This window comes from Melghiribacillus thermohalophilus (assembly GCF_004342905.1).
Lineage (GTDB): Bacteria > Bacillota > Bacilli > Bacillales > Alkalibacillaceae > Melghiribacillus > Melghiribacillus thermohalophilus.
Map to the genome: position 1 here is coordinate 1 of NZ_SMAN01000011.1, position 56,003 is coordinate 56,003.

General features: G+C 44.0%; 70 protein-coding genes, 1 riboswitch and 2 other annotated features (1 of these 73 running past the window's edge). All 70 genes read left to right on the top strand.

Annotated elements, in window-relative coordinates; all coding sequences use genetic code 11:
• Positions 1-303 precede the first annotated feature (303 nt).
• The gene (locus EDD68_RS08640; protein WP_243646810.1) at positions 304-1,002 is read left to right on the top strand and encodes an MgtC/SapB family protein; all 699 of its coding nucleotides are present in this window, start codon (positions 304-306) and stop codon (positions 1,000-1,002) included.
• 284 nt (positions 1,003-1,286) lie between these two features.
• Positions 1,287-1,757, top strand: a complete 471-nt coding sequence (locus EDD68_RS08645) for a CtsR family transcriptional regulator (RefSeq protein WP_132371854.1) — start codon at positions 1,287-1,289, stop codon at positions 1,755-1,757.
• A 6-nt stretch (positions 1,758-1,763) separates the two neighbouring features.
• A complete protein-coding gene (gene mcsA / locus EDD68_RS08650; RefSeq protein WP_132371855.1) occupies positions 1,764-2,312 on the top strand; it encodes a protein-arginine kinase activator protein McsA in 549 nt (182 codons plus the stop codon).
• Positions 2,312-3,379 carry a protein-arginine kinase McsB gene (gene mcsB, locus EDD68_RS08655; RefSeq protein WP_132371856.1) on the top strand — a complete coding sequence of 356 codons (1,068 nt, stop codon included), beginning with the start codon at positions 2,312-2,314 and terminating at the stop codon, positions 3,377-3,379. Before mcsA ends, mcsB begins: the two co-directional genes overlap by 1 nt.
• Positions 3,380-3,393: 14 nt before the next feature.
• Complete coding sequence (gene clpC, locus EDD68_RS08660) at positions 3,394-5,820, top strand: ATP-dependent protease ATP-binding subunit ClpC (protein ID WP_132371857.1); 2,427 nt, start codon at positions 3,394-3,396, stop codon at positions 5,818-5,820.
• 270 nt (positions 5,821-6,090) lie between these two features.
• Positions 6,091-7,467 (top strand): DNA repair protein RadA, encoded by a 1,377-nt coding sequence (gene radA / locus EDD68_RS08665; protein ID WP_132371858.1) that lies wholly within the window; start codon positions 6,091-6,093, stop codon positions 7,465-7,467.
• On the top strand, positions 7,468-8,538 hold the full coding sequence (gene disA / locus EDD68_RS08670; protein WP_132371859.1) for a DNA integrity scanning diadenylate cyclase DisA: 1,071 nt from the start codon (positions 7,468-7,470) through the stop codon (positions 8,536-8,538). It abuts the gene before it with no gap.
• 178 nt (positions 8,539-8,716) lie between these two features.
• On the top strand, positions 8,717-9,811 hold the full coding sequence (locus EDD68_RS08675; protein WP_132371860.1) for a PIN/TRAM domain-containing protein: 1,095 nt from the start codon (positions 8,717-8,719) through the stop codon (positions 9,809-9,811).
• Between the two features lie 180 nt (positions 9,812-9,991).
• Positions 9,992-11,179, top strand: a complete 1,188-nt coding sequence (locus tag EDD68_RS08680; protein WP_132371861.1) for a bifunctional 2-C-methyl-D-erythritol 4-phosphate cytidylyltransferase/2-C-methyl-D-erythritol 2,4-cyclodiphosphate synthase — start codon at positions 9,992-9,994, stop codon at positions 11,177-11,179.
• A 67-nt stretch (positions 11,180-11,246) separates the two neighbouring features.
• Positions 11,247-12,716: a glutamate--tRNA ligase gene (gene gltX, locus EDD68_RS08685; RefSeq protein ID WP_132371941.1), complete on the top strand. Its 1,470-nt coding sequence runs from the start codon at positions 11,247-11,249 to the stop codon at positions 12,714-12,716.
• A gap of 43 nt (positions 12,717-12,759) precedes the next feature.
• Positions 12,760-12,988: a binding site (T-box leader), on the top strand.
• Between the two features lie 123 nt (positions 12,989-13,111).
• The gene (gene cysE / locus EDD68_RS08690; protein ID WP_207902563.1) at positions 13,112-13,786 is read left to right on the top strand and encodes a serine O-acetyltransferase; all 675 of its coding nucleotides are present in this window, start codon (positions 13,112-13,114) and stop codon (positions 13,784-13,786) included.
• Complete coding sequence (gene cysS, locus EDD68_RS08695) at positions 13,767-15,170, top strand: cysteine--tRNA ligase (protein WP_207902564.1); 1,404 nt, start codon at positions 13,767-13,769, stop codon at positions 15,168-15,170. The genes cysE and cysS overlap by 20 nt, the downstream gene beginning before the upstream one ends.
• 2 nt (positions 15,171-15,172) lie before the next feature.
• Positions 15,173-15,577, top strand: a complete 405-nt coding sequence (locus EDD68_RS08700; protein ID WP_132371863.1) for a Mini-ribonuclease 3 — start codon at positions 15,173-15,175, stop codon at positions 15,575-15,577.
• 5 nt (positions 15,578-15,582) lie between these two features.
• Complete coding sequence (rlmB, locus tag EDD68_RS08705; RefSeq protein ID WP_132371864.1) at positions 15,583-16,323, top strand: 23S rRNA (guanosine(2251)-2'-O)-methyltransferase RlmB; 741 nt, start codon at positions 15,583-15,585, stop codon at positions 16,321-16,323.
• A gap of 2 nt (positions 16,324-16,325) precedes the next feature.
• On the top strand, positions 16,326-16,835 hold the full coding sequence (locus EDD68_RS08710; RefSeq protein WP_132371865.1) for an NYN domain-containing protein: 510 nt from the start codon (positions 16,326-16,328) through the stop codon (positions 16,833-16,835).
• An 82-nt stretch (positions 16,836-16,917) separates the two neighbouring features.
• Positions 16,918-17,559, top strand: coding sequence for an RNA polymerase sporulation sigma factor SigH (sigH, locus tag EDD68_RS08715; protein WP_279388245.1), 642 nt, complete (start codon positions 16,918-16,920; stop codon positions 17,557-17,559).
• Between the two features lie 69 nt (positions 17,560-17,628).
• On the top strand, positions 17,629-17,778 hold the full coding sequence (gene rpmG / locus EDD68_RS08720; RefSeq protein WP_132371866.1) for a 50S ribosomal protein L33: 150 nt from the start codon (positions 17,629-17,631) through the stop codon (positions 17,776-17,778).
• Between the two features lie 37 nt (positions 17,779-17,815).
• Positions 17,816-17,995, top strand: a complete 180-nt coding sequence (gene secE / locus EDD68_RS08725; RefSeq protein WP_132371867.1) for a preprotein translocase subunit SecE — start codon at positions 17,816-17,818, stop codon at positions 17,993-17,995.
• Positions 17,996-18,205: 210 nt separating this feature from the next.
• The gene (gene nusG / locus EDD68_RS08730; protein WP_132371868.1) at positions 18,206-18,739 is read left to right on the top strand and encodes a transcription termination/antitermination protein NusG; all 534 of its coding nucleotides are present in this window, start codon (positions 18,206-18,208) and stop codon (positions 18,737-18,739) included.
• A 136-nt stretch (positions 18,740-18,875) separates the two neighbouring features.
• A complete protein-coding gene (gene rplK, locus EDD68_RS08735) occupies positions 18,876-19,301 on the top strand; it encodes a 50S ribosomal protein L11 (protein ID WP_165902121.1) in 426 nt (141 codons plus the stop codon).
• Between the two features lie 117 nt (positions 19,302-19,418).
• Complete coding sequence (gene rplA / locus EDD68_RS08740) at positions 19,419-20,117, top strand: 50S ribosomal protein L1 (protein WP_132371869.1); 699 nt, start codon at positions 19,419-19,421, stop codon at positions 20,115-20,117.
• Between the two features lie 44 nt (positions 20,118-20,161).
• Positions 20,162-20,313, top strand: a sequence feature (ribosomal protein L10 leader region).
• 39 nt (positions 20,314-20,352) lie between these two features.
• Positions 20,353-20,853: a 50S ribosomal protein L10 gene (gene rplJ / locus EDD68_RS08745; protein WP_132371870.1), complete on the top strand. Its 501-nt coding sequence runs from the start codon at positions 20,353-20,355 to the stop codon at positions 20,851-20,853.
• Positions 20,854-20,904: 51 nt separating this feature from the next.
• Positions 20,905-21,270, top strand: coding sequence for a 50S ribosomal protein L7/L12 (gene rplL, locus EDD68_RS08750; protein ID WP_132371871.1), 366 nt, complete (start codon positions 20,905-20,907; stop codon positions 21,268-21,270).
• Between the two features lie 140 nt (positions 21,271-21,410).
• Positions 21,411-22,013, top strand: a complete 603-nt coding sequence (locus tag EDD68_RS08755; protein WP_132371872.1) for a class I SAM-dependent methyltransferase — start codon at positions 21,411-21,413, stop codon at positions 22,011-22,013.
• A 447-nt stretch (positions 22,014-22,460) separates the two neighbouring features.
• A complete protein-coding gene (rpoB, locus tag EDD68_RS08760) occupies positions 22,461-26,009 on the top strand; it encodes a DNA-directed RNA polymerase subunit beta (protein WP_132371873.1) in 3,549 nt (1,182 codons plus the stop codon).
• A 40-nt stretch (positions 26,010-26,049) separates the two neighbouring features.
• The gene (gene rpoC / locus EDD68_RS08765; RefSeq protein ID WP_132371874.1) at positions 26,050-29,661 is read left to right on the top strand and encodes a DNA-directed RNA polymerase subunit beta'; all 3,612 of its coding nucleotides are present in this window, start codon (positions 26,050-26,052) and stop codon (positions 29,659-29,661) included.
• A 124-nt stretch (positions 29,662-29,785) separates the two neighbouring features.
• Complete coding sequence (locus EDD68_RS08770; RefSeq protein WP_132371875.1) at positions 29,786-30,037, top strand: 50S ribosomal protein L7ae-like protein; 252 nt, start codon at positions 29,786-29,788, stop codon at positions 30,035-30,037.
• 98 nt (positions 30,038-30,135) lie between these two features.
• A complete protein-coding gene (gene rpsL / locus EDD68_RS08775) occupies positions 30,136-30,549 on the top strand; it encodes a 30S ribosomal protein S12 (RefSeq protein ID WP_132371945.1) in 414 nt (137 codons plus the stop codon).
• A 48-nt stretch (positions 30,550-30,597) separates the two neighbouring features.
• The gene (gene rpsG / locus EDD68_RS08780) at positions 30,598-31,068 is read left to right on the top strand and encodes a 30S ribosomal protein S7 (RefSeq protein WP_132371876.1); all 471 of its coding nucleotides are present in this window, start codon (positions 30,598-30,600) and stop codon (positions 31,066-31,068) included.
• A 47-nt stretch (positions 31,069-31,115) separates the two neighbouring features.
• The gene (gene fusA / locus EDD68_RS08785; RefSeq protein ID WP_132371877.1) at positions 31,116-33,194 is read left to right on the top strand and encodes an elongation factor G; all 2,079 of its coding nucleotides are present in this window, start codon (positions 31,116-31,118) and stop codon (positions 33,192-33,194) included.
• A gap of 129 nt (positions 33,195-33,323) precedes the next feature.
• Complete coding sequence (gene tuf / locus EDD68_RS08790) at positions 33,324-34,514, top strand: elongation factor Tu (RefSeq protein WP_132371878.1); 1,191 nt, start codon at positions 33,324-33,326, stop codon at positions 34,512-34,514.
• Positions 34,515-34,765: 251 nt separating this feature from the next.
• Positions 34,766-34,894, top strand: a complete 129-nt coding sequence (locus EDD68_RS15590; RefSeq protein WP_279388246.1) for a hypothetical protein — start codon at positions 34,766-34,768, stop codon at positions 34,892-34,894.
• Positions 34,894-35,202, top strand: coding sequence for a 30S ribosomal protein S10 (rpsJ, locus tag EDD68_RS08800; RefSeq protein WP_132371879.1), 309 nt, complete (start codon positions 34,894-34,896; stop codon positions 35,200-35,202). The genes EDD68_RS15590 and rpsJ overlap by 1 nt, the downstream gene beginning before the upstream one ends.
• A 28-nt stretch (positions 35,203-35,230) precedes the next feature.
• Entirely contained in the window at positions 35,231-35,860 is a 630-nt protein-coding gene (gene rplC, locus EDD68_RS08805; RefSeq protein WP_132371880.1) for a 50S ribosomal protein L3, read from the top strand.
• A 26-nt stretch (positions 35,861-35,886) separates the two neighbouring features.
• Positions 35,887-36,510, top strand: a complete 624-nt coding sequence (gene rplD, locus EDD68_RS08810; RefSeq protein WP_132371881.1) for a 50S ribosomal protein L4 — start codon at positions 35,887-35,889, stop codon at positions 36,508-36,510.
• Positions 36,510-36,800, top strand: coding sequence for a 50S ribosomal protein L23 (gene rplW / locus EDD68_RS08815; protein ID WP_132371882.1), 291 nt, complete (start codon positions 36,510-36,512; stop codon positions 36,798-36,800). Before rplD ends, rplW begins: the two co-directional genes overlap by 1 nt.
• Positions 36,801-36,841: 41 nt before the next feature.
• On the top strand, positions 36,842-37,675 hold the full coding sequence (gene rplB / locus EDD68_RS08820; RefSeq protein WP_132371883.1) for a 50S ribosomal protein L2: 834 nt from the start codon (positions 36,842-36,844) through the stop codon (positions 37,673-37,675).
• 54 nt (positions 37,676-37,729) lie between these two features.
• Positions 37,730-38,008, top strand: coding sequence for a 30S ribosomal protein S19 (gene rpsS, locus EDD68_RS08825; RefSeq protein ID WP_132371884.1), 279 nt, complete (start codon positions 37,730-37,732; stop codon positions 38,006-38,008).
• A 21-nt stretch (positions 38,009-38,029) separates the two neighbouring features.
• Positions 38,030-38,371, top strand: a complete 342-nt coding sequence (gene rplV / locus EDD68_RS08830) for a 50S ribosomal protein L22 (RefSeq protein WP_132371885.1) — start codon at positions 38,030-38,032, stop codon at positions 38,369-38,371.
• Positions 38,372-38,374: 3 nt separating this feature from the next.
• Positions 38,375-39,016 (top strand): 30S ribosomal protein S3, encoded by a 642-nt coding sequence (gene rpsC / locus EDD68_RS08835; RefSeq protein ID WP_132371886.1) that lies wholly within the window; start codon positions 38,375-38,377, stop codon positions 39,014-39,016.
• Positions 39,017-39,034: 18 nt separating this feature from the next.
• A complete protein-coding gene (gene rplP, locus EDD68_RS08840; RefSeq protein WP_132371887.1) occupies positions 39,035-39,469 on the top strand; it encodes a 50S ribosomal protein L16 in 435 nt (144 codons plus the stop codon).
• A complete protein-coding gene (rpmC, locus tag EDD68_RS08845; protein ID WP_132371888.1) occupies positions 39,459-39,659 on the top strand; it encodes a 50S ribosomal protein L29 in 201 nt (66 codons plus the stop codon). The genes rplP and rpmC overlap by 11 nt, the downstream gene beginning before the upstream one ends.
• 24 nt (positions 39,660-39,683) lie before the next feature.
• The gene (rpsQ, locus tag EDD68_RS08850; RefSeq protein ID WP_132371889.1) at positions 39,684-39,947 is read left to right on the top strand and encodes a 30S ribosomal protein S17; all 264 of its coding nucleotides are present in this window, start codon (positions 39,684-39,686) and stop codon (positions 39,945-39,947) included.
• 41 nt (positions 39,948-39,988) lie between these two features.
• Positions 39,989-40,357, top strand: a complete 369-nt coding sequence (gene rplN / locus EDD68_RS08855) for a 50S ribosomal protein L14 (protein WP_132371890.1) — start codon at positions 39,989-39,991, stop codon at positions 40,355-40,357.
• A gap of 39 nt (positions 40,358-40,396) precedes the next feature.
• A complete protein-coding gene (gene rplX, locus EDD68_RS08860; RefSeq protein ID WP_132371891.1) occupies positions 40,397-40,708 on the top strand; it encodes a 50S ribosomal protein L24 in 312 nt (103 codons plus the stop codon).
• A 26-nt stretch (positions 40,709-40,734) separates the two neighbouring features.
• A complete protein-coding gene (gene rplE, locus EDD68_RS08865) occupies positions 40,735-41,274 on the top strand; it encodes a 50S ribosomal protein L5 (protein ID WP_132371892.1) in 540 nt (179 codons plus the stop codon).
• Between the two features lie 24 nt (positions 41,275-41,298).
• The gene (locus tag EDD68_RS08870) at positions 41,299-41,484 is read left to right on the top strand and encodes a type Z 30S ribosomal protein S14 (protein WP_077324032.1); all 186 of its coding nucleotides are present in this window, start codon (positions 41,299-41,301) and stop codon (positions 41,482-41,484) included.
• A 29-nt stretch (positions 41,485-41,513) separates the two neighbouring features.
• Complete coding sequence (rpsH, locus tag EDD68_RS08875) at positions 41,514-41,912, top strand: 30S ribosomal protein S8 (protein ID WP_132371893.1); 399 nt, start codon at positions 41,514-41,516, stop codon at positions 41,910-41,912.
• A 30-nt stretch (positions 41,913-41,942) separates the two neighbouring features.
• Positions 41,943-42,482, top strand: a complete 540-nt coding sequence (gene rplF, locus EDD68_RS08880) for a 50S ribosomal protein L6 (RefSeq protein WP_132371894.1) — start codon at positions 41,943-41,945, stop codon at positions 42,480-42,482.
• Positions 42,483-42,514: 32 nt separating this feature from the next.
• Complete coding sequence (gene rplR / locus EDD68_RS08885) at positions 42,515-42,877, top strand: 50S ribosomal protein L18 (protein WP_132371895.1); 363 nt, start codon at positions 42,515-42,517, stop codon at positions 42,875-42,877.
• Positions 42,878-42,898: 21 nt separating this feature from the next.
• Positions 42,899-43,402 (top strand): 30S ribosomal protein S5, encoded by a 504-nt coding sequence (rpsE, locus tag EDD68_RS08890; RefSeq protein ID WP_132371896.1) that lies wholly within the window; start codon positions 42,899-42,901, stop codon positions 43,400-43,402.
• 13 nt (positions 43,403-43,415) lie between these two features.
• Positions 43,416-43,598 (top strand): 50S ribosomal protein L30, encoded by a 183-nt coding sequence (rpmD, locus tag EDD68_RS08895; RefSeq protein WP_132371897.1) that lies wholly within the window; start codon positions 43,416-43,418, stop codon positions 43,596-43,598.
• Positions 43,599-43,629: 31 nt separating this feature from the next.
• Complete coding sequence (rplO, locus tag EDD68_RS08900) at positions 43,630-44,070, top strand: 50S ribosomal protein L15 (protein ID WP_132371898.1); 441 nt, start codon at positions 43,630-43,632, stop codon at positions 44,068-44,070.
• The gene (gene secY / locus EDD68_RS08905) at positions 44,070-45,365 is read left to right on the top strand and encodes a preprotein translocase subunit SecY (RefSeq protein ID WP_132371899.1); all 1,296 of its coding nucleotides are present in this window, start codon (positions 44,070-44,072) and stop codon (positions 45,363-45,365) included. The genes rplO and secY overlap by 1 nt, the downstream gene beginning before the upstream one ends.
• Before the next feature lie 33 nt (positions 45,366-45,398).
• Positions 45,399-46,049, top strand: coding sequence for an adenylate kinase (locus tag EDD68_RS08910; RefSeq protein ID WP_132371900.1), 651 nt, complete (start codon positions 45,399-45,401; stop codon positions 46,047-46,049).
• Entirely contained in the window at positions 46,049-46,795 is a 747-nt protein-coding gene (gene map / locus EDD68_RS08915; protein ID WP_132371901.1) for a type I methionyl aminopeptidase, read from the top strand. The genes EDD68_RS08910 and map overlap by 1 nt, the downstream gene beginning before the upstream one ends.
• A gap of 16 nt (positions 46,796-46,811) precedes the next feature.
• Positions 46,812-47,123 carry a KOW domain-containing RNA-binding protein gene (locus tag EDD68_RS08920; protein WP_132371902.1) on the top strand — a complete coding sequence of 104 codons (312 nt, stop codon included), beginning with the start codon at positions 46,812-46,814 and terminating at the stop codon, positions 47,121-47,123.
• Positions 47,123-47,341, top strand: a complete 219-nt coding sequence (infA, locus tag EDD68_RS08925) for a translation initiation factor IF-1 (RefSeq protein ID WP_132371903.1) — start codon at positions 47,123-47,125, stop codon at positions 47,339-47,341. Before EDD68_RS08920 ends, infA begins: the two co-directional genes overlap by 1 nt.
• Before the next feature lie 32 nt (positions 47,342-47,373).
• Entirely contained in the window at positions 47,374-47,487 is a 114-nt protein-coding gene (gene rpmJ / locus EDD68_RS08930; protein WP_003156543.1) for a 50S ribosomal protein L36, read from the top strand.
• Positions 47,488-47,511: 24 nt separating this feature from the next.
• Positions 47,512-47,877: a 30S ribosomal protein S13 gene (gene rpsM / locus EDD68_RS08935; RefSeq protein WP_132371904.1), complete on the top strand. Its 366-nt coding sequence runs from the start codon at positions 47,512-47,514 to the stop codon at positions 47,875-47,877.
• A 17-nt stretch (positions 47,878-47,894) separates the two neighbouring features.
• Positions 47,895-48,287, top strand: coding sequence for a 30S ribosomal protein S11 (gene rpsK / locus EDD68_RS08940; RefSeq protein ID WP_132371905.1), 393 nt, complete (start codon positions 47,895-47,897; stop codon positions 48,285-48,287).
• A 187-nt stretch (positions 48,288-48,474) separates the two neighbouring features.
• Positions 48,475-49,419, top strand: a complete 945-nt coding sequence (locus EDD68_RS08945; RefSeq protein WP_132371906.1) for a DNA-directed RNA polymerase subunit alpha — start codon at positions 48,475-48,477, stop codon at positions 49,417-49,419.
• Positions 49,420-49,463: 44 nt separating this feature from the next.
• Positions 49,464-49,823 carry a 50S ribosomal protein L17 gene (rplQ, locus tag EDD68_RS08950; RefSeq protein ID WP_132371907.1) on the top strand — a complete coding sequence of 120 codons (360 nt, stop codon included), beginning with the start codon at positions 49,464-49,466 and terminating at the stop codon, positions 49,821-49,823.
• Between the two features lie 358 nt (positions 49,824-50,181).
• Positions 50,182-51,021 carry an energy-coupling factor ABC transporter ATP-binding protein gene (locus EDD68_RS08955; RefSeq protein ID WP_132371946.1) on the top strand — a complete coding sequence of 280 codons (840 nt, stop codon included), beginning with the start codon at positions 50,182-50,184 and terminating at the stop codon, positions 51,019-51,021.
• Complete coding sequence (locus EDD68_RS08960; RefSeq protein ID WP_132371908.1) at positions 50,997-51,869, top strand: energy-coupling factor ABC transporter ATP-binding protein; 873 nt, start codon at positions 50,997-50,999, stop codon at positions 51,867-51,869. Before EDD68_RS08955 ends, EDD68_RS08960 begins: the two co-directional genes overlap by 25 nt.
• Positions 51,862-52,656 carry an energy-coupling factor transporter transmembrane component T family protein gene (locus EDD68_RS08965; RefSeq protein ID WP_132371909.1) on the top strand — a complete coding sequence of 265 codons (795 nt, stop codon included), beginning with the start codon at positions 51,862-51,864 and terminating at the stop codon, positions 52,654-52,656. The genes EDD68_RS08960 and EDD68_RS08965 overlap by 8 nt, the downstream gene beginning before the upstream one ends.
• Before the next feature lie 18 nt (positions 52,657-52,674).
• Positions 52,675-53,418, top strand: a complete 744-nt coding sequence (gene truA / locus EDD68_RS08970; protein WP_132371910.1) for a tRNA pseudouridine(38-40) synthase TruA — start codon at positions 52,675-52,677, stop codon at positions 53,416-53,418.
• Positions 53,419-53,509: 91 nt separating this feature from the next.
• Positions 53,510-53,611: riboswitch (purine riboswitch) on the top strand.
• 129 nt (positions 53,612-53,740) lie between these two features.
• On the top strand, positions 53,741-54,226 hold the full coding sequence (purE, locus tag EDD68_RS08975) for a 5-(carboxyamino)imidazole ribonucleotide mutase (RefSeq protein WP_132371911.1): 486 nt from the start codon (positions 53,741-53,743) through the stop codon (positions 54,224-54,226).
• Position 54,227: 1 nt separating this feature from the next.
• Positions 54,228-55,349, top strand: a complete 1,122-nt coding sequence (gene purK / locus EDD68_RS08980; protein WP_132371912.1) for a 5-(carboxyamino)imidazole ribonucleotide synthase — start codon at positions 54,228-54,230, stop codon at positions 55,347-55,349.
• Between the two features lie 27 nt (positions 55,350-55,376).
• Positions 55,377-56,003, top strand: partial view of an adenylosuccinate lyase gene (gene purB / locus EDD68_RS08985; protein WP_132371913.1) — the 5' portion only. 666 nt of this gene lie beyond the right edge of the window; 627 of the gene's 1,293 nt are visible here — the first part of the coding sequence; it begins with the start codon at positions 55,377-55,379; its stop codon lies off the right edge, out of view.

The following is a 56,003-nucleotide window of genomic DNA, read 5'->3' on the forward strand; positions in this document are numbered from 1 at the left end:
GGGTTCGGACTAATGTCCCGTCGCTTTGCTTCGCCCTTGACTGAACCTTTTGAAAATTCATCATGTGGTCTTCGGGATGATGAAACGAAAAAAAAACGCAAATCTGCAGGATACCTTAGCTGCTTACACAAAATTCTTGACGTTACCTTATAAGAACATTAAATTCATCCATAGAATAGACTTTGATGAATTTATAAAATATTCTATAAATACCTGCAGCAAAAGGTATTCCCGGGAAAATTCAACTAAAATGTTTTTACTATACTCGATTTTGAAGTTTTATGAAATGAGAAGGTGAACACTATGGAACCGATTGTTTTATGGTTGGGGGAAGATTTTGATACCATGACCTATAGAATTTTAACGGCAGCTCTGTTAAGTGGTTTGATCGGATTTGAAAGGGAACTAAAAAAACATTCAGCTGGATTCAGAACCCATATACTCGTTGGAGTCGGTTCATGTATTATGATGCTCATGTCTCTATACGGCTTTGATGAATACTTAAATAATCATGAAAACATCCGGTTTGATCCAGCGCGAATACCATCATATGTCATAAGCGGGATCGGTTTTTTAGGTGCAGGCACAATCATGGTCCATGGGATGACCATTCGGGGGCTGACTACAGCTGCTTCAATCTGGACGGTGGCGGGGATTGGTTTAATCGTGGGAATCGGTATGTATCCGGAAGCCATTCTTACAACGATCATTGTGCTTTTGAGTTTAGTTTTGTTAAACAACATTGAACGAATAGTGACAAGGGGAAAGGATAGAAGGCATGTTTTTGTGACTATTCAGGAGGATGTTAAAATTGCTGATATCTTGAATATTTTTGATTTGATGAATCTATCTGTAAAAAAAGTAGAAATTGAAAATGAAAGTGCTGACCAGCGCCACCTAAAGATTGAACTGGATGATGGGCAGGCAGTGGACCATGATCAATTCATTGATGAAATTTCTAAAATTCCACATGTAAAATTTTCGTTTGAAAGGAAACCATAAGGATAAATTGAATGGGAATCCTCTCTGCTATTCCTCAGGCAGAGAGGTTTTTCATTAATATTTTAAAACGGAATGATTCAACGGCTATTAAAAACAGGATTGATGAAAAACATCGGTAAGGGGTCCTCATCCATATTTCCCTGATCAAGAAAAGGGGAAAAACATAACATAAAATGAAGGCAAAATGTTTGAAACCTCGAGAAAAGTGGGTATAATAAAAGTAAAGTCAAAGATAGTCAAAGTCAAACGACAGATTTTGATGATGTAGCTAAGGAGGAGGGAAGATGCGGAACATATCGGATATCATTGAAGAATATTTAAAGAAAATTATAAAATCCAGCCAGGAAAATGCAGTCGAAATTAAACGCAGTGAAATTGCCGACCGTTTTCAGTGCGTTCCATCACAGATTAATTATGTCATTAACACCCGATTTACACTGGAAAAGGGATATCTTGTGGAAAGCAAGCGTGGCGGTGGAGGGTATATCCGTATCATACGTGTTAAACCTCAAAATAGGGCTGAACTGATAGATGAATTAATCAAGCTCGCCAAACCAGAAGTATCACAGCAAGCAAGCTTCAATATGATCGAACGGCTGCTGGAGGAAAAGTTAATTACTGCAAGAGAAGCCAGACTGATGATGAATGCACTGAAACGCGAGGTGCTAACTATTCAGCTGCCAGAGAGGGATAAGTTACGCTCACAAATTTTAACAGCAATGTTTTCCGCTTTAAAATATAACAGAAGGGAGTGACCCATCATGGAATGTCAAGAATGTCATCAGCGCCCAGCTACGGTTCATTTTACACAGGTGATTAATGGAAATAAAACCGAGGTTCACCTATGTGAACCATGTGCTCAGGAAAAAGGGTACATGATGGATCAATATGGGGGAGACTTCTCCATCGGAAACCTGTTGTCTGGATTATTTAACTTTGAATCCTCGCCGTTAACCAGCGGTCACTCAACAACTTTTACCCCGAATTCAGGGTTGAAGTGTGAAAAATGTGGGATGACATATGATGAGTTTAAGAGAACCGGTAAATTTGGATGTGCTCACTGTTACCAAACCTTTGATGCTCAAATTGATCCCATTTTGCGCAGGGTACACAGCGGAAATACACGGCATAACGGGAAAATCCCCGAGAGAATGGGAGGAAATTTGCATATTCAACGGGAACTGGAACGTTATCGGGGAGAACTCCAGGATTTAATCCAAAGAGAAGAATTTGAGAAAGCGGCAAAGATTCGAGATAAAATCCGTTCTCTGGAAAATGAATTAAACCGTAAGAAGGACGGTGAGGAATAATGTCATTACAGCAGTTTATCAATGAAGCAGTAAGTCCCTGGATGAAAGAGGATGGCCCAGACAGCGATATCGTTTTGAGCAGCCGAATCCGTCTAGCGCGAAACTTTGCCCATGTTCCTTTCCCGATTATTGCGAGTGAGGACCAGTTAGGAAAAATACTTGAATTTTTTTCACAAGAATTTGAGCATCAGGCGTTCGGAGATTATCAAAGATTTGAGCTTGTTCAAATATCTGATTTAAAGCCTATTGAAAAGCGTGTGCTTGTTGAAAAACATTTGATCAGTCCCAATCTGGCAGAAAACACAGATACAGGAGCAGCATTAATTTCACAAAATGAGCAGGTTTCTGTGATGATCAATGAGGAAGATCATATCCGCATTCAGCTTTACTATCCCGGTCTTCAGCTGGAAAGAGCACTGGATAAGGCTTCTGAATTTGACAACTGGCTTGAAGAAAAGATTGATTATGCCTTTGATGAAAAACGGGGATACTTAACCAGCTGTCCTACCAATGTGGGAACTGGAATGAGGGCATCAGTGATGATGCATCTTCCTGCTCTTGTTTTAACCCAGCAAATGAATCAGGTTATTCCAGCGATTAATCAGCTAGGTTTAGTGGTTAGAGGAATATATGGAGAAGGAAGCGAAGCCCTTGGCAATATTTTTCAGATTTCAAATCAAATCACCCTTGGTAAATCAGAGCAGGATATAGTAGAGGACTTAAAAAGTGTTGTACAGCAGCTAATTGAAAGGGAGCGTAACGCGCGTCAGATGATTATGAACCAGTCAGGCATAAAGCTGGAGGACAAAATTTTCCGCTCTTATGGTGTGCTGGCTCACAGCCGGGTGATTGAATCAAAAGAAGCATCCAGATGTTTATCTGATGTAAGACTTGGAATTGATTTGGGGCTTATTCAGAACGTTTCTAAAACGATTTTAAATGAATTAATGGTCTTAACTCAGCCGGGATTCTTGCAGCAATACGCAAAGAAGGCCCTCTCGCCAGAGGAAAGGGATGTTAGAAGAGCAGAATTAATCCGAGAAAGATTGAAACTAGAAAAGGAATAAGGAGGTAGATGAAAATGATGTTTGGCCGTTTTACAGAACGAGCACAAAAAGTGTTAGCTTTAGCTCAGGAAGAAGCGGTGCGTCTTGGTCATAACAATATTGGAACCGAGCATATTCTACTCGGACTTGTACGGGAAGGTGAGGGAATTGCCGCAAAGGCTCTCGGGGCTTTAAACGTAAAAGCCGATCAAATTCAGAAAGAAGTGGAACAATTAATTGGTACTGGACAGCAAGTCAGTCAAACCATCCACTACACGCCGAGGGCGAAAAAAGTCATTGAACTATCCATGGATGAAGCACGAAAACTCGGTCATTCGTATGTGGGAACGGAACATATTTTGCTCGGTCTGATCAGAGAAGGTGAAGGAGTTGCAGCACGGGTATTAAATAATCTGGGAGTGAGCTTAAATAAGGCCCGTCAGCAAGTGCTGCAACTTTTAGGCAGCAATGAATCAACATCAAGTCACCGGGGACATCGCCAGTCTGGCAATGCCAGTACACCGACGCTTGATTCTCTTGCCAGGGATTTGACAGCGATTGCTAAGGAAGGCAATATTGATCCGGTGATCGGGCGAAGCAAAGAAATTGAACGGGTTATTCAGGTGCTGAGCCGCCGTACGAAAAATAATCCGGTTCTCATCGGTGAACCAGGAGTAGGTAAGACGGCGATTGCTGAAGGACTGGCCCAGCAAATCGTAAACAATGAAGTTCCAGAAATTTTACGAGACAAACGAGTGATGACCCTGGATATGGGAACGGTTGTTGCCGGTACCAAATATCGCGGTGAATTTGAAGACCGTCTGAAAAAAGTAATGGAGGAAATTCGCCAGGCCGGTAACATTATTTTGTTCATTGATGAGCTGCATACGCTGATCGGTGCTGGCGGAGCAGAGGGAGCCATTGATGCTTCCAATATTTTAAAACCGGCACTGGCCCGCGGTGAATTGCAGTGCATTGGTGCAACAACCCTGGACGAATACCGCAAATATATTGAAAAGGATGCGGCTTTAGAGCGTCGCTTTCAGCCGATTCAGGTTGATGAGCCGACCATTGAAGAGTCTGTTCAAATCCTGCAGGGACTGAGGGACCGATATGAAGCCCATCACCGTGTAACGATTACAGACGAAGCGATTGAATCAGCGGTTAAACTGTCAGACCGTTATATTACAGATAGATTCCTTCCAGATAAGGCGATTGATCTCATTGATGAAGCAGCATCAAAAGTTCGACTCCGTTCATATACAGCTCCGCCAAACTTGAAAGAGCTGGAGCAAAAACTGGAGGAAGTGCGCAAAGAAAAGGACGCTGCGGTACAGAGTCAGGAGTTTGAGAAAGCTGCATCCCTTCGTGACAAAGAGCAGCGGCTTCGTGAAGAATTGGAGAAAACAAAAGATGAATGGAAGGAAAAACAGGGGCAGGAAAGTTCTGAAGTGACGACAGAAGATATCGCCAATGTGGTTTCCAGCTGGACCGGTGTCCCGGTAGCCAAACTGCAAAAGGATGAGAGTGAACGGTTATTGAATATGGAAGACATTCTCCACAACCGTGTAATCGGTCAGGATGAAGCGGTTAAAGCCATTTCTAAAGCAATACGCCGGGCACGTGCTGGACTGAAAGACCCGAAACGTCCAATTGGTTCCTTTATTTTCCTGGGACCGACCGGTGTAGGGAAAACGGAACTGGCACGGGCATTGGCAGAAGCGATGTTTGGTGATGAGGATGCCATGATTCGTATCGATATGTCGGAATATATGGAGAAACACTCCACATCCCGTCTTGTCGGTTCACCACCAGGCTATGTAGGCTATGAAGAAGGCGGGCAGTTAACCGAAAAAGTACGCAGAAAACCTTATTCTGTTGTGCTTCTGGATGAGATTGAAAAAGCCCATCCTGAAGTATTTAACATCCTTCTTCAGGTACTGGAAGACGGGCGGCTGACGGATGCAAAAGGGCGTACAGTCGATTTCCGGAATACGATCCTGATCATGACTTCCAATGTAGGTGCCCAGGAACTACGCCGTAACAAATATGTCGGCTTTAACCTTGGTGATGAAGAACATGATTATCAGGATATGAAATCGAAAGTAATGGATGAGCTGAAGAAAGTGTTCCGCCCAGAATTTTTGAATCGTATTGATGAAATCATTGTGTTCCACTCACTGGAACAGAAACACCTGAAACAAATTGTCAAACTGATGGCTGAACAACTGAAAAAACGCCTGAAAGAACAGGATATTGATTTCGAGCTGACAGATCAGGCCATTGAAAAAATTGCTAAAGAAGGCACTGACCTAGAATACGGTGCGCGCCCTCTCCGTCGGGCCATACAGAAAAACGTTGAGGATCTCCTTTCTGAAGAATTGCTGAAGGGCAATATTGAGAAAGGCAAAAAAGTAAAAATTGACATCAATAAAGATGGTGAATTCGTCGTCTCAGGTTAAAAAGAATGGAAATCCGCCTTATGGAATGATTTTAAGAAACGGAAGGTGCCGGCCTTCCGTTTTTTTATTCAAAAATGCTATAAAAAAACGTTATGATTCTGGCAGAAAGAAAGACTGGCTCTTTTTATGATCCAGCTATTGCGTTCAGACTACAAGGCTAAGCGGGGCGCCTGCATTTTTCTTGATGATCTGTTAATATTCAAAGAAAATGTAACATTTTTTTATATGATTCGTATAACTTACTGAAAGTCATCGCTAAAGGGGGATATTATGGCAAAAACCAAAATAAAATATATATGTCAGGACTGCGGATATGAATCTCCAAAATGGATGGGTAAATGCCCCGGATGCCACCAATGGAATACGATGGCGGAAGAAAAAGAAAAACGAATATCTTCACGTCATGCCATCGGCCAAAATCCGTCCCAAAAAACATCCAGACCTGAATCCATTACTGCCATACAGTCCAAACAGGAAATGAGATTTCCGACCGATATGCCTGAGTTGAACCGGGTCCTCGGCGGAGGAATTGTTCCTGGTTCCCTCGTATTAATCGGGGGAGATCCCGGGATCGGAAAATCTACACTGCTGCTTCAGGTATCCTCACAGCTGGCAAACAGACAAATCAATGTGTTGTATGTTTCTGGTGAGGAATCGGTCAGACAAACGAAACTAAGAGCTGACCGTCTTGGCATTAATGTGGAACATCTTTACGTGATGGCCGAAACAAATCTGCAGGAAGTTGCGAATGCTATAGAAGAGATGAATCCAGGATTAGTCATCGTGGATTCGATTCAGACAGTTTATCAGGAGGAAATTTCGTCTGCCCCCGGCAGTGTATCACAGGTACGGGAATGTACCGGCCATTTAATGCGCATAGCTAAAGGGAAGGGCATACCTATTTTTATTGTTGGTCATGTGACAAAAGAAGGTGCCATTGCGGGTCCCCGTCTGCTTGAGCATATGGTGGATACGGTACTGTATTTTGAAGGGGAGAGGCACCACACGTACAGAATTTTGAGAAGTGTGAAAAACCGTTTCGGCAGTACTCATGAGATGGGAATTTTTGAAATGAAAGAGGAAGGATTAAAGGAAGTGACAAATCCATCTGAAATCTTTCTGGAAGAAAGGTCTCAGGGGGTAGCCGGTTCAACGGTAGTAGCTTCCATGGAAGGGACCCGTCCGGTGCTTGTGGAAATTCAGGCGTTAATATCGCCAGCAAGTTTCGGGAATCCGCGAAGAATGGCGACAGGTCTTGACCATAACCGGGTTCCCCTTTTGATGGCAGTGCTGGAAAAACGGGCTGGATTGTTGTTGCAAAATCAAGATGCCTATGTGAAGGTAGCCGGGGGGATGAAGTTAGATGAACCGGCTATTGACCTGGCTGTAGCGATCAGCATTGCCTCCAGTTTTCGGGATCAGCCAACAAGACCTGATGATATTTTAATCGGTGAAGTAGGCCTGACTGGCGAAGTGAGAAGGGTATCCCGGATTGAACAGCGAATACAGGAAGCAAGCAAGCTTGGATTTAAAAGGGCAATTGTTCCGGAGAGAAATTTAAGCGGCTGGTCCAAACCGGATACGATCGAGGTGGTGGGCGTCCGGTCGGTACAGGAAGCTTTACAGATTGCGTTAGGAGGAGCATAAATGCACCCCCATAACAGCGGCACGAACATGAAGGACATTTTAAAAATGATCGCTCCAGGTACTCCTCTTCGGGAGGGGGTAGATAATGTTCTCCGTGCAAGAACCGGGGGATTGATTGTGTTAGGAAACAGGGATGAAGTAGAGGATGTGGTAGACGGCGGTTTTTATATCCGTACACCGTTTTCCCCTGCTTATCTCTATGAGCTTGCCAAAATGGACGGTGCCATTATTTTAAATGAGAGTGGCACGGAAATTTTATATGCCAATGCCCAGCTCATTCCGGATTCTGCGATTGAATCGCATGAAACAGGTATGCGTCACAGAACAGCTGAGCGAGTAGCCAGGCAAACAGGAAGTCTGGTCATAGCGATTTCACAGCGCCGTCATGTCATCACCCTGTACAAAGGAAACATTCGTTATGCCCTGAAAGAAATAGGAGTGATATTGACAAAAGCCAATCAGGCTATCCAGACACTGGAAAAGTATCGTCATGAACTCAAACAGTCTATTACCAATTTAGGTGCCCTGGAATTTGAAGAACTCGTCACGCTGCAGGAAGTGATTCAGGTTCTCCATCGAGTGGAAATGGTTTTACGCATCAAAAATGAAATTCGTTCCTATATCGATGAACTCGGAACAGAAGGACGGCTGATAGAGCTTCAACTGAAAGAATTGATTGCCAATATTGAAGAGGAAGCGGCGTTGCTCATTAAAGACTACTGTAAAGATTCGGATACAGATCCGGATTATGTTTTAGGTGAAATCCAGAAGTCCTCGAAAACCGTATTAATGGATGATACGGCAATCCTGAAACTTTTAGGCTATTCTGCTTCTACAAAAGTGGAGCAGGGGGTAGCACCAAGAGGTTACCGGATTTTAAAAAAAGTACCCCGCCTTCCCGCTCAGATTGTCGAAAATCTAATCCTTTATTTTCAAAGCTTTAATCCGATAGTGAAAGCTTCTATAGATGCCTTGATACAAGTTGACGGGGTAGGCGAAGTCCGGGCGAATAATATTAAGGAAGGTCTTACCCGGATACAGGAACAATTATTGATTGACAGGAATATATAATTTGTTGCAAAATTGACACAATAAAAAAAGAGTGATAAAATTGTTGGTTAACAATTTTGACTGGAACTTATAGGCGTGTTATAATTATGTACTACCAATTATTTGAATTTTTTCTTTTTTGCATCATACTTATTTTTTTATATTTTTTGGGAATACTAGAGGCAGGAGGTGACCTTTCGTGCTGAAAAAAATCATTCAGCTGTTTATGATCATAGCAGGAGGTACGATTGGATATTTATATATCCCGGATGTAATCGGATTGCTTGATTTAGCATTGCCTGCCTGGCTTAAAACCCCGTATGCAGGAATGGGTCTGGGAGCACTTATTTTATTTTTATTGACGTTCTGGGTGGTAGACTATATTGTTGGATTTTTAAGATTGATCGAAGAAACCCTCGTTAAGGTCCCAGTTATAGATTTGCTGTTTGGAAGTATAGGTTTAATCATCGGTTTAATTATCGCGTTCCTGGTTAATATTCCCCTTAAGGATATAGACATTCAGCTCGTATCACAGGTTTTGCCGATTTTTCTTACAGTGATATTAGGCTATCTAGGTTTTCAGGTTGGTTTTAAGCGGAGAAATGAATTTGTCAGCTTAATTTCAAATACGAGAAAGGACAAAAAGAAGTCTCCTGATGGGGTAAAAGAAGAGCTGGAACCTCTAGTTAAGCCGAAAATACTTGACACAAGTGTAATTATAGACGGAAGAATAGCGGATATTTGCCAGACCAGATTTTTGGAAGGTACAATCATCATTCCTCAGTTTGTTCTGGAGGAATTGCAACATATAGCCGACTCCTCAGATGTACTGAAAAGAAATCGGGGAAGACGGGGTCTTGATGTGCTCAATCGCATGCAAAAAGAAATAAGTATAAATATCGAGTTTTATGAAGGTGATTTTGAAGATGTTCATGAAGTCGACAGCAAACTGGTGAAACTGGCGAAACTGCTGAACGGTGTTCTGGTTACCAATGATTTTAACCTAAATAAAGTCTGCGAATTTCAGCATGTTGAAGTTTTAAATATCAATGATCTGGCCAATGCGGTAAAGCCAATTGTGCTACCCGGTGAAGAGTTGAATGTTCACGTCATTAAAGACGGAAAAGAAGAAAACCAGGGAGTTGCCTATCTGGATGATGGCACCATGATTGTTGTGGAAGAAGGCAAAGACTATATCGGCAAGTCGATCGAAGTGTTGGTCACAAGTGTATTGCAGACTTCTGCAGGAAGAATGATTTTTGCGAAACCAAAATTACTTGAAAAAGCCCTTTAAAAAAGGTATAAACGTATAAGGAAGATTTAAAGTGATAACAACATGGTTTGTTATCGCTTTTCTTTCTTTATATAAGAAAAGATCATTTAAAAGGGATTTAAAAATGAAGTCCGCTTCCTGTATGTTTGATAGCGGGAATCGGGCTCATGTGTTAAATACTGATTTTAAGGGCTGAAGAAGATGAAAAATTATCATGTGATTGTACTGGCTGCCGGACAGGGGAAACGGATGAAAGCGGGAAGGAACAAACAATTTATTCAACTGGCCGGGAAACCGCTAATTATTCATACCCTGTCTGTCTTTGAACAGGATGATGACTGTTCCGGGATTATCCTGGTGTCCCACCCGGATGAACAGGGACAGATGGAAGAGATGGTTAAGGGATATGGTCTTCAAAAGGTCAGTCGCATTGTTCCAGGCGGAAAAGAACGTCAGGACAGTGTGTACAACGGGCTTATGGTATTTGATCAGGAAACGATTGTATTGATACATGATGGGGCTCGTCCTTTCATTGACCGTCAGTCTATTCACCGTCTGGTAGCAGCGGTGGACAGCCATGGAGCTGCGCTGCTCGGAGTAAAAGTTACCGACACGATGAAACTGAGAGGCGATCAAGGCATATGTACGCTGGATCGGAATCGATTATGGGCTGCCCAGACACCTCAGGGATTTTCTCTCTCTATTATTCGAAATGCCCATGAGAAAGCCCGTGAAGAAAAATTTTTAGGAACAGATGATGCTTCACTGGTGGAGCGGCTTGGAAAACAGGTAACCATCGTCGAGGGCAGCTATGATAATATTAAAATCACTACGCCCGAGGATTTGAAAAAAGCCGAAATGATTATACAACAAACCAAATATGAAGGAAGCGGGGAGGATCAAACGGTGTTTCGAGTAGGTCAGGGTTTTGACGTTCATCAGCTGGCTGAGGGCCGGCGCTGTATGATTGGGGGTGTGGACATCCCTCATGAAAAGGGGCTTGTAGGCCACTCTGACGCTGACGTCTTACTACATACGATTGCTGATGCATGTCTTGGTGCCATTGGCGAAGGTGATATCGGCAAGCATTTCCCGGACACCGATGTAGCTTATAAAGATGCCGACTCTAAAGATCTTCTTCGGGAAGTATGGAGTCTAGTTCAGGAGAAGGGCTATCAGCTGGGGAATCTCGATTGTACGATTATTGCACAGGCACCCAAAATGGCACCTTATATCGATAAAATGCGCACCAATATCGCTGAAATTCTTCAAGCAAATGCGTCCCGGATCAATGTCAAAGCAACCACCACAGAAAACCTGGGGTTTACAGGGAGAAAAGAAGGAATTGCGGCTCAGGCAGTCATTCTTTTGCAAAAAAACGGGCAATAACCGTAAAATGATGATAAAATATGATGGGATGAAGGAGCGGAAATCGCCAAAGGAAGGGGTTATTCATATGTCTACAGATATACGTGTTCGATATGCACCGAGCCCGACCGGTCATCTTCACATTGGAAACGCCCGGACGGCCCTGTTTAACTATTTGTTTGCCCGCAATGCCGGGGGAACATTTATTATCCGGATTGAAGATACGGATCAAAAGCGTAATGTTGAAGGCGGAGACAAAAGCCAGCTCAAATATTTAAAATGGCTGGGGATTGACTGGGATGAAAGTATTGATGTGGGAGGCGAATATGGTCCATACCGTCAGATGGAACGCCTCGATATTTATCAAAAATACGCGAAAGAACTTCTCGAGCGGGGGCTTGCCTATAAATGTTACATGACCGAAGAGGAACTGGAAAAAGAGCGGGAGGAACAGCGGGCAAGGGGAGAAGTGCCTAAATACTCCGGTGCCCATCGAAATTTAACGGAGGAACAGAGAAGGCAGTTTGAAGCAGAAGGTAGAAAACCGAGTATTCGCATCCGGGTCCCGGACAATAAAACCTATACGTTCAACGATATTGTCAAAGGTAAGATCACCTTTGAATCAAAGGATTTTGGTGACTGGGTCATCATGAAAAAAGACGGCACACCAACGTATAACTTTGCAGCAGCTATCGATGATCACCTTATGCAAATCTCTCACGTTTTAAGGGGAGAAGATCATATTTCCAATACACCGAAGCAGATGATGATCTATGAAGCCTTCGGGTGGGATGTCCCAAAATTCGGCCATATGACGCTGATTGTGAATGAAGAGCGCAAAAAATTAAGCAAACGGGATGAAAGCATCATCCAGTTTATTGAACAGTATGCGGATTTAGGCTATCTGCCTGAAGCGTTATTCAACTTTATTGCCCTGTTGGGCTGGTCACCGGTTGGGGAACAGGAGTTGTTCACCCGGGAAGAATTTATAGAAATTTTTGACCCTAATCGTCTGGCCACATCACCTGCCGTATTTGATCCGAACAAGTTGAAGTGGATGAACAACCAGTATATTAAAGCTGCGGATTTAGATCGTATTCTGGATATTACGATTCCACACTTGATCAAAGCAGGAAAGCTATCCGAACATATGACAGAAAAAGAACGCAAATGGGCGGAAGATCTCGTAGCCCTGTATCAGGATCAGCTAAGCTATGGTGCGGAGATCGTTGAGTTAACGAAATTATTTTTCAAAGAAGAAATTGAGTATGACGAAGAATGCATGAATGTCTTAAGTGACGAGCAGGTGCCGGATGTATTGAGAACATTTAGGGAGAAACTGGAACAGTTGGAAACATTTAACCCTGATGAAATCAAAGCAGCGATTAAAGCTGTCCAAAAGGATACGAAGCAAAGGGGCAAGAAACTGTTTATGCCGATTCGGGTCGCTACAACCGGACAGACCCACGGGCCTGAACTTCCTAATGCCATTTATTTGCTCGGGAGAGATAAAGTGATCATGCGCCTGAATGATGCACTAAATAAACTGGACCGGTAAATGCACATTTGTTTCCATAACTAATATGGTGTAGTAATATAAATGATAAACGATGATGGGGAAAAGTAAAAAGAGACCATCCTTACACAGAGAGAATCACCTCTGGCTGAAAGTGATTCTAAGGACCTCTTTTGAACATGCACCCCGGAGTCCCTTATTGAATGCACAGTAGGTAAGGGCGGGTGACTTCCGTTACCGGTTATTTGAGTTTGGGGAACCGATTTATGTTTTGTTCCCAAACAGAGTGGAACCGCGCACAAAGCGTCTCTGTCATATGGCAGAGGCGCTTTTTTGCAGACTGTTAAACGGATCTTGTGATCATATTTCGGCATTGCCGAATTTACTTGAACGATGCTTAGTCGTTTTAAAATGAAAACGGATTGGAGGGTCCAGGTATGGGTGGTTTTTTAAAAATGCTTAAAGAAGATGTTGAAGTGGTCTTTGATCAGGATCCCGCGGCCAGAAGCAAGCTGGAAGTCATTTTGACCTATTCCGGCCTGCATGCCATCTGGGCTCATCGCATTGCACATGCATGCTATAAACGAAAATGGTTTTTTATTGCCAGAGCGATATCCCAGATCAGCCGGTTTTTTACCGGAATCGAAATACATCCTGGTGCGAAGATTGGAAGGCGTTTTTTTATCGATCACGGAATGGGTGTCGTCATTGGTGAAACATGCGAAATCGGGGATCATGTAACCATTTATCAGGGAGTAACGCTGGGTGGAACAGGTAAGGAAAAAGGAAAACGGCATCCGACGATCAAGGATCATGCACTCATTGCTACAGGCGCCAAAGTGTTAGGCTCGATTACCATTGGCGAAAATTCAAAAGTAGGAGCGGGTTCTGTTGTTCTTCAGGATGTCCCGGATAACTCCACTGTTGTTGGTATTCCGGGCAAGGTAGTGATTCAGAACGGAAAAAAAGTTCGACGGGAACTGGCGCACCACAAATTGCCTGACCCCGTTTCTGATCAATTAAAAGCCATGGAAGCAGAAATTGAGCGGCTGAAAGAAGAAATTGAATCTTTGAAAAAAGGAGTGATGCATAATGGCGATTCAAATATTTAATACGTTAACCCGTGAAAAAGAGAAATTTAAACCGATTGAAAACGGGAAGGTCAAAATGTATGTTTGCGGACCAACTGTTTACAATTACATTCATATCGGCAACGCCCGTCCCGCCATTGTGTTTGATACCGTACGCCGCTATTTTGAATATCGGGGTTATCAAGTGGAGTACGTCCTCAATTTTACGGATGTGGATGACAAAATCATTCGCGCTGCCAATGAAGTGGGGGAAGAGGTCCGAGAAGTGGCAGAACGCTTCATTAAGGCCTATCGAGAGGATGTTCAGGCTTTTGGAGTCAAAGAGGCTACCCATCATCCGAGGGTTACGGAAACCATGGATGAAATTATTGAGTTCATACAGGGATTAATTGACCAGGGCTATGCCTATGAAGCGGATGGAGATGTTTATTTCAAAACCCGTTCCTTTAAAGACTACGGGAAATTATCTCATCAGTCTATTGACGAACTTCGGGCAGGAGCACGAATTGAAGTAGGAGAAAAGAAAAAAGACCCCCTTGACTTTGCCCTCTGGAAAAAAGCCAAACCCGGTGAAATCTTCTGGGATAGTCCCTGGGGGAAAGGTAGGCCGGGCTGGCACATTGAATGTTCAGCCATGGCAAAAAAATATCTTGGCACAACGATTGACATCCATGCAGGAGGGCAAGATTTAGCGTTCCCACACCATGAAAATGAAATTGCCCAGTCGGAGGCGCTGAACGGACAACCATTTGCAAACTACTGGATGCATAATGGGTATATTAAAATTAACAACGAAAAAATGTCCAAATCCCTGGGGAATTTTATTCTCGTTCACGATTTGATTCAAAAGCATGATCCGAATGTACTGCGCTTTTTCATGCTGAGTGTCCATTACCGCAATCCAATTAATTTCAGTGAGGAGCTTCTGGAAAGCGCCAGAAACGGCCTTGAGCGCATCCGCACAGCCTATCAGAATCTTGGACATCGCAGACAGTCAAGCACGAATTTGACGGAGGATGATCAGGAATGGCTGAATAAGATCGACCGTCTGAAACATCAATTTATCGAAGAAATGGATGATGATTTTAATACCGCTAATGCCATATCGGTTTTGTTTGATCTGGCCAGGGAAGGGAATGTATATATACAAAAGAAACAAACCTCAGAAAAGGTGCTCCATTCATTTTTAGCGGTTTTTAACGAATTAGCCGATGTATTAGGGCTCTCAATCGAACAAAAAGAAGAGGAACTGCTGGACGAGGAAATCGAACAACTCATACAAAAGCGGGAGGAAGCAAGGAAAAACCGTGACTTTGCTACAGCTGATAGGATCCGGGATGAACTGAAAGCCAAAAACATTATTTTGGAAGATACACCACAGGGAACCCGGTGGAAAAGGGGATGAAGATGAGTGCCAATCAACTCGATGTGAAACAGCTGAAAAGCCTTGCCTTAGCCTATATGGGTGATGCGGTTTACGAAAAATATGTCCGGGAGCATCTCATATATCAGGGGACTGTTCAGCCGCAGCAACTCCACAAAGCTGCGGTGCGTTTTGTTTCTGCTGTCTCTCAAGCGAATGTCTTAAAGTACTGGCTCGGTGCCGATCTGTTAACCGAAGAAGAGCTGGGTGTGGTACGCAGGGGACGCAATGCCAAATCAGGATCAAACCCTAAAAACACCGATATAGGTACGTACCGATATAGCACGGCCTTTGAAGCACTTCTTGGTTATCATTATTTATTGGGCAATATCGATCGGCTGGAGCAGCTGGTACATCTTGCCTTTCAATTTGTGGAAGAAAGGAGCTGATCATGATGAGCGAAGAATGGATTGTAGGAAAAAACCCTGTAATGGAAGCGCTAAAGTCAGACAGAACCATTCACAAAGTTTTGCTGGCGGAAGGCTTGAAACAGCAGCCGATACAGAAAATCATCCATCTTGCCAGGGAACATCATGTGCATATCCAGCGTGTTCCACGGAAAAAACTGGACCAGATTGGCCCTAATCACCAGGGGGTTGCAGCTTCAGTATCTCCTTATGAATACGTCCAGATTGATGATCTTTTTCATAGGGCGGATGAACAGGGAGAATGGCCATTTTTTATGATTCTGGACGAGCTGGAGGACCCCCACAATCTAGGTTCCATTTTACGAACAGCTGACGCGGCTGGTGTTCACGGCATTATCATTCCGAAACGACGATCTGTTCAGATTACCCCAACCGTGGCCAAAGCTTCTGCCGGAGCGGTAGAATACGTGCCCGTGGCAAGGGTTACCAACATTGCCCGAACCATCGATGAATTAAAGGAACGGAATGTCTGGGTTGTGGGGACCGATGCCGAAGGGGAAACAGACTATCGGTCTTTGAAAGGGGATCTCGGACTGGCCCTTGTGATTGGCAGTGAAGGGAAGGGAATGAGCCGCCTCGTCAAAGAAAAATGTGACTGGCTGGTCAGCCTGCCGATGAAAGGACATGTCTCCTCCTTAAATGCATCTGTGGCAGCAAGTCTTTTAATGTATGAAGTTTATCGCAAGCGAAATCCGTTAGGTGAATAGAGATGATCGTATTAATCGTCGATGGATACAACGTTATAGGATCCTGGCCTGAACTGAAAGCTTTGCGGGATCAGGATCTCGCACAGGCAAGGGATCTGCTGGCAGAAAAGCTGGCAGAATACCAGGCATACACCGGACACCGGGTCATCATTGTATTTGATGCTTACAATGTTCAGGGGTTGGAAAAAAAAGTAGAAAATCACCGGGTGGAAATGATTTATACCCGGGAGCATGAGACGGCTGATGAACGGATTGAAAAACTCGTGCAGGAAATAAAAAATGTTCGGACACAGGTGTATGTAGCAACATCTGATTATACAGAGCAACGTACCATTTTTGCTCAGGGGGCTTTAAGAAAGTCTTCCCGGGAGCTTATTGCAGAAATTGAAACCATCGAAAAAAATATCGAGAAAGACGTAAAAAAGCAAAATACGATGAAAACACAGGCAAAAATTCCGATAAAAAAAGAAATATTGGATGTGTTTGAAAAATGGAGAAGGGGGGAAAAGTGAAAACAGGCGTTATTGACGCTGTTTTAACAAATCCTGTATAATATTTCTATATTTACGGTTATCAAATCAGGGGGAATCCTGTGTGAGCATCAGACATGGTGAGAAAGATTTAGAGAAAATGTCAGACGAAGAAGTGATAGAGCTGGTTCACAGCGGGAACAGCGAAGCACTTGAATACCTGATTCACAAGTACAAGAATTTTGTGCGTGCCAAGGCACGTACATATTTCCTGATCGGAGCAGATCGGGAGGACATTGTGCAAGAAGGAATGATAGGTTTATATAAGGCCATTCGGGATTATCAGGAGGACAAGCTATCATCATTTAAAGCTTTTGCCGAACTTTGTGTAACCCGGCAAATCATTACTGCTATTAAAACCGCCACAAGACAGAAACATATCCCGCTCAATTCCTACGTTTCTCTGGACAAGCCCATCTATGACGAAGAATCTGACCGGACACTGATGGATGTATTATCAGGTTCAAGGGTGATGGACCCTGAACAGCTAATCATCAATCGGGAACGTTACGGAGATATGGAGTACAAAATGAAAGAAATTTTAAGTGACCTCGAGCGTAAAGTATTAAACCTTTATCTGGACGGGAGGTCCTACCAGGAGATTTCAGATGAACTGAACCGCCATGTCAAGTCCATTGATAATGCATTGCAGAGGGTGAAACGGAAACTGGAACGTTATCTGGAAGTCAATGAATTGTCCCACTAAAAGCTGATTTGACAGTATGAAAGACAAGTGCTACATTAGGAAATAGTGAAAAAGATTGAGGAGATCAACATGGCAAAAAAAGTCGTACTCGCCTGCAGTGAATGTTCCAGCCGTAATTACACGACTGAAAAACGTGATTCAGCATCCGGCAGTCGTTTAGAAATAAAAAAATATTGCAAAAAATGCGGAAAGCATACACTTCATCGCGAGACAAAGTAAATTTGATCTTTGCACTCGCTAGTTTGGGGGTTCGAACATGAATGTTGGCAAGTTTTTAAAAGATGTAACACGGGAAATGAGCAAGGTCAGCTGGCCCAGGGGCAAAGAGCTCGTGCGCTATACGATCACAGTAGTAACGACTGTGGCCTTTGTTGCTGTGTTTTTTGCTTTAGTAGATTTAGGAATTACTCAAATTCTTGAACTATTATTTGAATAAGTGCCGCTACAATATGCTATAATGGAAAATACAAGTTTTTTCAGCAAAACCCGTTTTACGGGTTTTTCATACGTTTGGAACCTTTTTTATCTTTTGGTTAATTTGAATTCTTTTGCACAATGCCATGTGCTGGGCTGACTTGTTTTTTACGATTATGAAGGATTAGTTTGATGAAAAAGGGAGGGAAGGGCAGCCTCTTGTCCTATAGTGATGGAAAAAAGATGGTATGTTGTTCATACTTATTCAGGATATGAAAACAAAGTGAAAACCAATCTAGAAAAACGTGTAGAATCCATGGGAATGCAGGATAAAATTTTCCGGGTAATTGTACCGGAGGAAGAACAGACAGAAATCAAAGACGGAAAGCGGAAAACATCCATGAAAAAAGTCTTTCCGGGATATGTGCTGGCGGAGATGATTATGACTGATGACTCCTGGTACGTCGTTCGGAATACACCCGGCGTTACAGGATTTGTAGGTTCCACCGGATCTGGTTCTAAGCCTACCCCTCTCTTGCCCGAAGAAGTGGATGCCATTTTGAAACGAATGGGTGTGGATGAACCTGCAGCCAGTGTGGATTTTGAAATCAAGGAAAGCGTTAAAGTAACAGATGGGCCATTTGCCAACTTTACAGGGACCATTGAACATATTGATGTGGATAAGCAAAAAGTGAAGGTGCACGTCAATATGTTTGGCCGGGAGACTCCGGTAGAATTGGATTTTTCACAGATTGAAAAATTATAAGGTTAATGCTTGAAATTCACCAGTAAACATGCTAAAATTTTTTTGTTCTCTATGGCCTCGTAAATATGGGGTTTTAAAGCTGAGTGGGAGGGGAATACCCCATTTACCACATCACGGACTTAAGGAGGTGTGTCTCGTGGCTAAAAAAGTTGTTAATGTAGTGAAACTGCAAATTCCTGCAGGAAAAGCAAACCCGGCGCCGCCAGTTGGTCCTGCTCTTGGTCAGGCTGGTATAAATATCATGGGTTTCTGTAAGGAATTTAATGCACGTACACAAGATCAGGCTGGTATGATTATTCCTGTTGAAATTACGGTTTATGAAGACCGTTCATTTACATTCGTAACCAAAACACCGCCTGCTGCTGTTCTGTTGAAAAAAGCAGCCGGTATCGATTCAGGATCAGGTGAACCGAACCGCAATAAGGTAGCAACCATCAAGCGCGATAAAGTGCGTGAAATTGCGGAAATGAAAATGCCTGACTTAAACGCTGCAGACGTGGAAGCAGCTATGCGCATGGTAGAAGGTACCGCGCGTAGCATGGGAATTGTAGTTGAAGACTAATCCCACATGCAGTAATGCTTAGTGTTGTGCGAGAAGGTTGCGAGGATGGGGAACCATTTCGCAACCTTTATTAGTGGGAGGTTCAGCCGTTAAAACCACATTTGAGGAGGAAATGTTATGGCTAAGAAAGGAAAAAAGTATTTAGAAGCTTTAAAACTGATTGATCGTACAAAAGCTTACGGCATTAATGAAGCAGTGGAACTGGTGAAAAAGACTGCTACGGCTTCATTTGATGAAACCGTTGATGCTGCATTCCGTCTCGGGGTCGATCCGAAAAAAGCGGATCAGCAAATTCGCGGAGCTATGGTACTACCGCATGGAACTGGTAAAACCCAGAAAGTTCTTGTTTTCGCAAAAGGTGAAAAAGCAAGAGAAGCAGAGGCAGCCGGCGCAGATTATGTAGGTGAGCAGGATCTTATCAACAAAATCAATCAAGGCTGGTTTGATTTTGATGTAGTCGTTGCTACTCCTGACATGATGGCCGAAGTCGGTAAACTCGGACGTGTCCTTGGACCTAAAGGGCTCATGCCAAACCCCAAGACAGGAACCGTAACATTTGAAGTGGAAAAAGCTGTAAAAGAAATCAAGGCCGGTAAAATTGAATACCGTGTGGACAAATCTGGTAACATTCACGTTCCAATCGGAAAAGTATCCTTTGATAATCAAAAACTTGTGGAAAACTTTGAAGCGCTTGTAGAAACCCTAATCAAAGCTAAACCACAATCTTCAAAAGGTACTTACATGCGCAATGCAGCCATTTCTTCTACCATGGGTCCTGGAATCCGTGTGGATGTTTCCGGATATGTACGCAAATAAAAATTGACTTTCACGCTGGAGTTCGTTATAATGGCTCTGGCAAAATGAATACATGCATTATACCGTAGACAGTAGGTGCGGTTCATTCGCTTAATTTCCTACCGAGGTATACGAGTCGGAAATCAACTGCATGGTTTAGCTGTGCAGATTTACGATACGTGCCTCCATGTCTATGGAGGCATTTTTTTAGATTTTCGCACCTGCGGTATAGTGACGGGAACAGGAGGTGGAATGGATGAGCAAAACCCTTGAACACAAAAAACAAATGGTAACTGAAATTGCTGAAAAATTACAGAACAGTAAGTCAACGATTCTTGTTGACTACCGCGGCCTGAATGTTGAAGAAGTAACTGAACTTCGCAAACAGCTTCGTGAAGCGGGAGTTGATTTTAAAGTATACAAAAATACGATGACTCGCCGTGCTGCTGAGAAGGCAGATTTAACGGAACTGAATGACATTCTTACTGGACCGACTGCCATAGCGTTCAGTGACGAAGATGTAGTGGCTCCTGCCAAAGTGTTAAACAACTTTGCAAAGGATCACGAAGCTCTTGAAATTAAAGGTGGAGTGATTGAAGGAAACATCGCTTCTCTTGAACAAATTAAAGAGCTTGCAGATCTTCCATCCTACGAAGGTTTGCTTTCTATGCTGCTCAGCGTGCTTCAGGCTCCTGTGCGCAATTTTGCATATGCCGCAAAGGCCATTGCCGACCAAAAAGAAGAAGCAGGTGCTTAATCGCCTGATTCTGAACGTCTGATAAAACAAAATATTTGAGGAGGAATTAAGATGACGAAAGAACAAATTATTGATGCGCTTAAAGAGATGACTGTTCTTGAACTTAACGAACTTGTTAAAGCGATTGAAGAAGAATTTGGTGTAACTGCTGCAGCTCCTGTGGCTGTTGCAGGCGGTGCAGCTGGTGGAGATGCTGCTGAAGAAAAATCTGAATTTGATGTCGTACTTACCGATGCAGGAAGCTCTAAAATCAAAGTGGTTAAAGCTGTACGCGAAATCACTGGTCTTGGCTTGAAAGATGCAAAAGACTTAGTCGATAACGCTCCAAAACCAGTTAAAGAAGGCGTTGCAAAAGAAGAAGCTGAAGAACTGAAAGCTAAACTTGAAGAAGCAGGTGCTTCTGTAGAGTTGAAGTAAGTCGCTGAAATGAAATGAGTAAAGCTCGCTGTTTACCGGCGGGCTTTGCTTTTTATATCTTATTCCAGGGCATTTTTTCATGAGCCATTTTGATTAAGGATGATGCCATCTGGTAAAAATGAATTCTGGAAGGTGTTAGCATGGATCACTACTATTCAAAAGACCCGGCATCCAAAAGTGAACCGGTAACCTGGAAGGAACATCTCCGGGAGAAAACATTCATATTTACTTCGGATCATGGTGTTTTTTCTAAAGGAAAAGTTGATTTTGGTTCCAGAACCTTAATTGAATATTTTGAAGAGCCTGAGGTAGAAGGTCCGATTGTGGATGTGGGCTGTGGTTACGGTCCTATTGGACTTTCCCTGGCACATCGTTACCCATCCCGTCATGTATACATGATAGATGTGAATCAACGGGCCCTGGAGCTTGCGAGAAAGAATGCAGCGGATAATCATATAACAAATGTTACTGTCCGGGAAAGTGATCTGCTGGATGGTGTTTCGGAACAGAAGTTTGCTGCCATCGTTTCAAATCCCCCGGTTCGTGCCGGAAAAAATATTGTTCACCGTCTATTTGAAGACAGTTTTCATGCACTGCTCACAGGCGGGGAACTCTGGATCGTTCTTCAAAAAAAACAGGGAGCACCTTCCGCGAAGAAAAAACTTGAGGAAATCTTTGGCCATGCCGATATAAGAAAAAGAAACAAAGGATATTACATTATTGTTGCAAAAAAGTTTGACTGAACGTTTTAGCTATGCTAATATTGAAAAATGCCAACATATAAAAACTCTTGTCAAGGGGAATTTTTCATGGCATGAGATGTATATTTCACCTCTGTTATGGGATATAATGGTAAAACTGAGAATAAACAATCATAAGCGGTTTTCATAGCAAAACCCTTTTTCTTTTTGTCTAACGTTAGAGAGAATGAAAATAGGATAGGCCATTCGTTTTATATACGATTTTCTGAAGCAGCGATCCCGTCGTTTAAATGGACTGATCTACTGGCTTTGACCGACCGATCTCTCCCATGTATTTTGCGGAATTTTCGGCCGGTTAAGTGATATAAAACGAATGTACCATATAACATGCTTATGTGGGCAGAGGAGGCCTGCATAATCTATGTTCGGCATGCACTTTTTTGCCGGACCCTTTGTTTTTAAATTATGTTTGTTTGAGGGGTGAATCAGTTGACAGGTCAACTAGTTCAATATGGTCGACACCGCCAGCGAAGAAGTTACGCGCGTATCAGTGAAGTTCTGGAATTGCCAAACTTAATCGAAATTCAAACCGCTTCATATGAATGGTTCCTCGAAGAAGGTTTGAGAGAGATGTTTCAGGACATTTCCCCGATCGAAGACTTCACCGGAAACCTTTCATTAGAATTTGTAGATTATAGTCTGGGTGAACCGAAGTACCCGGTGGACGAAGCAAAAGAGCGAGACGTCACGTATTCAGCTCCTCTTCGTGTAAAGGTACGACTGCTGAATAAAGAAACAGGGGAAGTAAAAGAGCAGGAAGTGTTCATGGGGGATTTTCCTCTGATGACAGACACAGGCACCTTTATTATTAATGGTGCAGAACGTGTCATCGTATCTCAGCTCGTCCGTTCTCCAAGTGTTTATTACAGTGAAAAGATGGATAAAAACGGCAAAAAAGGATATACGGCTACCGTCATTCCAAACCGTGGAGCATGGCTTGAGTTTGAGACTGATGCAAAAGATGTGGTACATGTACGAATTGACCGAACAAGAAAATTGCCAATCACAGTGCTGCTCCGTGCCCTGGGATTTAGCACAGATGAAGATATAATCGAACTGCTCGGAGACAACCTGTTTTTGAGAAATACGCTAGAAAAAGACAATACAGAAAACAGCGAAAAAGCGCTTCTGGAAATTTATGAACGTCTGCGTCCGGGAGAACCGCCCACTGTTGAAAATGCAAAGAGCCTGCTGATCTCCCGTTTCTTTGACCCTAAACGATATGACCTTGCTCACGTGGGACGTTATAAGATCAACAAAAAACTCCATATTAAAAATCGTATATTTAACCAGATCCTTGCGGAAAACATTGTTGATGCGGAAACTGGCGAAGTGATTGCCCGTGAAGGTGACCGAATGGATCGCCGTTTGCTGAATAGAATATTACCTTACCTGGAAAATGAGGAAAACAGGCTGGGTGAGCAAATTCTAGAGCCTCATGAAGGGGTTTTGGATGACCCGATTAAGATTCAGTCCATTAAAATTTACGACCCAACTGATCCCGAAGGCGAAAAAACGCTGAATGTGATCAGCAATGCCCAGGTAGAAGATGGTGTAAAAAACATTACACCGGCCGACATCATTGCTTCAATCAGCTATTTCTTTAACTTGTTACATGAAGTAGGAGATACTGACGATATTGACCATCTGGGAAATCGTCGCCTTCGTTCGGTTGGTGAATTATTGCAGAACCAGTTCCGGATTGGTTTATCGAGAATGGAACGTGTGGTCCGTGAACGAATGTCGATTCAGGATACGAGTTCCATTACACCTCAGCAATTGATCAATATTCGTCCAGTCATCGCATCGATCAAGGAATTTTTCGGCAGTTCTCAGCTGTCTCAGTTTATGGACCAGACGAATCCGCTGGCAGAATTAACCCATAAACGGAGGCTGTCAGCCCTTGGACCGGGCGGTCTTACCAGGGAACGCGCAGGATTTGAAGTCCGTGACGTTCACTATTCGCATTATGGCCGTATGTGTCCGATTGAGACGCCTGAGGGTCCAAACATTGGCTTGATTAATTCCCTATCTTCATATGCGAAAGTCAATAAGTTTGGATTTATCGAAACACCTTATCGCAGAATAGATCCTGAAACGGGAAAGGTAACGGCGCAAATCGACTACCTGACAGCTGACGAAGAAGACAATTATGTCGTCGCCCAGGCGAATGCACGTCTCGATGACGAGGGTAACTTTATTGATGAGGAAGTCATTGCCCGTTTCCGGGGGGAAAACATTGTGGTTCCCCGGGACCGTGTAGACTATATGGATGTTTCCCCTAAACAGGTCGTTTCAGCTGCAACAGCCTGTATCCCTTTCCTGGAAAACGACGACTCCAACCGGGCTTTAATGGGCGCAAACATGCAGCGTCAGGCAGTGCCTCTCATGCAGCCGGAAGCACCAATTGTGGGAACGGGAATGGAGTATGTTTCAGGGAAAGACTCTGGTGCAGCTGTCATCTGTAAACATGATGGAATTGTTGAACGGGTTGAGGCTAAAGAAGTTCTCGTTCGCCGTGTTTCTGAAGTGGACGGAAAAGAAGTAAAGGGAGATTTAGACCGCTATCGCCTGCAAAAATTCGTTCGTTCAAACCAGGGTACATGTTACAATCAGCGTCCGATTGTGGAAAAGGGTGAACGGGTGAAGAAAGGTGATATTCTTGCAGACGGGCCGTCTATGGAACAGGGAGAACTTGCCCTTGGCCGTAACGTGCTTGTTGCCTTCATGACCTGGGATGGATACAACTTTGAGGACGCAATTATCATGAGTGAGCGTCTTGTAAAAGATGATGTATATACCTCTATTCATATTGAGGAGTTTGAATCTGAAGCCCGTGACACGAAATTGGGACCGGAGGAAATCACGCGTGATATTCCAAACGTTGGGGAAGACGCCTTAAAAAACCTCGATGAACGAGGAATTGTAAGAATCGGTGCAGAAGTTTCCGATGGGGACCTGCTTGTGGGTAAGGTTACGCCTAAAGGTGTAACCGAACTGACTGCCGAAGAGCGCCTGCTTCATGCCATTTTTGGTGAAAAAGCCCGTGAAGTCCGTGACACATCTTTACGAGTCCCCCATGGCGGAGGCGGCATTGTTCTCGATGTAAAAGTATTTAAGCGGGAAGATGGAGATGAACTGCCTCCTGGCGTCAACCAGCTTGTGCGTGTCTACATTGTTCAGAAGCGGAAGATTTCTGAAGGGGATAAGATGGCAGGACGACATGGAAACAAAGGGGTTATCTCAAAAATTTTGCCTGAAGAAGATATGCCGTTCTTGCCGGATGGCACCCCGGTGGATATCATGTTGAACCCCCTAGGTGTACCATCCCGGATGAACATCGGTCAGGTGCTTGAGCTTCATCTCGGTATGGCAGCCAGACAGCTCGGCATTCATGTGGCTTCGCCGGTATTTGACGGTGCTGATGAGGAAGACGTCTGGGAAACCCTGGATGAAGCAGGTTTGCCACGGGACGCAAAAACCGTTCTGTACGATGGCCGTACAGGCGAACCTTTTGATAATCGAGTATCAGTCGGTGTTATGTACATGCTCAAATTGGCTCACATGGTCGATGATAAGCTACATGCACGCTCAACCGGACCATACTCACTCGTCACTCAGCAGCCGCTGGGCGGTAAAGCTCAGTTTGGTGGCCAGCGTTTTGGCGAGATGGAGGTGTGGGCCCTTGAGGCATATGGTGCAGCATATACCTTGCAGGAGTTATTAACCGTTAAATCCGATGATGTTGTCGGCCGTGTGAAAACGTATGAAGCAATTGTTAAAGGTGAAAACGTACCAGAGCCTGGAGTGCCGGAGTCATTTAAGGTATTAATCAAAGAGCTTCAAAGCCTTGGAATGGATGTAAAAATTCTTTCCAGTGATGAGACAGAGATCGAAATGCGCGATATCGAAGAAGACGATCAGCCTGCAGAACAGCTGGATGTCCAGGTGGATAGCAAAAAAAGTGTCACGAAGTAATGGAATCGGTTAAACCAGGATTAAAAGGGAGGTTGGCCCCTTGCTAGATGTAAATAACTTTGAATTCATGAAAATCGGTTTGGCTTCACCGGATAAAATCCGCTCCTGGTCTTATGGTGAAGTAAAAAAACCAGAAACCATCAACTATCGGACCTTAAAACCTGAAAAAGACGGGTTGTTTTGTGAACGGATTTTTGGTCCCACAAAGGACTGGGAATGTCACTGTGGAAAATATAAACGTGTTCGCTACAAAGGTGTCGTATGTGACCGATGTGGTGTAGAAGTGACAAAATCCAAAGTGAGAAGGGAGCGGATGGGGCATATTGAACTGGCAGCCCCTGTCTCCCATATCTGGTATTTTAAAGGGATTCCCAGTCGTATGGGGCTAGTCCTTGATATGTCCCCGCGTGCACTCGAGGAAGTGATTTATTTTGCGGCCTATGTGGTGACAGATCCAGGGGATACTCCATTAGAAAAGAAACAGCTTCTTTCTGAAAAGGAATACCGTTCATACAGGGAAAAATACGGACAATCTTTTAAGGCTATGATGGGAGCGGAAGCCATCCGCAAGCTTTTAAAAGATATTGATCTGGATAAAGAAGTAGAAGCATTAAGAGAAGAGCTAAGAACAGCACAGGGTCAGCGCCGTACCCGTGCCATCAAACGTCTTGAAGTGCTTGAAGCATTCCGTCATTCTGGAAACGACCCATCCTGGATGATCCTGGATGTGCTTCCGGTTATTCCACCGGAACTCCGCCCAATGGTTCAACTGGATGGGGGACGCTTTGCTACATCTGATTTGAATGATCTATATCGCCGTGTCATAAACCGAAACAATCGTCTGAAGCGGCTGCTTGATCTTGGAGCTCCAAGCATTATTGTTCAAAACGAAAAGCGGATGCTTCAGGAAGCGGTAGATGCACTAATTGATAACGGACGCCGGGGCCGTCCGGTAACCGGGCCTGGAAATCGCCCATTAAAATCCCTTTCCCACATGTTAAAGGGTAAGCAGGGGCGTTTCCGTCAGAACCTGTTAGGTAAGCGTGTCGACTACTCCGGACGTTCGGTCATTGTTGTGGGTCCAGGTCTGAAAATGTATCAGTGCGGTCTTCCGAAAGAAATGGCTCTGGAACTGTTTAAGCCATTTGTGATGAAAGAGCTGGTTGATCGGGGGCTGGCGCATAACATTAAGTCTGCTAAACGGAAAATTGAACGGGTACATCCGGAAGTATGGGGCGTGCTTGAAGATGTGATTAAAGAGCACCCAGTACTCCTGAACCGTGCACCGACACTGCACAGGCTTGGTATCCAGGCATTTGAGCCAACCCTTGTTGAGGGCCGTGCCATCAGGCTGCATCCACTGGTATGTACAGCATATAACGCAGACTTTGATGGAGATCAGATGGCGGTTCACGTACCACTTTCCGCCGAAGCCCAGGCGGAAGCACGTATCCTGATGCTTGCTGCCCAAAACATCCTGAATCCTAAAGACGGTAAGCCAGTAGTCACACCGTCACAGGACATGGTGTTAGGAAACTATTACCTGACTCTGGAGCGTAAAGGGGCAATTGGTGAAGGGAAAGTATTTAAAGATGCCAATGAAGCGTTGATTGCTTACCAAAATGGATATGTGCATCTTCATTCACGGATTGCAGTCGATGCAGGCTCATTAAATAATGAGACATTCACCGAAGATCAGAACAATATGCTTCTTTTAACAACGGTCGGAAAACTGATTTTCAATGAGATGCTGCCAAATTCATTCCCATACATTAATGAACCGACTGCAAACAATCTTGAAAATAAAACTCCAGAAAAATATTTTGTACCAAAGGGTACCAATGTGAAAGAGGAATTCGAAAAACGAGATCTTGTTCCTCCGTTTAAGAAAGGTATCCTTGGGGATATTATCGCAGAGGTATTCAAGCGCTTTAAAATTACGGAAACATCCAAAATGCTTGACCGCATGAAGGATCTTGGTTTCCATTACTCAACTAAAGCCGGGATTACAATTGGCATTTCCGATATCGTTGTATTGCCTGAAAAGCAAGAAATTCTTGAAAAAGCCCAGGCTAAAATCGATAAGGTCATGAAACAGTTCCGCCGGGGACTTATTACAGAAGAAGAGCGCTATGACCGTGTGATCAGCACCTGGACGGAAGCGAAGGACGAAATTCAGGATAAACTGATGGGCTCTCTGGATTCACACAACCCGATCTTTATGATGAGTGATTCCGGTGCACGGGGTAACGCATCCAACTTCACGCAGCTTGCAGGTATGCGTGGTCTGATGGCCAACCCGGCCGGACGGATTATCGAGCTTCCGATTAAATCCAGCTTCCGTGAGGGTCTGACGGTACTGGAATACTTCATTTCCACTCACGGAGCCCGTAAAGGTCTTGCGGATACAGCTCTGAAGACAGCCGACTCAGGTTACTTAACCCGACGTCTAGTAGATGTCGCCCAGGATGTGATTGTCCGGGAAGACGACTGCGGAACCGACCGGGGCATGACCGTGCGTGCTCTGAAAGATGGCAACGAAGAAATCGTACCATTGTACGACCGCCTTGTAGGGCGTACAGCCTTTCGAACGATCCGTAACCCAGAAACAGGCGAAACCATTGTTAAACGCAATAATATGATTTCGGAAGACCAGGCGAAGCAAATTGTAGAGTCTGGTATAGAAGAAGTCGAAATCCGCTCTGTGTTTACATGTAACACCCGCCACGGTGTCTGTAAAAAATGTTACGGGCGCAACCTGGCAATCGGCGACGAGGTGGAAGTTGGAGAGGCAGTCGGAATTATCGCTGCACAGTCTATTGGAGAACCAGGGACACAGCTTACCATGCGTACCTTCCACACAGGCGGTGTAGCGGGAGATGACATTACTCAGGGTCTGCCCCGTATTCAGGAGCTGTTTGAGGCCCGTAATCCAAAAGGTCAGGCTGTCATCAGTGAAGTATTTGGTACTGTTGAAGAAATTAATGAACTTAAGGATAAATTGGAAATTGTTGTACAGGGTGATGTTGAAAAACGATCCTACACAGCACCCCTCAGTGCAAGGATCAAAGTTTCCGTCGGCGATTCAGTTGTTGCTGGCCAGGAACTGACAGAGGGTTCTGTCGATCCAAAGGAACTCCTGAAAGTACAAGGCGTGGAAGGGGTTCAGGAATATTTGCTTCGCGAAGTACAAAAGGTTTATCGTATACAGGGTGTAGAAATCAGCGACAAGCATATTGAGGTTATGGTGCGCCAGATGCTCCGGAAAGTCCGTGTGGTAGATGCCGGAGATACAGATGTCCTTCCAGGTTCACTGCTTGAAGTGTTCCAATTTAAAGATGCTAACCGAAAAGCCATACAGGAAGGCAAACAGCCAGCAGTGGGACGTCCGATCATTCTCGGTATTACAAAAGCATCCCTTGAGACAGACTCATTTCTGTCTGCAGCATCCTTCCAGGAAACAACCAGAGTGCTTACGGATGCCGCTATCAAAGGGAAAACAGATGAACTGCTCGGCTTAAAAGAAAATGTCATCATCGGTAAACTGGTGCCAGCAGGAACCGGTATGAACCGTTACCGCAAACTGAATGTACAGAAGAATGAAGTTGAAGCAACAGAAGAAGAGAGCCGGGAAGAAATAACAGCACAATAACTGGATAGGATGAGGAAAATCGGAAGCACCTTGAATTTTTAAAAATATCGTTGACATGAACAAATGAGAAGTGATAATATATTCAAGGTGCTTCCATTACCTTGTTACTTTGGAGGATATACCAATGTCTTATGAAAAAGTAGCACAGGCAAAATCCAGGATAATCATTGGAACCAAACAGTCCATAAAAGCCATAAAAAATGGCGAAGTGAAGGAAGTCATCATAGCAGAAGACGCAGACTCCCATGTGACCGGTAAAGTTATACGAATGGCAGAACAAAATGACATTCCCGTATTCCGTGTGGATTCCATGAAAAAACTTGGAAAAACATGTGGGATCGACGTTGGAGCAGCGACTGTTGCGATCAAACACTAAAGCTTTGGCGATTGATTTCGTCAAAACTTTGTTTTTTGCATTTTTATGAACCACCTGGATGTGTGGTATTACATCAGGAAATGAAAGGAGGAAACGATATGCCTACCATTAACCAGCTAGTACGCAAAGGGCGTAAAAGCAAGACAAGAAAATCTGATTCACCTGCTTTGAATAAAGGATACAACAGTTTCAAAAAATCCTTAACTAACAATCCATCACCACAAAAACGCGGAGTATGTACCCGTGTTGGAACGATGACTCCTAAGAAGCCGAACTCAGCTCTTCGTAAATATGCTCGTGTTCGTCTGACAAATGGTATTGAGGTGACTGCATATATTCCTGGTATTGGTCACAATCTCCAGGAACACAGTGTAGTATTAATCCGTGGTGGACGTGTTAAGGACTTGCCGGGTGTACGTTACCACATTGTTCGCGGCGCCCTGGATACTGCAGGAGTTGAAGACCGCAAACAGGGACGTTCGAAATACGGAACGAAAAAACCTAAGAATTAATCGGATATCTCGTACTAGTTCTACGACATTTTGAAAGGAGGGTGACTTATGCCTCGTAAAGGTCCAGTAGCAAAACGTGATGTACTGCCAGATCCAATTTACAATTCCAAACTTGTAACTCGCTTAATTAACCAGATTATGGTTGATGGCAAGAGGGGTAAAGCACAAAAAATTCTTTATCATGCTTTTGAATTAGTTCAGGAGCGTACAGGAAAAGAGCCAATGGAAGTGTTTGAACAGGCTCTAAAAAACGTAATGCCTGTACTTGAAGTTCGAGCTCGCCGTGTTGGTGGTTCCAACTATCAGGTGCCGGTGGAAGTCCGTCCGGAGCGCCGTCAGGCATTAGGGCTTCGCTGGATTGTAAACTATGCACGTCTTCGTGGTGAAAAGACCATGGAAGAAAGACTGGCAAATGAAATTATCGATGCTGCTAATAATACAGGTGCAGCTGTTAAGAAACGTGAAGATACGCATAAAATGGCGGAAGCGAATAAAGCATTTGCCCATTATCGCTGGTAATCGCATTCGAACATTCTTAAACTACATTTCAGGAAGGAGAAAGTTGCATGGCTAGAGAGTTCTCCTTAGACAAATACCGTAATATCGGAATTATGGCTCACATCGATGCCGGAAAAACAACGACTACCGAACGTATTTTGTTCTATACAGGACGTATTCATAAAATTGGAGAAACTCACGAAGGTGCTTCCCAGATGGACTGGATGGAGCAGGAACAGGAACGCGGAATCACCATTACATCCGCGGCGACTACTGCTCAATGGAAGGGCCATCGTATCAATATTATCGATACACCGGGCCACGTAGACTTCACTGTTGAGGTTGAACGTTCCTTGCGTGTTCTTGACGGTTCTGTTGCCGTACTTGATGCTCAGTCCGGAGTTGAGCCACAGACGGAGACGGTATGGCGTCAGGCAACAACCTATGGTGTACCTCGAATCGTTTTTGTCAATAAGATGGACAAAGTGGGAGCAGACTTCCTGTATTCTGTAAGCACCTTGCATGATCGTCTTGGTGCCAATGCTCATCCAATTCAGCTGCCAATTGGCGCTGAAGATGAGTTTGAGGGCATCATTGATCTGGTAGAAATGGAAGCTTATTATTATACAGACGATTTAGGAACTCGTACAGAGTCCCGTCCAGTACCTGACGAATATAAAGATCAGGCAGAAGAATATCGCGCCAAACTAATTGAAGCTGTTGCCGAGCTCGACGAAGACTTAATGATGAAATACCTGGAAGGTGAAGAAATCACAAAAGAAGAACTGAAAGCTGCCATCCGTAAGGCAACTTGTAACGTAGAATTCTATCCTGTACTTTGTGGTTCTGCCTTCAAAAACAAAGGGGTACAGCTCATGCTGGATGCTGTTGTGGACTATCTTCCGTCTCCACTTGATGTTCCATCAATCAAAGGTGTCGTTCCTGATACCGAGGAAGAAATTGAACGCAAGTCCAGTGACGATGAACCCTTCTCAGCTCTGGCATTTAAAGTCATGACAGACCCGTATGTAGGTAAACTGACATTCTTCCGTGTTTATTCAGGTACCCTTGATTCTGGATCTTATGTAAAGAACTCCACAAAAGACAAACGTGAGCGTATCGGTCGAATCCTGCAAATGCACGCCAATCACCGTGAAGAAATATCTCGCGTATATGCCGGTGATATTGCTGCTGCAGTAGGATTGAAAGATACAGCTACAGGCGATACACTATGTGATGACAAGAACCCAGTAATTCTTGAATCGATGGAATTCCCAGAACCAGTTATCGAGGTTGCCATCGAACCAAAATCGAAAGCAGATCAGGATAAAATGGCTGTAGCTCTTGCTAAGCTGGCAGAAGAAGACCCTACATTCAGAACTGAAACCAATCCTGAAACAGGTCAGACCATTATTGCCGGTATGGGAGAGCTTCATCTTGACATTATCGTGGACCGCCTCAAGCGTGAATTTAAAGTGGAAGCCAACATTGGTGCTCCACAGGTTGCTTACCGTGAAACATTCCGCGAAACTGCAGAAGTTGAAGGTAAGTTCATTCGCCAGTCTGGTGGTCGCGGTCAGTACGGTCATGTCTGGATCCGCTTTGAGCCAAATGAAGAAGGTGCAGGATTCGAATTCCATGACGCCATTGTCGGTGGTGTAGTCCCTCGTGAATACATTCCGGCAGTAAAAGCTGGTCTTGAAGAAGCCATGGAAAATGGAGTGCTTGCCGGATATCCATTAATCGACGTGAAAGCTACTCTGTTTGATGGTTCATACCACGATGTGGACTCAAGTGAAACAGCCTTTAAAGTTGCAGCTTCCCTTGCGCTGAGAGAAGCGAAAAACAAATGTAAACCTGTTTTGCTTGAACCGATGATGAAAGTGGAAGTAGTCGTACCTGAAGACTACATGGGTGATGTCATGGGTGATATCACTTCCCGTCGTGGACGTGTTGAAGGAATGGGTTCACGGGGAAATGCATCTGTCGTTAATGCGTTTGTTCCACTATCCGAAATGTTTGGCTATGCAACAGCACTTCGCTCAAACACACAGGGACGTGGAACGTATACGATGCACTTTGATCACTACGAAGAAGTACCTAAAAATATTGCAGAAGAGATTATCAAGAAAAATAGTGGTCAATAATTAACATTTTAACACCCATCAATTATAACTTGTTGTAGTAGACTCGGAAGCAGTCTTTCCCGATTGCTTCCGGGCACAACATAAATATTAATCCATAAGTCATTAATTCTTTAAAAGGAGGAAATATAAATGTCAAAAGAAAAATTTGATCGTTCCAAACCCCATGTTAACATCGGGACTATTGGACACGTTGACCATGGTAAAACTACTTTAACTGCAGCAATCACTCACGTACTTCACAAAAAATCTGGTAAAGGTACTGCGATGGCATACGACCAGATCGACGGTGCTCCAGAAGAGCGTGAGCGCGGTATTACGATCGCAACTGCACACGTTGAGTATGAAACTGACAACCGTCACTATGCACACGTTGACTGCCCGGGTCACGCTGACTACGTTAAAAACATGATCACTGGTGCAGCTCAGATGGACGGTGCGATCCTTGTAGTATCTGCGGCTGATGGTCCAATGCCACAGACTCGTGAGCACATTCTTCTTTCCCGTCAGGTAGGTGTACCTGCAATCGTCGTATTCTTGAATAAAACAGACATGGTAGACGACGAAGAGCTTCTTGAGCTAGTAGAAATGGAAGTTCGCGATCTTCTGTCTGAATACGAATTCCCTGGTGACGATGTACCAGTCATCAAAGGTTCTGCGTTAAAAGCTCTTGAAGGTGATGCTGACTACGAAAACGCTATTCTTGAGCTGATGGATGCAGTAGATGAGTACATCCCAACTCCAGACCGTGACACTGACAAACCATTCATGATGCCTGTAGAGGACGTATTCTCCATCACCGGACGCGGTACAGTTGCAACTGGTCGTGTTGAGCGCGGTCAAATCAAAGTTGGTGACGAAGTAGAAATTATCGGTCTTGCTGACGAAGCACAAAAAACTACTGTTACTGGTGTAGAAATGTTCCGTAAGCTTCTTGACTATGCTGAAGCTGGAGACAACATCGGTGCACTGCTTCGCGGTATCTCCCGTGAAGAAGTAAAACGTGGTCAGGTTCTTGCTGCACCAGGAACGATTACACCACACACTAAATTTAAAGCAGAAGTTTATGTACTATCTAAAGAAGAAGGTGGACGTCATACTCCATTCTTCTCTAACTATCGTCCTCAGTTCTACTTCCGTACAACTGACGTAACTGGTGTAATCACTCTTCCAGATGGTGTAGAAATGGTTATGCCTGGAGATAACGTAGAAATGACAGTAGAACTGATTTCACCAATCGCGATCGAAGACGGAACGAAGTTTTCTATCCGTGAAGGTGGACGTACTGTAGGAGCAGGCGTTGTATCTCAAATTATCGAGTAATGAAGAATAACAGATCCGATAGAAGCAGACAGCGACTTAGCTGTCTGCTTTTTTGTGGTTGCAGAAAAAGTTTAAATAGACAATTTATTTTACATACTGGTAGAGAATTTAACTATAAAATAGGCGATGTTTCCCCTTTTTCCGGAAGACCTTGAAAATCAAGAGAGAAGTTTGTATAATACTGTGCGTGCAATTTTTTGAAAGATACAAATAAAGGTTGCATTCAGCATTATTCTTCATTATAATGAGTAATGTTGGGCATTAAGGCGATGATGCGGAAGGTTGCTGACACACCCGGCCCCTTTGCCATGGCAGGGCAGTCAGGAAATTTTCGCGGAGAATGTCTGTTTTTAAAATGGGCGAAAAAGGAGGGAAAATAATGGCAAAAGAAAAAATTCGCATTCGTTTAAAGGCTTATGATCATCGTATTCTTGATCAGTCTGCAGAAAAAATCGTAGAAACAGCGAAACGATCAGGAGCAAAGGTCTCTGGTCCGATTCCGCTGCCTACGGAAAAAACGGTTTACACAATCTTGCGTGCGGTGCACAAATATAAGGATTCTCGCGAACAGTTCGAGATGCGCACACACAAGCGTTTAATCGATATTTTGAGCCCTACTCCACAAACTGTGGATTCACTGATGCGATTAGATTTGCCATCAGGCGTTGATATTGAAATCAAATTATAATCTGACATGCGATTAGGAGGTGTGACGGATGGCGAAAGGAATCTTAGGAAAAAAAATCGGCATGACTCAGCTGTTCTCCGAAGATGGAGAATTGATTCCAGTCACTGTCGTTGAAGCAGAACCAAACGTTGTCCTGCAAAAGAAAACAAAAGAAAATGACGGCTATGAAGCGATTCAATTAGGTGTTGGTGACAAAAAAGATTCTCGTGCGAATAAGCCGGAACAAGGTCATGCTGAAAAAGCAAACACAAAGCCTAAGCGCTTCATTCGCGAAATCCGTAATGCGAATCTTGACGAATATGAAGTAGGTCAAGAAGTGAAGGTAGATATTTTTGAACCAGGAGAAAAGGTGGATGTGACGGGAACGTCTAAGGGGAAAGGTTTTCAGGGTGCCATCAAGCGCCATAATCAGTCCCGCGGACCAATGAGTCACGGTTCTCGCTATCACCGTCGTCCAGGGTCAATGGGACCGATTGATCCCATGCACGTGTTAAAAGGGAAAAAACTCCCTGGACAAATGGGTGGAGAAAAAGTGACCATCCAAAATCTTGAAGTTGTAAAAGTTGATCCTGAACGCAACTTAATTTTAATTAAAGGAAATATTCCTGGTGCAAAGAAATCATATGTAAAAATCACAAGTGCGGTAAAGGCGAACTAAGGACGTAAACGAAGGGAGGATATGTCATGCCTAAAGTAGCACTATATAATCAAAATGGCTCCCAGGTAGGAGACATTGAACTGAATGATGCGGTTTTTGGCATTGAGCCTAACACTCATGTATTGCATGAAGCTGTGGTCATGCAGCGTGCATCCCAGCGTCAGGGTACACATAAGGTAAAGAACCGTTCGGAAGTCAGAGGCGGTGGACGCAAACCATGGCGTCAAAAAGGAACAGGCCGTGCACGTCAGGGATCCATTCGTTCTCCTCAATGGGTAGGCGGGGGAACCGTATTTGGTCCAACTCCTAGAAGCTACAGCTATAAGCTTCCAAAAAAAGTGCGCCGTCTGGCACTGAAATCTGCGCTTTCTTCCAAAGTGCTTGATGAAAACATCATTGTACTTGACGATCTTTCAATCGAAGCACCAAAGACAAAAGAAGTTGTTAGCATGCTTAAAGGCTTAAACGTAAATGAAAAAGCCCTTATTGTAACAGCAGGGGAGGACAAAAACATTGTTCTTTCTGCCAACAACATTCCAGGTGTGAATGTTTTAACCGTAGAAGAAGTGAATGTTCTGGATTTGCTTGCGCATGACAAGCTGATTATTACAAAAGAAGCAGCTGAAAAAGCAGGGGAGGTGCTTGCATGATGAAAGACCCACGTGATATTATTAAGCGCCCCGTCATTACAGAGCATTCAGCTGATTTAATGGCTGACAAAAAATATACCTTTGAAGTAGATCCAAAAGCCAACAAAACCGAAATTAAACAGGCAGTAGAAACCATTTTTGGCGTTAAGGTCGAAAAAGTAAACACCATGAACAAGAAAGGCAAGTTTAGAAGAATGGGACGTTACGGAGGCTATCGTCCGAACCGCAAGAGAGCTATTGTTACCTTAACACCAGACAGTAAAGAACTCGATTTCTTTGAAAGTGTTTAATGAATAGACTATGATTTTTTTCTTGAAGGAGGGAAAATGAGATGGCGATCAAAAAATATAAGCCAACCTCAAACGGACGTCGTGGCATGTCTGTATCAGACTTTGCAGAAATCACGACTGATAAGCCGGAAAAATCGCTGCTGGCGCCGTTAAACAAACGCGCTGGACGCAACAATCAGGGGAAGTTAACCGTTCGTCATCAAGGCGGTGGTCATAAGCGTAAATATCGCATCATTGACTTCAAGCGTAATAAAGATGGAATACCAGGACGCGTTGCTACAATCGAATACGATCCAAACCGTTCTGCTAACATTGCTCTGATTCATTATAAAGATGGTGAAAAGCGTTATATTCTTGCTCCAAAAGGTCTCGAAGTAGGCATGGAGATTATGTCTGGAGAAGATGCAGATATTAAGGTAGGAAACGCTCTTCCATTAAAAAATATCCCTGTGGGTACGGTGATCCACAATATTGAACTTAAACCAGGACGCGGTGGGCAGCTCGTTCGTTCTGCAGGTGCCCAGGCTCAGATTCTTGGTAAAGAAGGAAAGTATGTACTTGTCCGTTTAACGTCTGGTGAAGTTCGTATGATTCTTGGCACTTGCCGTGCTACAGTTGGTCAGGTCGGTAACCTGGATCATGAACTAATCAATATTGGTAAAGCTGGACGCAACCGCTGGAAAGGCAAGCGCCCAACTGTACGAGGTTCTGTTATGAACCCAGCCGATCACCCTCATGGCGGTGGTGAAGGTAAAGCACCAATCGGTCGTCCATCCCCTGTATCTCCATGGGGTAAACCAACGATCGGTCTTAAAACCCGTAAGAAAAACAAACCATCAGATAAGTTTATTGTACGTCGCCGTAAGAAGAAATAACGGATTGAAAGCCAGTTTCAAACTGGTTGTGCAATCTCGAAGGGAGGTTTATTCATGGGTCGCAGCCTGAAAAAAGGACCTTTTGTAGATGATCATTTAATGAAAAAGATTCAGAAACTGAATGAAGACGATAAAAAGCAGGTCATTAAAACATGGTCTCGTCGTTCAACGATATTCCCTGAATTCGTCGGACACACAATTGCCGTATACGATGGACGCAAGCATGTACCGGTTTATATCACAGAAGATATGGTCGGTCATAAACTGGGTGAATTTGCACCTACCCGCACCTTTAAAGGTCATGCTGGCGATGATAAGAAAACAAAACGCTAATGATGAGAGGAGGCATTCCAGATGCAAGCTAAAGCCATTGCGAGAACTGTTCGTATTGCTCCTCGTAAAGCTCGCTTAGTCATCGATTTAATTCGAGGAAAAGAAGTAGGAGAAGCGTTTGCGATTTTGCGTCATACGAACCGTGCTGCTTCACCTATTGTGGAAAAAGTTTTAAAATCAGCAGTTGCTAACGCAGAGCATAACTATGAAATGGATGCTGACAATTTAGTGGTTTCCGAAGCTTTTGTGAATGAAGGTCCAACGCTGAAACGTTTTCGTCCGCGTGCACAGGGCCGTGCTTCTAGAATAAATAAGCGCACCAGCCATATTACGGTAGTTGTATCAGAAAAGAAGGAGGGATAATCTGTGGGTCAAAAAGTAAACCCGGTAGGTCTTCGTATCGGTATTATCCGCGACTGGGAATCTAAGTGGTATGCGGAAAAAGATTATGCAGACTTACTTCATGAAGATATCAAAATTCGTGAATTTATAGAAAACCGTTTAAAAGATGCTGCAGTATCTTCCGTTGAAGTAGAACGTGCAGCGAATCGTGTAAACATTACCATTCATACAGCAAAACCAGGAATGGTCATCGGTAAAGGTGGATCTGAAGTAGAAGCACTTCGCAAATCTTTGAATCAGCTGACAGGAAAGCGGGTTCACATCAACATCGTTGAAGTGAAAAAACCAGAACTTGATGCCAAACTGGTAGCAGAAAATATTGCACGTCAGCTTGAAAATCGTGTATCTTTCCGCCGTGTACAAAAACAGGCGATTCAGCGTGCCATGCGTGCTGGCGCCCAAGGAATCAAAACGCAGGTATCAGGTCGTCTTGGCGGAGCTGATATTGCGCGTGCGGAACACTATAGCGAAGGAACTGTACCACTTCACACACTTCGCGCCGATATTGACTATGGAACGGCCGAAGCAGACACTACTTACGGAAAACTGGGTGTCAAAGTGTGGATTTATCGTGGAGAAGTCCTTCCATCCAAAAAGAAAGACTAAGGAAGGGGGAAAAGCAACATGTTAATGCCTAAACGTGTAAAATACCGCAGACAGCATCGCAGCAGTCTGAAAGGCCGTGCAAAAGGCGGCACAAAAGTGACTTTTGGTGAATACGGTTTGCAGGCACTGGAAGGTGCATGGATTACAAGCCGTCAAATTGAAGCAGCTCGTATCGCCATGACCCGTTACATGAAGCGTGGCGGTAAAGTATGGATTAAGATTTTCCCGGATAAACCAAAAACAGCGAAGCCACTTGAAGTGCGAATGGGATCCGGTAAAGGTGCTCCTGAAGGATGGGTTGCAGTTGTTAAGGAAGGAAAAGTAATGTTTGAAATTGCTGGCGTATCTGAAGAGGTAGCTCGTGAAGCTTTACGGCTTGCTTCTCATAAACTGCCGATTAAAACGAAATTTGTAAAACGTGAAGAAATTGGTGGTGAAAATAATGAAAGCTAATGAAATCAGAGAATTAACCACTGCCGAAATTGAACAGAAAATTAAATCATTGAAAGAAGAACTTTTCAATTTGCGTTTCCAGCTAGCTACTGGCCAGCTTGAAAACACAACCCGTCTTCGTCAGGTTCGTAAAGATATTGCTCGTATGAAAACGATCATACGTGAAAGAGAGCTTGGAGTTAATAACTGATAAAAGAGAGGAGGCCTGCCTCAAATGAGTGAACGTACAAATCGTAAGGTATATACTGGTCGTGTTGTTTCTGACAAAATGGATAAAACGATTACGGTTCTCGTTGAGACATATAAGTTTCATCCACTGTACAAAAAGCGTGTAAAATACTCTAAAAAATTTAAGGCTCATGATGAAAACAACCAGGCAAAAGTAGGCGATATTGTTCGCATTATGGAAACTCGCCCGCTATCAGCCACAAAACGTTTTCGTCTGGTCGAAATCGTAGAAGAAGCGGTTATTATCTAAAAAGTTTGGTTCTGTGTAATCCGAAGGGAGGTAACTAGGCAATGATCCAACAGGAAACTCGTTTAAAAGTTGCTGATAACTCTGGTGCCCGTGAGGTGGCTACCATTAAAGTTTTGGGCGGATCCGGCCGCAAAACCGCAAACATCGGAGATATCATCGTCTGCTCTGTTAAACAGGCAACACCAGGAGGCGTTGTCAAAAAGGGAGACGTTGTAAAAGCAGTTGTCGTTCGTTCTAAGAGCGGTGTTCGCCGCAAAGATGGCTCTTACATCCGTTTTGACGAAAATGCAGCGGTGATTATCCGGGATGATAAAAGCCCGCGCGGTACCCGTATCTTTGGTCCGGTAGCCCGCGAACTTCGTGACAAGAAGTTTATGAAAATTGTTTCACTGGCTCCGGAAGTTCTATAACGGTCAAATCATGACAGCCTTGCAAGGAGGTGCGCGAACATGCATGTAAAAAAAGGCGATAAAGTAAAAGTCATTTCAGGAAAAGATAAAGGGAAAACCGGAACGATTCTTGAAGCATACCCTAAAAAAGATCGTGTATTAGTAGAAGGCATTAATATGGTGAAGAAACATTCCAAGCCTTCACAGGAAAACCCTCAGGGCGGCATTTTGACAATGGAAGCGCCAATTCATGTTTCCAATGTTATGCCGATTGACCCCAAAACAGGGGAACCAACCCGAGTTGGTTATGAGATTCGTGACGGCAAAAAAGTGCGTATTGCCAAAAAATCCGGTGAACCATTAGATAAATAGTTTAGCGGCGAAAGGAGGTCTACAAGATGAACACATTAAAAGAACAATACCAGCAAGAAGTCGTTCCAGCTTTGATGAATAAGTTTAACTATAGTTCTGTTATGCAGGTCCCTAAAATCGAAAAAATCGTGATCAACATGGGTGTTGGTGATGCGGTTCAAAACGCAAAGGCACTGGACAGTGCAGTAGAAGAGCTAGCTTTAATTTCCGGTCAAAAACCAGCCATTACCCGTGCCAAAAAATCCATTGCGGGATTCCGTCTTCGCGAGGGAATGCCTATTGGAGCAAAAGTAACCCTTCGCGGAGAACGCATGTATGACTTTCTGCAAAAGCTGATCCATGTGGCACTGCCACGAGTGCGTGACTTTCGCGGAGTATCCAATAAATCCTTTGATGGACGCGGAAACTATACTCTCGGTGTTAAAGAACAATTAATTTTCCCTGAAATTGATTACGATAAAGTGAATAAAGTTCGAGGAATGGATATCGTAATTGTTACAACGGCTGAAACAGACGAGGAAGCACGTGAACTTCTTGCTCAATTAGGAATGCCGTTTAAAAAATAAGAAAGTTGAAAAGGAGGGAAGATTGTGGCAAAGAAATCAATGATTGCGAAACAAAAGCGCCCACAGAAGTTTAAAGTGCGCGAATATACACGCTGTGAACGTTGCGGACGTCCCCACTCTGTTATTCGCAAGTTTAAACTTTGCCGTATTTGTTTCCGTGAATTAGCATATAAAGGTCAGATTCCAGGTGTGAAAAAAGCGAGCTGGTAATCCCAGAATCGGGAAGGAGGTAATGTACAATGACAATGACAGATCCAATTGCAGATATGCTAACTCGTATTCGTAACGCAAACATGGTACGACATGAAAAGTTGGAAGTGCCTGCTTCTAAATTAAAAAAGGAAATAGCTGAAATCCTAAAGCGTGAAGGTTTTATCCGCGATTATGAATATATTGAAGACAACAAACAGGGTATTTTGCGTATTTTCCTGAAATACGGACCAAACAACGAGCGTGTTATTACTGGCCTGAAACGCATCAGCAAGCCCGGTTTGCGTGTCTATGCCAAAGCTGATGAACTTCCTCGTGTGTTGAACGGTCTAGGAATAGCGGTGGTTTCAACTTCGAAAGGTGTGTTAACAGATAAGGAAGCGCGTCAGCAGGCAGTCGGCGGAGAAGTACTTGCTTACATTTGGTAATTACTATCGGTATGACAGGAGGTGCAAGGAATGTCACGTGTAGGTTTTAAGCCACTAGAAATCCCAAACGGTGTAGAAGTAAAAATCGACGAAAACAACACCGTCACTGTAAAAGGTCCAAAAGGTGAATTAACTCAAACCTTTAGCGATGAGTTAACGATAAAAGTAGAAGACAATATTCTTACCGTTGAGCGCCCGAGCGACAGCAAAAAGCATCGCGCCTTGCATGGAACGACCCGCAGCCTGATCGGCAATATGGTTGAAGGCGTGACAAAAGGTTTTGAAAAGAGCCTGGAGATCATCGGGGTTGGTTATCGTGCCCAAAAACAGGGCAAAAAGGTAGTCATCAATGCCGGATATTCTCATCCAGTAGAAGTTCAAGAAGAAGACGGCATCGAACTTGAAGTTCCATCAAACACAAAAATTATTGTAAAAGGAATTGACAAAGAAAAAGTAGGCGCAGTTGCAGCAAACATCCGTGCTATTCGTCCGCCAGAGCCTTATAAAGGCAAAGGGATTCGTTATGAAGGCGAATATGTACGCCGCAAAGAAGGTAAAACGGCTAAATAATGTTCGGTGAGGAACAGAAAGGAGTGACCTAGATGATCACAAAGCAGGATAAAAACGTAGTTCGCAAAAAACGCCACGCACGGGTACGGAAAACTGTGTTCGGTACAAAAGAACGCCCTCGCCTAAACGTATACCGTTCCAATAAACATATTTACGCACAGCTTATTGATGATGTGGAGGGTGTAACCCTGGCAAGCGCATCTACGATTGATAAAGAATTTGATCTCGATTCAACTGGTAACATGGAAGCTTCAAAAAAGGTCGGCGAAATGATTGCTAAACGTGCAAAAGACAAGGGATATGAATCCGTTGTTTTTGATCGCGGAGGTTACTTATATCATGGACGTGTGAAAGCTCTGGCAGATGCAGCGCGTGAAGCAGGCCTTAAATTTTAAACGTAAAAAGGAGGGAAACACATGCGTAAACACATTGATCCAAATAAGTTGGACCTGGAAGAACGTGTAGTAACAGTCAACCGTGTAGCTAAAGTCGTGAAGGGCGGACGCCGATTCCGCTTTACTGCCCTGGTTGTCGTTGGAGATAAAAACGGTCACGTAGGATTTGGAACAGGAAAAGCACAGGAAGTTCCGGATGCCATCCGTAAAGCGATTGAGGATGCAAAGAAAAATTTGATAACAGTACCCATTGTCGGCACGACTATTCCACATGAAGTCATCGGTGAATTCGGTGCAGGAAGCATTTTAATGAAACCAGCTTCAGAAGGTACAGGAATCATTGCCGGCGGTCCAGTGCGTGCGGTACTTGAACTTGCAGGTGTAGGCGACATCCTGTCAAAATCATTAGGTTCCAATACACCAATCAACATGGTTCGTGCTACAGTACAGGGCTTAAAAGAACTGAAAACTGCAGATCAGGTAGCAAAACTTCGTGGTAAGTCCGTAGAGGAACTGTTAGGATAAGGAGGGAAATCAAATGACCAAAAAACTAGAAATTACCCTCGTGAGAAGTGTAATTGGCAGACCACAGGATCAGCGTGATACCGTAAAGGCACTCGGATTAAGAAAAATACGCCATTCAGTTGTTCATGACGATACACCTGCTATTCGCGGAATGGTGAACAAAGTGTCCCATCTTGTTACAGTAAAAGAAGTTTAATAGAAGATAAGCGTAAAGAGGAGGTGCTCACATGAAACTACACGAATTAAAGCCAGCAGAAGGTTCCCGCAAAAAACGCAACCGTGTCGGCAGAGGAATGGCTTCAGGTAACGGCAAAACATCAGGCCGTGGTCATAAAGGTCAAAACGCCCGTTCCGGAGGCGGTGTACGCCCGGGATTTGAAGGAGGGCAAATGCCGCTATTCCAGCGCCTGCCTAAACGCGGGTTTACCAATATCAACCGCAAAGAATATGCGATTGTGAATTTAGATAAACTCAATACATTTGAAGAAGGAACAGAAGTGACTCCGGAATTGCTCCTGGAAACTGGTGTCATCAGCAAGCTGAAATCTGGTGTCAAAATTCTTGGCAGTGGAAAGCTTGAAAAGAAATTAACAGTGAAAGCTCATAAGTTCTCTGCTTCCGCGAAAGAAGCAATTGAAGCGGCTGGCGGGAAAACTGAGGTGGTTTAATGTTCCGAACAATCTCCAATTTTATGCGCGTTCATGATATTCGGCGCAAAATCATTTTTACTTTATTAATGCTAGTCATTTTCCGTCTGGGTACATTCATACCTGTACCCTATACAGATAAGGATGCTATTGACTTCATGAACGAAAATAATGTTTTCGGGTTTCTCAATACCTTTGGCGGAGGAGCGCTGAGCCAGTTCTCGATCTTCGCCATGGGGATTATGCCTTACATTACAGCATCCATTATTGTGCAGCTCCTGCAAATGGATGTCGTTCCGAAATTTGCAGAGTGGAAAAAACAGGGTGAAGTTGGCCGAAAAAAACTGGCCCAGGTAACCCGTTATGGAACAGTACTTCTGGCATTTATCCAGGCTATTGTGATGTCCGTTGGGTTTAATGCATTAACAGAGGGAATGTTAATTCAGAATCCTGGACTGTTCACATATCTGGTGATTGCCATTGTGCTGACAACTGGAACAGCATTTCTGATGTGGCTTGGTGAACAGATTACCGCACATGGTGTCGGCAACGGAATTTCCATTCTGATTTTTGCCGGGATTGTAGCAGCGATTCCGAATGGGGTCAATCAGCTATATGCCCAGTATATTCAGGATGCCGGCGATCAGCTGTTCCTTAACCTTGTGATCGTTGCACTAATTGTGCTTGTCACTCTACTTGTAATCGTAGGAGTGATTTACATTCAGCAGGCGTTGCGCAAAATTCCGATTCAATATGCGAAACGTATGGTAAACCGCACACCTGTTGGAGGGCAATCCACTCACTTGCCTTTAAAAGTGAATGCGGCTGGGGTAATCCCGGTTATTTTTGCGATTTCTTTCATCATCGCACCGAGAACCATTGCGCAGTTTTTTCCGGATAATCAAGTAGCCGTGGTTCTTTCCGAGAATATTTTTAACTACAATCACTGGAGCGGAATGCTCATATATGCAGCATTAATCATTGCCTTTACGTATTTTTATACCTTTGTCCAGGTTAACCCTGAACAAATGGCTGAAAACCTGAAAAAGCAGGGCGGTTATGTACCAGGGATTCGCCCGGGCAAAAATACGGAAATTTATTTAACCCGTGTGATTTACCGGCTGACATTTGTTGGATCCCTTTTCCTGGCAGCTGTTTCGGTTTTGCCGATCATTCTGGGTTCCCTGGCTAATTTACCGGCTGCCGTTCAGATTGGCGGCACAAGCTTGCTCATCGTAGTAGGTGTGGCCCTTGAAACGATGAAACAGCTGGAAAGCCAGCTGGTAAAACGTCACTATAAAGGGTTTATTAAGTAACGATTTTTATTAATGAGAGCGAGGGGGGTTATCTTGAATTTAATTTTGATGGGTCTTCCTGGAGCCGGAAAGGGCACGCAGGCAGACAAAATAGTTGAAAAATACAATATCCCTCATATCTCAACCGGAGATATGTTCCGTTCAGCAATCAAAGAAGGAACAGAACTTGGCAAAAAGGCGAAATCTTTTATGGATAAAGGCGAGCTCGTACCCGATGAAGTGACTATTGGCATCGTAAAAGAGCGATTAAGCAAACCTGATTGTGAGAATGGATTTCTACTTGACGGCTTTCCTAGAACCATTGCTCAGGCAGAAGCACTGGATAGCCTATTACATGAACTGGGAACCAAAATTGATTACGTCCTGCACATCGATGTACCAGAGGAAAAGCTCGTTGACCGCCTGACAGGACGCCGAATATGCCCAACATGCGGAGCGACCTATCATGTGGAATTTAATCCGCCAAAAGTGGATGGAAAGTGTGATCATGATGGTTCTGACTTAATTCAACGAGATGATGATAAGCCTGAGACGGTGAAAAACCGCCTGGAAGTCAATATCAAACAGACTGAACCACTACTTGACTTTTACCGCCAGAAAGGTGACTTGATTGCCGTTAATGGTGATCAGGATATTGATAAAGTTTTTAATGATATCACCGAAAAACTCGGAGGCAGCGCCTGATGATTATATGTAAAACGCCACGGGAAATCGAAATTATGCGTGAAGCTGGCAGGATTGTGGCTTTAACCCATAAAGAACTGCAACAGCATATTCAACCGGGAATGACAACCAAAGAACTGGACCGTATTGCGGAAAAGTTCATTCGCAGTATGGGTGCAATTCCTTCATTTAAAGGGTATAATGGATTTCGTGGCAGTATATGTACTTCTATCAATGAAGAGCTTGTCCATGGGATCCCCGGCAATCGCAAGCTAAAAAAAGGGGATATCATCAGCATTGACATCGGGGCTAAATACAACGGATACCATGGTGACTCAGCCTGGACGTATCCCGTAGGAGAAATCGATGAAGACTCAAAAAGACTTCTTGAGGTAACGGAGAAATCCCTGTTTGTTGGTCTTGAGGAAGCTAAACCAGGCGCGAGGTTATCCAATATATCCCATGCCATTCAGAGTTATGTAGAGCCTAGAGGCTATTCCATTGTTCGTGAGTATGTCGGTCACGGAGTAGGGCAGGATTTGCATGAAGATCCCCAGATTCCACACTTCGGACCGCCAAATATGGGGCCGCGCTTGAAACCGGGAATGGTTCTTGCCATCGAACCGATGGTCAATGCCGGTGAACGGTATGTGCGTACCCTTGATGATCAATGGACTGTAGTTACGGTTGATGGTGAACGCTGTGCTCACTTTGAACACACGATCGCCATAACAGATGATGGGTTTGAAATTTTAACAAAAGCCTAAGTGAAGGTGATGATCGTTGAACGAAACTGAGCCGAGTCCGCGAATAGGACAGATTGTCCAGGTCGTCCAGGGGAGAGACACTGGCAAGTATATGGTGGTCATTGAGGTTCTGGATGAACGTTTTGTTTTGCTGGCTGATGGTGACAAACGGAAAGTCACCAGGCCGAAGAAAAAAAATATACACCATATCGAACTTACAGCCCATATAGCACCGGAAGTGAGAGACAGCATCAAGGAAACAGGTCGAGTGACAAATGGGAAATTACGGTTTGCCTTATCAAAATTTGTCAAGGAACATGTGAACTATGGAAGAAGGGAGATCAACTGATGGCGAAAGACGATGTGATTGAAATGGAAGGCACGGTCACAGAGACCCTGCCGAACGCGATGTTTAAAGTAGAACTGGAAAATGGTCATACGGTATTGGCACACGTATCCGGAAAAATTCGCATGCACTTTATCCGCATTTTGCCAGGCGATAAGGTGACAGTTGAACTATCACCTTATGATTTGACAAGAGGGCGTATTACTTACCGCTATAAGTAGTGGAAGCTCCGATCCAAAAGGAGGTAAAGAAGATGAAGGTAAGACCATCTGTTAAACCGATTTGCGAGAAATGTAAAGTCATTCGCCGTAAAGGAAAAGTAATGGTTATTTGTGAGAATCCAAAACACAAACAAAAACAAGGTTAATTTTGAAGGAGGTGCGTGATAAGGATGGCACGTATTGCAGGTGTTGATATTCCTCGCGAAAAGCGAGTGGTAATCTCTCTAACATATATCTATGGTATCGGTAAAGCAAGAGCGCAGCAGATTTTAAAGGATGCAGGTGTTTCCGAAGATACCCGGGTGCGTGATCTGACGGAGGATGAATTAAGCAGAATCCGTAAAGAAGTTGATAAATATACGGTTGAAGGTGACTTGCGTCGCGAAATTTCTTTAAACATCAAACGTCTGATTGAAATCGGTTCTTACCGCGGAATCCGTCATCGCCGTGGGCTTCCTGTACGCGGTCAAAATACGAAAAACAACTCCCGTACCCGCAAAGGTCCGCGCCGTACAGTAGCAAACAAGAAAAAGTAAAGGAGGTTAGTTAATCAATGGCTCGTAAAACTACAACTCGCAGAAAGCGTCGTGTGAAAAAGAATATTGAATCGGGTATTGCACATATCCGTTCAACGTTTAATAACACAATCGTTACCATTACAGATCCTCAAGGAAATACAGTAAGCTGGAGCAGCGCTGGTGCCCTTGGGTTTAAAGGATCTCGCAAATCTACACCATTCGCTGCACAAATGGCTGCAGAAGCGGCAGCTAAAGCTTCTATGGAACACGGAATGAAATCCATTGAAGTAGCCGTGAAAGGTCCTGGAGCAGGCCGTGAAGCAGCTATTCGTGCCCTCCAGGCAGCTGGTCTGGAAGTAACCGCTATTCGCGATGTTACACCAGTGCCTCATAACGGTTGCCGCCCGCCAAAACGTCGTCGCGTGTAATTGGATTGTATAGTAATTTGTCACCCTGTCAATAATGGGTTATGATAGCTTAAACAGCAATGCACGGTACAACAGGACGAAATAGAATTGATTGATGTCTTCCACGGGGGGACTTGCCTACCTGAGGAATTTCGGTTAGACAGGGGTCTGGCCGGGGTTTCGACGTTTTGAAGGAGGGTTTTGTTTAATGATCGAAATTGAAAAACCAAAAATTGAAACGGTTGAAATCAGCGAAGATGCCACATTTGGAAAATTCGTTGTTGAACCGCTGGAACGCGGATATGGTACAACATTAGGAAACTCCTTGCGTCGTATCCTGTTATCCTCACTTCCTGGCGCTGCTGTAACATCTGTACAAATCGACGGGGTATTGCATGAGTTTTCAACAATTGATGGTGTTGTAGAAGATGTTACAACCATCATTTTAAACCTGAAGAAGCTGGCCTTGAAAATTTATTCAGATGAAGAAAAGACGATGGAAATTGATGTTCAGGGAGAAGGAACTGTTACGGCCGCAGATATCACCCACGATAGTGATGTGGAAATTTTGAATCCGGATCTGCCTATTGCTACCCTTGCGACCAATGGTCAGTTGCGAATGCGGTTAACAGCACAGCGGGGACGCGGATACCAGCCTGCTGAAACCAATAAAAAAGAAGACCAGCCGTATGGGGTCATTCCAGTTGACTCGATCTTCACACCTGTTTCACGTGTGACCTATCAGGTTGAAAATACCCGTGTAGGTCAGGTGACAAATTTTGATAAGCTGACTCTAGATGTATGGACTGATGGCAGTATTCGACCGGAAGAAGCTGTTTCACTTGGTGCTAAAATTTTAACCGAGCATTTAAATATATTCGTCGGACTAACAGATGAAGCACAAAATGCCGAAATCATGGTCGAGAAAGAAGAAGATCAGAAGGAAAAAGTATTAGAAATGACCATCGAAGAACTTGATCTGTCTGTACGTTCTTATAACTGTCTCAAACGTGCCGGTATTAACACCGTTCAGGAACTGACACAAAAAACGGAAGAAGATATGATGAAAGTCCGCAACCTTGGACGGAAATCACTGGATGAAGTAAAATCGAAACTTGATGAACTTGGCTTAGGTTTACGGAAAGAAGATTAATATATTGAACATCAGAAGATTTTCCTGAAGAAGGAGGGATTACAATGGCTAAAGCTAAACTTGGTCGTACGACAGATCACCGCATGGCCATGCTTCGCAATCTGGCAACAGATCTTATTATTCACGAACGCGTTGAAACAACTGAAGCCAAAGCAAAAGAGCTTCGTTCAGTTGTAGAAAAAATGATTACCCTTGGAAAGCGCGGCGATCTTCATGCCCGCCGCCAGGCAGCAGCCTTCCTTCGCCGTGTGAAAGATGAAGACGGTGAACAGGATGCCCTGCAAAAGCTTTTCTCGGATATTGCTCCGCGCTATGAAGACCGTCAGGGAGGATATACAAGAATCCTTAAGCTGGGTCCGCGCCGTGGAGACGGTGCAAACATGGTGATCATTGAACTCGTTTAATTCAATACTCTAAACCCGGGAAAGGGCAGGTGAATCTCAAATTGAGATTGTACCGGGCCCTTTTTTGCTTTAGAAAGCAAATCTTATTAAAAAGCAAGGCCGATCAATCGCTACATCTCTTTATTTTTAGAGTGTTCCAGGATAAGAAATATTTATAATCGGGTTTTGCCTGTAATAGACAGGAAAATGGCGGTTTAAAAATCTCTTTTTCAGTTTGCGGACAGGGTCGCTGCATAGGATGACAAATTTCAGTCGGTGATCTGGAGAATTCGTGTGCAATTGTGATAAAATGTATAGTATTGTAATGAATGTTTATTTCCCGGGTAATAAATTGTCGAGGTGAGAAGAGATGCGGGAGTTGGAGCAGAGTTTTATCCAGTTTGACGAAGTTTCATTCTGGTATAACCATGATGAGCCATGGGCATTGAAAGAGCTTTCTCTTACAATCAAGAAAAATGAATTTGTGGCTGTGATCGGACATAATGGTTCGGGGAAATCAACCATTGCCAAATTAATGAATGGGTTACTATTTCCTCAAAAAGGGGAAATATTTGTAGATGGCTTACGGTTGAGTGAGGAAACGGTCTGGGATATTCGTAAAAAGGTTGGCATGGTTTTCCAAAATCCCGATAACCAGTTTGTAGGGACCACTGTTGAAGATGATGTGGCCTTTGGACTTGAAAATCACGGAATCCCCCGTAAGGAAATGATTGAGCGCATAGAGCAAAGTTTGAAAGCGGTCGGGATGCTTGATTACAGGAAACATGAACCTCACCGGCTTTCCGGCGGACAAAAGCAACGAGTAGCCATTGCTGGTGTACTTGCAGTAGCTCCGGACTTAATTATTTTGGATGAAGCGACAGCCATGCTGGACCCCAAAGGCCGAACCGAAATCATGAAAACCGTTCAGCGGATCAGGAAGGAGAAAAAGGTCTCCATTTTGATGATTACCCATGACCTTCATGAGGTAACTTTTGCGGACCGGGTGATTGTCATGAATCGTGGCCAAAAGCTGATCGAGGGTACCCCGAAAGAGGTATTTCAGCAACATGAGACGCTCTGGGAAATCGGTCTGGATATACCGTTCGTTGCAAAAATTGCTGCAGAGCTGAAGCAGCGGGGAATTCCTTTAAATAAACAGCCACTGAACAATAAGGAATTGCTGGAGGAACTATGGAGATTACATTCGAACATGTAAGCCATATTTATCAACCGAATACTCCCTTTGCGTTTCATGCTTTAAAAGACCTTTCATTTCATATTCCTTCTGGGTCGTATACAGCGATTATCGGTCATACCGGTTCAGGTAAATCAACCCTGATCCAGCATTTGAATGGATTATTAATCCCAACGGAAGGCAGGGTAAAAGTTGGCGATTTCCAGTTAGAGCCAGGTAAAAAAAATAAACACATGAAGGATTTAAGAAAACATGTAGGTGTAGTTTTTCAATATCCCGAACATCAGCTCTTTGAAGAAACGGTTAAGAAAGATCTGATGTTTGGTCCCCTCAACTTCGGCACAGCAGAGACGACCATAGAAAAACGTATTCCGGAAATTCTTGAAGCTGTTCAGCTGCCTGAGGAAGTTCTGGATCGCTCCCCTTTTGATTTAAGTGGAGGTCAAATGAGAAGGGTAGCCATTGCCGGGATTCTCATGATGGACCCGAACGTGCTGGTTCTTGATGAGCCAACAGCCGGACTCGACCCGGGCGGTCGGCGGGAAATGATGGACATGTTTTATAACCTTCATAAGGAAAAGGAAATGACTACGATTCTGGTCACCCACAGCATGGAAGATGCGATGAAATATGCTGACTATGTTTTAATCATGAATGAGGGCCGGCTGTATATGGAAGGGCAACCTGAAGAAGTGCTTATTCAGAAAAAGAAACTGGAGGCAGTCGGACTGGATGTACCGGAAATGGTGGAGTTTTTGTCCATGTTTGAAGAAAAGTTCGGTACAAAAATCCCTTTTCATGGCCAAAATATAAAGGAATTAGCCAGCGATATGTTGCGAGTGATGAAATGGGGGAAATGCGATGAATAACTTGATTATTGGACAGTATGTTCCTGGAGAGTCGATGGTTCATCAGCTGGATCCCCGAACGAAGATTACCGTGATCTTCTTTTATGTAATTGTCATCTTTTTTGCAAACTCATTTTTCAGTTATTTTATTCTTGCAGCCTTTGCATTCATCAGTGCCATGCTGACTAGAATCCCTGCCGGATATATTATCAGAGGATTAAAGCCGGTCTGGCTGTTAATTGTTTTCACCTTTCTTTTGCATTTATTTGTGACCAAAGAGGGAGATGTCCTGTTTCGAATATTTTCATTTTATGTTTATTCCGGGGCGTTGATCCAGGGATTTGCGATTTCATTAAGGTTTTTCTTACTGATTCTCATGACTTCGCTCCTGACCTTAACGACTACCCCCATCGCGATTACCGATGCGATTGAAGATATGCTTGGGCCGCTAAAGAAAGTCCGGTTTCCTGTTCACGAACTCGCATTAATGATGTCCATTTCCCTGCGGTTTATTCCGACTCTGATGCAGGAAACAGAAAAAATTTCAAAAGCCCAGGCTTCACGGGGCGTGGACTTTCGGACAGGGCCGATTAAAGACAGAATAAAAGCCATTGTACCGTTACTCGTGCCATTGTTTGTAAGTGCCTTTAAACGAGCGGAAGAATTAGCCATGGCGATGGAAGCCAGGGGGTATAAAGGTGGCGAGGGAAGAACGAAATTCAGGGAGCTTCAGCTCAGCTCAAGGGATTATGCCCTTTTTATAAGTTTTGTTTTTGTTCTCTTATTGTTCTGGTGGGCAAGAGCCTGATAGATGGAGGTAGTTCAAATGGAAAGGATGAAATGTACTCTCCAGTATGATGGGACTTTTTTTTACGGCTTTCAGGTGCAGCCTGAAAAACGAACGGTTCAACAAGAAGTGGAAGAAGCATTGCAAAAAATCCACAAAGGACAGTTGATCCGGATCACTCCTTCAGGACGAACCGATGCAGGCGTGCATGCAATCGGTCAGGTGATTCATTTTGATTCGCCGCTCAGAATCCAGGAGGAAAACTGGAAAAACGCACTGTGTTCCTTGCTGCCAGATGATATATACGTCGATCAGGTAGAAAAAGTATCTGAATCGTTCCATGCCCGTTATGATGTGAAAGAAAAAGAATATCGTTACAAAATTTATACGGGAAAAAAACCGGATATTTTCCGGAGAAACTACAGCTATCAGCTCTCACGCCCTCTTAATCTGGATAGGATGAATGAGGCATGCAGGTTTCTGATAGGAACCCATGATTTTACGTCCTTCAGTTCGGCAAGAGCAACCGTAAAAGGAGATAAAATTCGTACGATTTATGATGCCGGGCTGTTCCAGGATGAGGATGAAGTGATTTTTCGGGTGAAAGGAAATGGGTTCCTATATCATATGGTCAGAATCATGGTGGGAACGCTGATTGAGGTTGGGATCGGAAAACGGTCTCCTGATGAAATAAAAGAGATTATAGCGGGCGAGGACCGGGCACTGGCGGGGAAAACGGCACCGCCACAGGGCCTTTATTTATGGAAAGTCAGCTACGAATGAACATTTTGCGAACATTTATATATATTTATGCGTATAAAATTCGGTTTTTGGTTTGAAATTCATTCAAAATACGTTATAATACAAGTGAAATGAAATCGTACGCGAATACCCTCATATAATTTTGGGAATATGGCCCAAGAGTCTCTACCCGGTTACCGTAAATAACCGGACTATGGGGGAGAAGTTGTCTGTAGTTACCCGGACTTCAATAAAGGGGTTCGTATGCCCTTTTTTGGGATGCAGATTACTTTCTCTTCTTATTTATGAGGGAAGGTAATCTGCTTTTGTTTTTTACCATGTACTGTAAAGGAGTGACCCTGACATGAAACCATTGGTCGGTGTGATTATGGGAAGTACTTCCGACTGGGATACGATGAAACATACATGTGACATCCTTGAAGAATTAAATATTCCGTATGAAAAGAAAGTCGTTTCCGCTCACCGTACGCCGGATTATATGTTTGCATATGCGGAGAAGGCCAAAGAGCGGGGACTGAAAGTCATTGTAGCGGGAGCAGGCGGTGCTGCCCATTTGCCTGGCATGGTTGCCGCTAAAACGACCCTGCCGGTCATCGGAGTGCCCGTGCAATCCCGTACCCTTAATGGACTGGATTCCCTGCTTTCCATCGTTCAAATGCCAGGGGGAGTACCTGTGGCCACCGTTGCGATTGGTCGGGCAGGTGCTGTGAATGCTGGACTTCTGGCAGCAGAAATCCTCGGTGCATTTGATGATGTTATTCAGGACCGTTTGGAAAAACGTCGGGAAGAACTTCGCAAAAAAGTAGAAGCGAGCAGCGAGGAGTTGTAATATGACGAAAAAAATCTTACCAGGACAAACGATTGGAATTTTAGGCGGAGGGCAGCTGGGCCGGATGATGGCCATTGCTGCAAAGGAAATGGGCTTCCGGATTGCGGTGATGGAGCCGAAACAGGACTCTCCGACGGCTCAGGTGGCAGATATTGAAATTGTGGCACCCTATGATGATCTGGATGGAGCAAAGAAGCTGGCCCAATATAGCGATGTCATCACCTATGAATTTGAAAATGTAGACTATGAAGTACTGAACTGGCTGGAGGAACATGGGTATCTGCCCCAGGGAAGTGAATTCATTCGTATTACCCAGGATCGGGCCCATGAAAAGGCAGCCATTCAAAAAAGCGGAGGCCAGGTAGCCCCCTATCGCCTTGTTTCTACAGGCGAAGAGCTGGATCAGGCTGTAGCGGAAATCGGTATTCCATGTGTGTTAAAAACCCGCCGCGGCGGCTATGACGGCAAGGGTCAGGTCATGATTAGAAACAAGGAAGATGTCCAGAAGGCTAAAACTCTGTTGGATCAGGGTTTATGCATAGTAGAGCAGTTTGTGGATTTTGATAAAGAAATTTCTGTTATTGTATCAAGAGGTGTCAACGGAGAAACCAATACGTTTCCAGTTGCTGAAAACATCCATGTCGATCATATTTTGCATGAATCCATTGTTCCGGCAAGGATCTCAAAAGAGTCAGCCCATCAGGCTGAAAAAACAGCGCTTGATCTGGCCCAATCCATCGGCATGGTCGGCACGCTCGCAGTGGAGATGTTTTTGACAAAGGATGGGGAAATATTTATCAATGAACTGGCCCCAAGACCCCATAATTCAGGGCACTATACCATTGATGCGTGTGAAACATCCCAGTTTCAGCAGCATATACGAGCCATCTGCGGCTGGCCCCTCGGAAAGACAGATCTGTTAAAACCGGTCGTTATGGTCAACATTTTAGGGAAACATTTAGATGAAGCGATTGAAAAAATAGACGAATATCAGGACAGCAAACTTCATCTTTACGGTAAAGATGAAGCCAAAGAAAAGCGGAAAATGGGGCACCTCAATGTTCTGGCAGACTGTACAGAAGAGGCTCTGGAAAAAATCGACAAACTCGGAATCTGGCAATAAAACGAAGAACGGTTAGGAGGAAGAATGATGATCGAACGTTATACCCGACCAGAAATGAAAGAAATCTGGACAGAAGAAAACAAATTTAAGGCATGGCTGGAGGTGGAAATTCTCGCCTGTGAGGCATGGGCTGAGCTGGGAGAGATTCCAAAAGAGGATGTAGCCGAAATCCGGGAGAACGCATCCTTTGATGTCAACCGCATCCATGAAATTGAACAGGAGACCCGTCACGATGTGGTGGCCTTTACCCGCGCGGTCTCTGAAACCCTCGGGGAAGAGCGGAAATGGGTTCACTATGGACTGACGTCAACCGATGTGGTGGACACCGCCCTTTCCTATCTCATTAAACAGGCCAATGATGTGATCCGCAAAGATCTGGAAAACTTTGTTGAGATTTTAAAAGAAAAAGCACTGGAACATAAATATACCGTGATGATGGGCCGTACCCATGGGGTCCATGCGGAGCCGACCACCTTTGGTTTGAAGTTATTACTCTGGTATTCCGAAATGAAACGGAATTTAGAACGTTTCAACCGGGCAGCGGAAGAAATAGAAGTAGGGAAAATTTCTGGAGCAGTCGGTACGTATGCGAACATTGATCCATTTGTGGAGGAGTATGTGTGCCAAAAACTTGGCCTGAAGCCGGCACTAATT

Bases quoted from the DNA above. Each gene is read 5' to 3' on its own strand.
- mcsB (WP_132371856.1), top strand. From the start codon at position 2,312: ATGTCATTACAGCAGTTTATCAATGAAGCAGTAAGTCCCTGGATGAAA.
- rplA (WP_132371869.1), top strand. From the start codon at position 19,419: ATGGCTAAGAAAGGAAAAAAGTATTTAGAAGCTTTAAAACTGATTGAT.
- rpsE (WP_132371896.1), top strand. From the start codon at position 42,899: ATGCGTAAACACATTGATCCAAATAAGTTGGACCTGGAAGAACGTGTA.
- rplV (WP_132371885.1), top strand. From the start codon at position 38,030: ATGCAAGCTAAAGCCATTGCGAGAACTGTTCGTATTGCTCCTCGTAAA.
- truA (WP_132371910.1), top strand. From the start codon at position 52,675: ATGGAAAGGATGAAATGTACTCTCCAGTATGATGGGACTTTTTTTTAC.
- rpsS (WP_132371884.1), top strand. From the start codon at position 37,730: ATGGGTCGCAGCCTGAAAAAAGGACCTTTTGTAGATGATCATTTAATG.
- secE (WP_132371867.1), top strand. From the start codon at position 17,816: ATGAATGTTGGCAAGTTTTTAAAAGATGTAACACGGGAAATGAGCAAG.
- rlmB (WP_132371864.1), top strand. From the start codon at position 15,583: ATGAGCGAAGAATGGATTGTAGGAAAAAACCCTGTAATGGAAGCGCTA.
- EDD68_RS15590 (WP_279388246.1), top strand. From the start codon at position 34,766: ATGTTGGGCATTAAGGCGATGATGCGGAAGGTTGCTGACACACCCGGC.
- disA (WP_132371859.1), top strand. From the start codon at position 7,468: ATGCACCCCCATAACAGCGGCACGAACATGAAGGACATTTTAAAAATG.
- gltX (WP_132371941.1), top strand. From the start codon at position 11,247: ATGTCTACAGATATACGTGTTCGATATGCACCGAGCCCGACCGGTCAT.
- EDD68_RS08945 (WP_132371906.1), top strand. From the start codon at position 48,475: ATGATCGAAATTGAAAAACCAAAAATTGAAACGGTTGAAATCAGCGAA.
- rpmJ (WP_003156543.1), top strand. From the start codon at position 47,374: ATGAAGGTAAGACCATCTGTTAAACCGATTTGCGAGAAATGTAAAGTC.
- rplQ (WP_132371907.1), top strand. From the start codon at position 49,464: ATGGCTAAAGCTAAACTTGGTCGTACGACAGATCACCGCATGGCCATG.
- rpmC (WP_132371888.1), top strand. From the start codon at position 39,459: ATGAAAGCTAATGAAATCAGAGAATTAACCACTGCCGAAATTGAACAG.
- fusA (WP_132371877.1), top strand. From the start codon at position 31,116: ATGGCTAGAGAGTTCTCCTTAGACAAATACCGTAATATCGGAATTATG.
- tuf (WP_132371878.1), top strand. From the start codon at position 33,324: ATGTCAAAAGAAAAATTTGATCGTTCCAAACCCCATGTTAACATCGGG.
- EDD68_RS08645 (WP_132371854.1), top strand. From the start codon at position 1,287: ATGCGGAACATATCGGATATCATTGAAGAATATTTAAAGAAAATTATA.
- rplE (WP_132371892.1), top strand. From the start codon at position 40,735: ATGAACACATTAAAAGAACAATACCAGCAAGAAGTCGTTCCAGCTTTG.
- rplW (WP_132371882.1), top strand. From the start codon at position 36,510: ATGAAAGACCCACGTGATATTATTAAGCGCCCCGTCATTACAGAGCAT.
- rpsH (WP_132371893.1), top strand. From the start codon at position 41,514: ATGACAATGACAGATCCAATTGCAGATATGCTAACTCGTATTCGTAAC.
- mcsA (WP_132371855.1), top strand. From the start codon at position 1,764: ATGGAATGTCAAGAATGTCATCAGCGCCCAGCTACGGTTCATTTTACA.
- infA (WP_132371903.1), top strand. From the start codon at position 47,123: ATGGCGAAAGACGATGTGATTGAAATGGAAGGCACGGTCACAGAGACC.
- purE (WP_132371911.1), top strand. From the start codon at position 53,741: ATGAAACCATTGGTCGGTGTGATTATGGGAAGTACTTCCGACTGGGAT.
- rplC (WP_132371880.1), top strand. From the start codon at position 35,231: ATGGCGAAAGGAATCTTAGGAAAAAAAATCGGCATGACTCAGCTGTTC.
- rplF (WP_132371894.1), top strand. From the start codon at position 41,943: ATGTCACGTGTAGGTTTTAAGCCACTAGAAATCCCAAACGGTGTAGAA.
- clpC (WP_132371857.1), top strand. From the start codon at position 3,394: ATGATGTTTGGCCGTTTTACAGAACGAGCACAAAAAGTGTTAGCTTTA.
- rpsL (WP_132371945.1), top strand. From the start codon at position 30,136: ATGCCTACCATTAACCAGCTAGTACGCAAAGGGCGTAAAAGCAAGACA.
- rplX (WP_132371891.1), top strand. From the start codon at position 40,397: ATGCATGTAAAAAAAGGCGATAAAGTAAAAGTCATTTCAGGAAAAGAT.
- rpmG (WP_132371866.1), top strand. From the start codon at position 17,629: ATGGCAAAAAAAGTCGTACTCGCCTGCAGTGAATGTTCCAGCCGTAAT.
- EDD68_RS08965 (WP_132371909.1), top strand. From the start codon at position 51,862: ATGAATAACTTGATTATTGGACAGTATGTTCCTGGAGAGTCGATGGTT.
- rplJ (WP_132371870.1), top strand. From the start codon at position 20,353: ATGAGCAAAACCCTTGAACACAAAAAACAAATGGTAACTGAAATTGCT.
- rplL (WP_132371871.1), top strand. From the start codon at position 20,905: ATGACGAAAGAACAAATTATTGATGCGCTTAAAGAGATGACTGTTCTT.
- rplR (WP_132371895.1), top strand. From the start codon at position 42,515: ATGATCACAAAGCAGGATAAAAACGTAGTTCGCAAAAAACGCCACGCA.
- EDD68_RS08710 (WP_132371865.1), top strand. From the start codon at position 16,326: ATGATCGTATTAATCGTCGATGGATACAACGTTATAGGATCCTGGCCT.
- rpsQ (WP_132371889.1), top strand. From the start codon at position 39,684: ATGAGTGAACGTACAAATCGTAAGGTATATACTGGTCGTGTTGTTTCT.
- EDD68_RS08700 (WP_132371863.1), top strand. From the start codon at position 15,173: ATGAGTGCCAATCAACTCGATGTGAAACAGCTGAAAAGCCTTGCCTTA.
- EDD68_RS08755 (WP_132371872.1), top strand. From the start codon at position 21,411: ATGGATCACTACTATTCAAAAGACCCGGCATCCAAAAGTGAACCGGTA.
- purK (WP_132371912.1), top strand. From the start codon at position 54,228: ATGACGAAAAAAATCTTACCAGGACAAACGATTGGAATTTTAGGCGGA.
- EDD68_RS08680 (WP_132371861.1), top strand. From the start codon at position 9,992: ATGAAAAATTATCATGTGATTGTACTGGCTGCCGGACAGGGGAAACGG.
- rplB (WP_132371883.1), top strand. From the start codon at position 36,842: ATGGCGATCAAAAAATATAAGCCAACCTCAAACGGACGTCGTGGCATG.
- rplO (WP_132371898.1), top strand. From the start codon at position 43,630: ATGAAACTACACGAATTAAAGCCAGCAGAAGGTTCCCGCAAAAAACGC.
- rplD (WP_132371881.1), top strand. From the start codon at position 35,887: ATGCCTAAAGTAGCACTATATAATCAAAATGGCTCCCAGGTAGGAGAC.
- rplN (WP_132371890.1), top strand. From the start codon at position 39,989: ATGATCCAACAGGAAACTCGTTTAAAAGTTGCTGATAACTCTGGTGCC.
- cysE (WP_207902563.1), top strand. From the start codon at position 13,112: ATGGGTGGTTTTTTAAAAATGCTTAAAGAAGATGTTGAAGTGGTCTTT.
- EDD68_RS08770 (WP_132371875.1), top strand. From the start codon at position 29,786: ATGTCTTATGAAAAAGTAGCACAGGCAAAATCCAGGATAATCATTGGA.
- rpsG (WP_132371876.1), top strand. From the start codon at position 30,598: ATGCCTCGTAAAGGTCCAGTAGCAAAACGTGATGTACTGCCAGATCCA.
- EDD68_RS08960 (WP_132371908.1), top strand. From the start codon at position 50,997: ATGGAGATTACATTCGAACATGTAAGCCATATTTATCAACCGAATACT.
- rpmD (WP_132371897.1), top strand. From the start codon at position 43,416: ATGACCAAAAAACTAGAAATTACCCTCGTGAGAAGTGTAATTGGCAGA.
- nusG (WP_132371868.1), top strand. From the start codon at position 18,206: ATGGAAAAAAGATGGTATGTTGTTCATACTTATTCAGGATATGAAAAC.
- secY (WP_132371899.1), top strand. From the start codon at position 44,070: ATGTTCCGAACAATCTCCAATTTTATGCGCGTTCATGATATTCGGCGC.
- EDD68_RS08640 (WP_243646810.1), top strand. From the start codon at position 304: ATGGAACCGATTGTTTTATGGTTGGGGGAAGATTTTGATACCATGACC.
- rpsJ (WP_132371879.1), top strand. From the start codon at position 34,894: ATGGCAAAAGAAAAAATTCGCATTCGTTTAAAGGCTTATGATCATCGT.
- map (WP_132371901.1), top strand. From the start codon at position 46,049: ATGATTATATGTAAAACGCCACGGGAAATCGAAATTATGCGTGAAGCT.
- rpsM (WP_132371904.1), top strand. From the start codon at position 47,512: ATGGCACGTATTGCAGGTGTTGATATTCCTCGCGAAAAGCGAGTGGTA.
- radA (WP_132371858.1), top strand. From the start codon at position 6,091: ATGGCAAAAACCAAAATAAAATATATATGTCAGGACTGCGGATATGAA.
- cysS (WP_207902564.1), top strand. From the start codon at position 13,767: ATGGCGATTCAAATATTTAATACGTTAACCCGTGAAAAAGAGAAATTT.
- rpsK (WP_132371905.1), top strand. From the start codon at position 47,895: ATGGCTCGTAAAACTACAACTCGCAGAAAGCGTCGTGTGAAAAAGAAT.
- rplP (WP_132371887.1), top strand. From the start codon at position 39,035: ATGTTAATGCCTAAACGTGTAAAATACCGCAGACAGCATCGCAGCAGT.